The sequence below is a fragment of the Holdemanella sp. MSK.7.32 genome, assembly GCF_024460475.1.
Classification (GTDB): domain Bacteria; phylum Bacillota_I; class Bacilli_A; order Erysipelotrichales; family Erysipelotrichaceae; genus Holdemanella.
On sequence record NZ_JANFYN010000010.1, the window covers coordinates 1 to 57,671 of the forward strand.

General features: G+C 32.8%; 54 protein-coding genes and 1 tRNA gene. 18 read left to right on the forward strand and 37 right to left on the reverse strand.

The features are described from left to right. Window positions 1-1,231 precede the first annotated feature (1,231 nt). Entirely contained in the window at window positions 1,232-1,465 is a 234-nt protein-coding gene (locus tag NE544_RS03755) for a hypothetical protein (RefSeq protein ID WP_256268380.1), read from the reverse strand. Window positions 1,466-1,936: 471 nt separating this feature from the next. Here NE544_RS03755 and NE544_RS03760 point away from each other — a divergent pair, with 471 nt between their 5' ends. From NE544_RS03760 to NE544_RS03785, 6 genes are all read left to right on the forward strand, one after another. Further along, a complete protein-coding gene (locus NE544_RS03760; protein ID WP_256268381.1) occupies window positions 1,937-2,386 on the forward strand; it encodes a hypothetical protein in 450 nt (149 codons plus the stop codon). A gap of 492 nt (window positions 2,387-2,878) precedes the next feature. Continuing rightward, complete coding sequence (locus NE544_RS03765) at window positions 2,879-3,310, forward strand: type II toxin-antitoxin system PemK/MazF family toxin (protein ID WP_256268382.1); 432 nt, start codon at window positions 2,879-2,881, stop codon at window positions 3,308-3,310. 110 nt (window positions 3,311-3,420) lie between these two features. Beyond that, a complete protein-coding gene (locus tag NE544_RS03770) occupies window positions 3,421-3,603 on the forward strand; it encodes a helix-turn-helix domain-containing protein (protein ID WP_118326006.1) in 183 nt (60 codons plus the stop codon). Window positions 3,604-3,615: 12 nt separating this feature from the next. Next, window positions 3,616-4,935, forward strand: a complete 1,320-nt coding sequence (locus NE544_RS03775) for a hypothetical protein (protein WP_256268383.1) — start codon at window positions 3,616-3,618, stop codon at window positions 4,933-4,935. Between the two features lie 5 nt (window positions 4,936-4,940). Next, a complete protein-coding gene (locus NE544_RS03780) occupies window positions 4,941-6,299 on the forward strand; it encodes a site-specific integrase (RefSeq protein ID WP_256268384.1) in 1,359 nt (452 codons plus the stop codon). 273 nt (window positions 6,300-6,572) lie between these two features. Beyond that, window positions 6,573-6,649: transfer RNA gene (locus NE544_RS03785), tRNA-Arg, on the forward strand. Between the two features lie 255 nt (window positions 6,650-6,904). Here the strand turns inward: NE544_RS03785 and NE544_RS03790 are convergent. The 5 genes from NE544_RS03790 to NE544_RS03810 all read right to left on the reverse strand — a co-directional run bounded on the left by NE544_RS03790 (window position 6,905) and on the right by NE544_RS03810 (window position 11,036). Further along, complete coding sequence (locus NE544_RS03790; RefSeq protein WP_256268385.1) at window positions 6,905-8,257, reverse strand: tyrosine-type recombinase/integrase; 1,353 nt, start codon at window positions 8,255-8,257, stop codon at window positions 6,905-6,907. 1 nt (window position 8,258) lies between these two features. Then, a complete protein-coding gene (locus NE544_RS03795; RefSeq protein ID WP_003864693.1) occupies window positions 8,259-9,542 on the reverse strand; it encodes a hypothetical protein in 1,284 nt (427 codons plus the stop codon). Between the two features lie 14 nt (window positions 9,543-9,556). After that, a complete protein-coding gene (locus NE544_RS03800; RefSeq protein WP_003864692.1) occupies window positions 9,557-9,739 on the reverse strand; it encodes a helix-turn-helix domain-containing protein in 183 nt (60 codons plus the stop codon). A 112-nt stretch (window positions 9,740-9,851) separates the two neighbouring features. Further along, a complete protein-coding gene (locus NE544_RS03805; protein ID WP_256268386.1) occupies window positions 9,852-10,214 on the reverse strand; it encodes a type II toxin-antitoxin system PemK/MazF family toxin in 363 nt (120 codons plus the stop codon). 399 nt (window positions 10,215-10,613) lie between these two features. After that, window positions 10,614-11,036 carry a hypothetical protein gene (locus NE544_RS03810; RefSeq protein ID WP_256268387.1) on the reverse strand — a complete coding sequence of 141 codons (423 nt, stop codon included), beginning with the start codon at window positions 11,034-11,036 and terminating at the stop codon, window positions 10,614-10,616. Between the two features lie 366 nt (window positions 11,037-11,402). On the opposite strand from NE544_RS03810, the gene NE544_RS03815 reads away from it, so the two are divergent. The 12 genes from NE544_RS03815 to NE544_RS03870 all read left to right on the forward strand — a co-directional run bounded on the left by NE544_RS03815 (window position 11,403) and on the right by NE544_RS03870 (window position 30,426). Further along, window positions 11,403-11,621, forward strand: coding sequence for a helix-turn-helix transcriptional regulator (locus NE544_RS03815; RefSeq protein WP_256268388.1), 219 nt, complete (start codon window positions 11,403-11,405; stop codon window positions 11,619-11,621). Window positions 11,622-11,626: 5 nt separating this feature from the next. Continuing rightward, on the forward strand, window positions 11,627-12,226 hold the full coding sequence (locus NE544_RS03820) for a DUF1819 family protein (protein ID WP_256268389.1): 600 nt from the start codon (window positions 11,627-11,629) through the stop codon (window positions 12,224-12,226). A gap of 10 nt (window positions 12,227-12,236) precedes the next feature. Continuing rightward, window positions 12,237-12,791 carry a DUF1788 domain-containing protein gene (locus NE544_RS03825; RefSeq protein WP_256268390.1) on the forward strand — a complete coding sequence of 185 codons (555 nt, stop codon included), beginning with the start codon at window positions 12,237-12,239 and terminating at the stop codon, window positions 12,789-12,791. 14 nt (window positions 12,792-12,805) lie between these two features. Continuing rightward, window positions 12,806-16,339, forward strand: coding sequence for a BREX system P-loop protein BrxC (brxC, locus tag NE544_RS03830; RefSeq protein ID WP_256268391.1), 3,534 nt, complete (start codon window positions 12,806-12,808; stop codon window positions 16,337-16,339). Window positions 16,340-16,353: 14 nt separating this feature from the next. Further along, window positions 16,354-19,863, forward strand: a complete 3,510-nt coding sequence (gene pglX / locus NE544_RS03835) for a BREX-1 system adenine-specific DNA-methyltransferase PglX (protein ID WP_256268392.1) — start codon at window positions 16,354-16,356, stop codon at window positions 19,861-19,863. Continuing rightward, window positions 19,863-20,690 (forward strand): DUF4238 domain-containing protein, encoded by an 828-nt coding sequence (locus NE544_RS03840; protein WP_256268393.1) that lies wholly within the window; start codon window positions 19,863-19,865, stop codon window positions 20,688-20,690. Before pglX ends, NE544_RS03840 begins: the two co-directional genes overlap by 1 nt. Before the next feature lie 106 nt (window positions 20,691-20,796). Continuing rightward, window positions 20,797-22,470 (forward strand): RNA-binding domain-containing protein, encoded by a 1,674-nt coding sequence (locus tag NE544_RS03845; RefSeq protein ID WP_256268394.1) that lies wholly within the window; start codon window positions 20,797-20,799, stop codon window positions 22,468-22,470. Between the two features lie 199 nt (window positions 22,471-22,669). Continuing rightward, window positions 22,670-25,255: a BREX-1 system phosphatase PglZ type A gene (gene pglZ / locus NE544_RS03850; RefSeq protein WP_256268395.1), complete on the forward strand. Its 2,586-nt coding sequence runs from the start codon at window positions 22,670-22,672 to the stop codon at window positions 25,253-25,255. 113 nt (window positions 25,256-25,368) lie between these two features. Further along, window positions 25,369-26,289, forward strand: a complete 921-nt coding sequence (locus NE544_RS03855; protein WP_256268396.1) for an Mrr restriction system protein — start codon at window positions 25,369-25,371, stop codon at window positions 26,287-26,289. Window positions 26,290-26,321: 32 nt separating this feature from the next. Beyond that, a complete protein-coding gene (brxL, locus tag NE544_RS03860) occupies window positions 26,322-28,361 on the forward strand; it encodes a protease Lon-related BREX system protein BrxL (protein WP_256268397.1) in 2,040 nt (679 codons plus the stop codon). A gap of 19 nt (window positions 28,362-28,380) precedes the next feature. Next, the gene (locus NE544_RS03865) at window positions 28,381-30,183 is read left to right on the forward strand and encodes a hypothetical protein (protein WP_256268398.1); all 1,803 of its coding nucleotides are present in this window, start codon (window positions 28,381-28,383) and stop codon (window positions 30,181-30,183) included. 15 nt (window positions 30,184-30,198) lie between these two features. Further along, on the forward strand, window positions 30,199-30,426 hold the full coding sequence (locus NE544_RS03870; protein WP_256268399.1) for a hypothetical protein: 228 nt from the start codon (window positions 30,199-30,201) through the stop codon (window positions 30,424-30,426). 14 nt (window positions 30,427-30,440) lie between these two features. On the opposite strand, the gene NE544_RS03875 is transcribed toward NE544_RS03870, so the two are convergent. The 31 genes from NE544_RS03875 to NE544_RS04020 form a co-directional block, all read right to left on the reverse strand. Then, entirely contained in the window at window positions 30,441-31,919 is a 1,479-nt protein-coding gene (locus NE544_RS03875) for a lysozyme family protein (RefSeq protein ID WP_256268400.1), read from the reverse strand. Window positions 31,920-32,009: 90 nt separating this feature from the next. After that, window positions 32,010-33,863, reverse strand: coding sequence for a leucine-rich repeat domain-containing protein (locus NE544_RS03880; protein WP_256268401.1), 1,854 nt, complete (start codon window positions 33,861-33,863; stop codon window positions 32,010-32,012). Further along, window positions 33,860-34,564: a TetR/AcrR family transcriptional regulator gene (locus NE544_RS03885; protein WP_256268402.1), complete on the reverse strand. Its 705-nt coding sequence runs from the start codon at window positions 34,562-34,564 to the stop codon at window positions 33,860-33,862. Before NE544_RS03885 ends, NE544_RS03880 begins: the two co-directional genes overlap by 4 nt. Window positions 34,565-34,760: 196 nt before the next feature. Then, complete coding sequence (locus NE544_RS03890; protein ID WP_256268403.1) at window positions 34,761-37,097, reverse strand: VirB4-like conjugal transfer ATPase, CD1110 family; 2,337 nt, start codon at window positions 37,095-37,097, stop codon at window positions 34,761-34,763. After that, window positions 37,039-37,467, reverse strand: coding sequence for a PrgI family protein (locus NE544_RS03895; RefSeq protein WP_256268404.1), 429 nt, complete (start codon window positions 37,465-37,467; stop codon window positions 37,039-37,041). Before NE544_RS03895 ends, NE544_RS03890 begins: the two co-directional genes overlap by 59 nt. Further along, complete coding sequence (locus NE544_RS03900) at window positions 37,454-37,687, reverse strand: hypothetical protein (protein ID WP_256268405.1); 234 nt, start codon at window positions 37,685-37,687, stop codon at window positions 37,454-37,456. Before NE544_RS03900 ends, NE544_RS03895 begins: the two co-directional genes overlap by 14 nt. 65 nt (window positions 37,688-37,752) lie before the next feature. Then, on the reverse strand, window positions 37,753-38,055 hold the full coding sequence (locus NE544_RS03905) for a type II toxin-antitoxin system RelE/ParE family toxin (RefSeq protein WP_256268406.1): 303 nt from the start codon (window positions 38,053-38,055) through the stop codon (window positions 37,753-37,755). Window position 38,056: 1 nt separating this feature from the next. Next, on the reverse strand, window positions 38,057-38,353 hold the full coding sequence (locus NE544_RS03910) for a type II toxin-antitoxin system RelB/DinJ family antitoxin (RefSeq protein ID WP_003864667.1): 297 nt from the start codon (window positions 38,351-38,353) through the stop codon (window positions 38,057-38,059). Window positions 38,354-38,432: 79 nt separating this feature from the next. Next, window positions 38,433-39,263, reverse strand: coding sequence for a hypothetical protein (locus NE544_RS03915; protein WP_256268407.1), 831 nt, complete (start codon window positions 39,261-39,263; stop codon window positions 38,433-38,435). A 3-nt stretch (window positions 39,264-39,266) separates the two neighbouring features. Further along, complete coding sequence (locus tag NE544_RS03920; RefSeq protein WP_118114799.1) at window positions 39,267-39,572, reverse strand: glutamyl-tRNA amidotransferase; 306 nt, start codon at window positions 39,570-39,572, stop codon at window positions 39,267-39,269. Further along, complete coding sequence (locus tag NE544_RS03925; protein ID WP_370866038.1) at window positions 39,550-41,334, reverse strand: VirD4-like conjugal transfer protein, CD1115 family; 1,785 nt, start codon at window positions 41,332-41,334, stop codon at window positions 39,550-39,552. The genes NE544_RS03920 and NE544_RS03925 overlap by 23 nt, the downstream gene beginning before the upstream one ends. Window positions 41,335-41,465: 131 nt before the next feature. After that, the gene (locus NE544_RS03930; RefSeq protein ID WP_147487068.1) at window positions 41,466-41,675 is read right to left on the reverse strand and encodes a hypothetical protein; all 210 of its coding nucleotides are present in this window, start codon (window positions 41,673-41,675) and stop codon (window positions 41,466-41,468) included. Between the two features lie 5 nt (window positions 41,676-41,680). Further along, window positions 41,681-42,400: a PcfB family protein gene (locus NE544_RS03935; protein WP_256268408.1), complete on the reverse strand. Its 720-nt coding sequence runs from the start codon at window positions 42,398-42,400 to the stop codon at window positions 41,681-41,683. Continuing rightward, complete coding sequence (locus tag NE544_RS03940; RefSeq protein ID WP_256268409.1) at window positions 42,397-43,737, reverse strand: relaxase/mobilization nuclease domain-containing protein; 1,341 nt, start codon at window positions 43,735-43,737, stop codon at window positions 42,397-42,399. Before NE544_RS03940 ends, NE544_RS03935 begins: the two co-directional genes overlap by 4 nt. Continuing rightward, window positions 43,710-44,075 carry a hypothetical protein gene (locus NE544_RS03945; protein WP_256268410.1) on the reverse strand — a complete coding sequence of 122 codons (366 nt, stop codon included), beginning with the start codon at window positions 44,073-44,075 and terminating at the stop codon, window positions 43,710-43,712. The genes NE544_RS03940 and NE544_RS03945 overlap by 28 nt, the downstream gene beginning before the upstream one ends. Next, window positions 44,038-44,169 carry a hypothetical protein gene (locus NE544_RS03950; RefSeq protein WP_255415586.1) on the reverse strand — a complete coding sequence of 44 codons (132 nt, stop codon included), beginning with the start codon at window positions 44,167-44,169 and terminating at the stop codon, window positions 44,038-44,040. Before NE544_RS03950 ends, NE544_RS03945 begins: the two co-directional genes overlap by 38 nt. Window positions 44,170-44,290: 121 nt before the next feature. Continuing rightward, on the reverse strand, window positions 44,291-44,500 hold the full coding sequence (locus NE544_RS03955; RefSeq protein ID WP_003864658.1) for a hypothetical protein: 210 nt from the start codon (window positions 44,498-44,500) through the stop codon (window positions 44,291-44,293). Window positions 44,501-44,517: 17 nt separating this feature from the next. Continuing rightward, window positions 44,518-45,216, reverse strand: a complete 699-nt coding sequence (locus NE544_RS03960; protein WP_003864657.1) for a DUF5688 family protein — start codon at window positions 45,214-45,216, stop codon at window positions 44,518-44,520. Window positions 45,217-45,300: 84 nt separating this feature from the next. Then, on the reverse strand, window positions 45,301-45,630 hold the full coding sequence (locus tag NE544_RS03965; RefSeq protein WP_256268411.1) for a hypothetical protein: 330 nt from the start codon (window positions 45,628-45,630) through the stop codon (window positions 45,301-45,303). Further along, window positions 45,614-46,162 (reverse strand): hypothetical protein, encoded by a 549-nt coding sequence (locus NE544_RS03970; protein WP_217293349.1) that lies wholly within the window; start codon window positions 46,160-46,162, stop codon window positions 45,614-45,616. The genes NE544_RS03965 and NE544_RS03970 overlap by 17 nt, the downstream gene beginning before the upstream one ends. Before the next feature lie 250 nt (window positions 46,163-46,412). Next, window positions 46,413-47,351: a DUF3991 and TOPRIM domain-containing protein gene (locus NE544_RS03975; RefSeq protein ID WP_256268412.1), complete on the reverse strand. Its 939-nt coding sequence runs from the start codon at window positions 47,349-47,351 to the stop codon at window positions 46,413-46,415. Next, window positions 47,348-49,027 (reverse strand): ArdC-like ssDNA-binding domain-containing protein, encoded by a 1,680-nt coding sequence (locus NE544_RS03980; RefSeq protein ID WP_256268413.1) that lies wholly within the window; start codon window positions 49,025-49,027, stop codon window positions 47,348-47,350. Before NE544_RS03980 ends, NE544_RS03975 begins: the two co-directional genes overlap by 4 nt. Window positions 49,028-49,114: 87 nt before the next feature. Continuing rightward, window positions 49,115-49,546, reverse strand: a complete 432-nt coding sequence (locus tag NE544_RS03985; RefSeq protein WP_003864649.1) for a hypothetical protein — start codon at window positions 49,544-49,546, stop codon at window positions 49,115-49,117. An 85-nt stretch (window positions 49,547-49,631) separates the two neighbouring features. Next, window positions 49,632-50,375 carry a class B sortase gene (locus NE544_RS03990; RefSeq protein WP_217293393.1) on the reverse strand — a complete coding sequence of 248 codons (744 nt, stop codon included), beginning with the start codon at window positions 50,373-50,375 and terminating at the stop codon, window positions 49,632-49,634. Window positions 50,376-50,380: 5 nt separating this feature from the next. Further along, complete coding sequence (locus tag NE544_RS03995) at window positions 50,381-53,395, reverse strand: SpaA isopeptide-forming pilin-related protein (RefSeq protein WP_256268414.1); 3,015 nt, start codon at window positions 53,393-53,395, stop codon at window positions 50,381-50,383. 74 nt (window positions 53,396-53,469) lie between these two features. Then, complete coding sequence (locus tag NE544_RS04000; protein WP_217293605.1) at window positions 53,470-54,087, reverse strand: PBECR4 domain-containing protein; 618 nt, start codon at window positions 54,085-54,087, stop codon at window positions 53,470-53,472. Between the two features lie 199 nt (window positions 54,088-54,286). Then, entirely contained in the window at window positions 54,287-55,021 is a 735-nt protein-coding gene (locus NE544_RS04005; protein WP_217797733.1) for a hypothetical protein, read from the reverse strand. Window positions 55,022-55,284: 263 nt separating this feature from the next. Continuing rightward, window positions 55,285-56,277 (reverse strand): ParB/RepB/Spo0J family partition protein, encoded by a 993-nt coding sequence (locus NE544_RS04010; protein ID WP_256268415.1) that lies wholly within the window; start codon window positions 56,275-56,277, stop codon window positions 55,285-55,287. Window positions 56,278-56,281: 4 nt separating this feature from the next. Beyond that, window positions 56,282-56,491, reverse strand: a complete 210-nt coding sequence (locus NE544_RS12285; protein ID WP_370866037.1) for a Lar family restriction alleviation protein — start codon at window positions 56,489-56,491, stop codon at window positions 56,282-56,284. Then, window positions 56,484-56,789, reverse strand: coding sequence for a single-stranded DNA-binding protein (locus NE544_RS04015; RefSeq protein WP_256268416.1), 306 nt, complete (start codon window positions 56,787-56,789; stop codon window positions 56,484-56,486). The genes NE544_RS12285 and NE544_RS04015 overlap by 8 nt, the downstream gene beginning before the upstream one ends. A gap of 10 nt (window positions 56,790-56,799) precedes the next feature. Continuing rightward, window positions 56,800-57,618, reverse strand: coding sequence for a ParA family protein (locus NE544_RS04020; RefSeq protein ID WP_256268417.1), 819 nt, complete (start codon window positions 57,616-57,618; stop codon window positions 56,800-56,802). Window positions 57,619-57,671 lie beyond the last annotated feature (53 nt).

Here is a 57,671-nt window from a genome sequence, read left to right on the forward strand (position 1 = left end):
TAATCAAATATCGAGTGTTGCACCATTTTTTACTATTCAGCCTCTAAAGTCAGGTATTATATACTAATAGTAAGTAAATTGTAAATTGGTTTTAGCAATTAGTGGTTTTAATAAAGCTGACATTAAGTAGTCTTTTAGTGATTTTTTTAGGTGTCATACGATATTTCCCGAGAGTTTAACACTTGCTCATAGCCAAAATGGTCAAATGTCGTTTATGTACAGCTTTTTTGTATGTTAATATTTTATCTTTGGAATAGAGAAAAATGATATGTGAATAGCACTAAAATATTACATGGTATAGATTGTTAGGAATGACAAAAAGGGTTATATCAATCCTTTGTTCCAATTCTTTTCTTAGACCTTTGATTATCTGGCAATTTATCCATTAATAGAATCCTAAAATTTTCACGTGCATCTGAGATTTATACTCTTCAAGATATTTGACTATAAAATTTTCTATTAATCTACAATCGTGTGGTTGACAAATCCTTTATTTACGGGTATATCTAGTTCTTTCAAGTATCAAATGCCTTAATATACGCTCACTTTTTGGCCATTTGTCATTGTCGCGTTTACAACGCTGTAAATAATTGAACCAATTTAAATATGTTTGTAAATTTTCTACATACATACCTATAAATCTCCATATGTATCTTTTAATCCAACTGCACATGTTATTTATAAGACCCATTTTTTCAAAATATGATGAATCTTTTGCGTTGGCCTTATATACCTCCGATTTTAAATTTAATTCACGAATTAACTTATTATGTGCTTTTTCTCCATCATGAACAATTATCGAATTTGGTCTTATATGATTATGCAATGTTTTATATATACAGTCGCTAGAAGGTTTTCCATGACCACATATAATTGCTACCATATTTTTATTGGAATCTACGGCAACTACTATACATATTTGAGTTTAAGATAATCCTCTAGGCTTTTGATTAATATAATCCGAACCCAAAACATTATAATCTTCTATATAGGTTTCATCAATCCATATTCTTCCACTTAATTGGAGAGTATCTTGATATCCATTTACTGTTTGAAATATCTGATTTCGCCATAAATTCGCTGTATTTGAGCTTATTTCCAACACTTCTATACATTGTTGTAACGGAACGTTAAAAGTCATTAGTTGAATATATTTCAATATCTTATGAAAAGATATCTTACTTGAATTGAACACGGAATCCGATAGTAATGTATAAGAACACCCACAATTCTAACATTTAAAACGTTTGTGATAAGCTGGAGTATGACCATTTTCAATATAGTTTTCACATGAGCACTTAGGACATATCGGTTTTCTACCATATTTAATAGCTGCATCTTCTAGGCTAGTAACACCATATAAATCATAATCTTTTCTATTGTTGATGCATTCAATCAAAAGATCTAGTTTATCTTCGGGTAAACTAAAAACAAAATCCTTAAAAGGATTTTCAAAATTAGACATAAAAAAAACATCCTCAACATGTCTAAACAGCCATTCGGTGAGAATGTCGCCAAACAAAGTTCCAAATGACTGCTTAGACATTAACTGTCTTTGGCTTTTTAATTATAACAGATTCATAAAACGGATACACTACTTTCATTTTGTCAACCCCACGATTGTAGATTAATAGATTTAATTTTAGTAATATTCATTGTTAAATCCTTTATTCTTTACATATTGTTTTTTCTTTTCCAAATTCTTTCCAAACTTGGAAAGAGCTAAAATTATAAAATACTATTTATTGGTACAGATCTTTGTTTCAGACAGTGGATCTGTTTTTTTATATTCTTTGGCAAATTAGAAGAAGGGATACTCTTCTAATCAAAATTTTTTTAAAAAATTTCTTCGATTGTGCAATTTTTTGCGGTTTTCGTCGGCTCGATTATGAAGGGATATCCCTTCGAAGCTTAGCTATGAAAAGGAGGAATAATAATGGCTAAACCCTATAATCACCGTCGCGCTGAAAATGCGTATAAGAAATGGAAGGAGAAAGATGAAAGATTTATGAAAAAGAACGGAATGCCAATGGATAAAATTCTTTTAATGAGAGATTTTGATAGAATGCAATTTAACTCCGATCGAAGATTTTTTGAAAAAGTGGATTATGATAGTGAACAAAAAATATCAAAAGTTGTTCAGCCAAATTTATCTGAATTAAACGATCCCAGAACTATCGGAGATTTCTTGAATTCCATAACAAGTATTACTTTTGCAGAATTATTAGAAGAATTTGGCTTTGAGATGCAGCTAATTATTTTTTTAATGTATCGTGGATATTGTGCAAAAGAAGTATCTAAAATCACAGGAATTCCTGAATGGACAATTTGTAGAAGACTAGCAAAACTAGATTATACCTATAAAATAAGGAAAACAAATAAATAATTGAATTGCAGAATCGAAGCCGATTCTGCATGCTTTTTTATATTCAGATTTAATGATTTTAGCAACTGCAAGAATCAAATTCGTGACTTATTCATTGAAAACTCATGTTGAAACTATCCGTTTTAGAAAAAAATACACTTTTTTTTATAAAACTGCAATTTTGAGCCGTTTTCGTCGGCTCACTAGTGAAGGGGGATATACATATCTTCCTAGTAGCTCTTTGAAAACTCAATAACAACTATTCGATACAACACTTATATATTCGAGCTATTTCACTATTGCGCGATGATGTTTAATACGGAGCGATGATACTTTAGATTGATAAACAATAATGCTGATTGTGCCATGACAATATATAAGATAATGATACTTCTAGCGACAGGCCCACGCGTAAGATGGGTTGGTGCGACCCCAATGAAAGATGAATTGCGAACATCTTGTCGAATAGGATTCCTTTGTTTTCGGGTAATCAGGTGATAAATAGAAGACGCGATGAATATTTTAATATTAATTATCAACCAGGTATGTCCTGGTTTTACATATTTTATGGAGTGGAATGAAATGAAAGTAAAAAAAGGAGAAATCTATTTAGCAGATCTGAGTGATGCCTCAGGATCAGAACAAGGAAAAGTTAGACCGGTATTAATTATTCAAAATAATCGTGGAAATAAACATAGTCCAACTACGATTGTTGTGTGTCTTTCTTCTAAGATTTATACAAAACATCATCTTCCAACACATTGTATTTTGCCTGAGGGACTAGGATTGAAGTACAGATCGATGGTGATGTGTGAACAAATTCGAGTGATTGATAAATCAAGATTATTTAAAAAGATAGCAACATTAAATAAAAGGCAAATGGCGATTATTGATAAGAAAATAAAGATTAGTTTAGATTTACGTTTACATAACCCGAAGAAATGATTCTTCTGGTTATGGACTCTTTCCCTTTGGAAGCAGTAATGAAACACTGCTTCCTTTGTTTGTAGCTGGGAATTGTGCTTTTTGAAAGTTTATAGTGAGGAGGAAAAAAGATGAAACCTGTGTTATGTGAAAAGAAAACCTATACAGTAGCTGAAATTGCAAAGATATTAGGTGTAAGTAAAGGAGCTGCTTATTCATTAGTGAAAGAAAATACTTTTAAAAGTATAAAGATTGGTAAATCAATTCGCATTAACAAGGAATCCTTTGACAAATGGTTTTATAGCGAAGAATAGGGAGGACTAAAAATGGCCGTAGTAATTACTAAAAGACGTAAAGCATACAATGTAATTTATACAATTCAAAATGAGAATGGGGATATAGAGAAAAGATATGAAACGTTCTACAATCGAGAGCAGGCATTGAAGCGTAAAGAACAAATAGATGGTGGAAAAAGAAATAAGATTATTGTAAATAAGAATACACTCTTTATTGATTATTTGAATCAATACGTAAGTGTGATTATATTTAATGATTATTCGATTTCAATATATGAGAATAAACAATCTTTGATCAACAATTATTTAAGTAAAGTTGTAGGAGATAAAAAGGTTAAAGAGCTTAATGCTAAAACATCAAAACAAATTATGCATGATCTTCAATTATTGCCAGGTGTACCTCTTAGAAATCAAATATCAAATGATGTTATTTGTGCATCTGCTGTAAGAGGCTGCTTAAATTTATTATGCCAGGCCAGTGACTATTTGGTTGATCATAATTTAATGAAATTAAATTATTTTACAGAATATAGGCCAAAAGTAAGTGCCAAGAATCAAGAGTCACCAAGTTGGAACTTGTCTTATTGGACTAGATTGATTTCTAATTGTACAAATGAAAAGTTGTTTATTTTATTGCATTTATGTTTTGATTCAGGTCTTTCTTTAAGTGAAGTGAGAGCTATTACCTGGAGTAATTTGGATCATTTAGAAGAAGGGTATATCGTATCGAATAAAAGAATTAGACGATTGAATAAGAATGTTGTTTTGGAAATGGATCCATCTTCAATTATTCAAACTTATAAGAAGAAAGGATTTCAAAATACAAATACAGTTGTAGTACTTCTAAAGAATAAACAAGAAAAGAAAGTGTATTTACATAGCCAGGTCATTGAATTGTTGATGGAATGGCGGGATAGATATGCACAAAATCGTTGTGATGATTCTACTATTTTCAGTTTGAAGAATAGTCTTCCTTATGATGACAGAGTTGTAAACAAACACTTCAAAGAACTTATTAATAAATTAGAATTACCAGGATTGACATTAGTAAAACTGATGTCATTTGGTAGACAAAAGGGTAGAAATGAGGTTTTGTATAGTGATATGTATTATTCAAGTTTGGGGCGACCTTTAAGATGTAAAAAGCCTGATATTGATGGAGTTCGTGATTTTTTAAATTGCAGACAAGTGATGGAATGTAAAGAAAAATGGAATCAATCTTTTAAAGAGAAAACATCCGGTTTACTCCCAAAAGAAGAACATTCTGATTTTGATGCATTGGTGGATAAATTAAAATCAGATCCATCTTTAAAAAGAGAGTTATTAAACAAACTATTAGAAAAGAGATGATATGAATGGCAACAATTAATAAGCGTAATGGTAAATATTGTGTAATTTATTATTATGTAGACACAAAAGGAAAAAAGAGACAAAAATGGGAAACATTTGATTCAATTTCTGAAGCTAAAGCTAGAAAGTCAATAGTTGAAGCTGAAAAGGCTAAGGGGTCTTTTATCCCGCCTAATACAGATACTGTTGAATCATTTTTAGATACATTTATTGAACTTTATGGCTATCAAAACTGGAGTGTTTCTACATTAACAAGAAATCGTTCTACAATTAAATATTATATTCTTCCATATATAGGTAAAAAGAAGCTGCAAGATATTAAGCCAATTGTGATTGAAAAATATTATAGGGATTTAAAAGAACAAAGAGTTATTCGACCTATGAGATCAAACACAGATGGGAAAGTAACTTCTTATATATTAAAATCGGTTCATAAGTTATTGAGCTGTGCCTTTGGGTGTGCTGAAAAGTGGGAATTAATTGCGTCCAATCCTTTTAAAAAAGTTACACCTCCAAAACATGAATATGCCAAAAAAGAAATTTGGACTTCAGAAATGATTTCTAGAGCACTAGAAGTTTGTGAAGATCCAAAGATTTCATTGGCAATTCAACTATCGTTTGCGTGTTCATTACGTATTGGTGAAGTTTTAGGATTACAATGGAAAAATGTATTCATAAGCGATGAAGATATTGAAAAAGATAATGCTCATATTGTTGTAGAACAGCAATTACAAAGATTATCTAAAAAGGGAATTGATGAACTGAATGTTCAAGATATTTTGTATACATTTCCATCAGCTACTGATAATGAAAGTAATACAACAGTATTGGTGTTACGAAAACCTAAAACACAATCAAGTATTCGTACTATATGGCTACCTAATACATTGGTACAATTTTTACGTGAATGGAAAGTACAACAAAATGAATACAAAGAATTCTTTCAAGATGAATATCATGATTATGATATGGTTTTATGTTTTGAAGATGGTAGACCAGTAGAGCATAATATCATTCGTAAAGGATTAGCTAAGCTTTCAGAAAAAGCTGGACTTCCACCGGTGGTATTTCATTCGCTTCGTCATTCAAGTACAACATATAAATTAAAATTAAATCATGGTGATATAAAAGCAACACAAGGTGATACTGGCCATGCACAAGCCGATATGGTAACTGATTTATATAGTCATATTTTAGATGAAGATCGTAAAATAAATGCTCAAAAGTTTGATGAGTCTTTTTATCAGAACAATGATGAAGACAATGCCAAAAGGAAGAAAGATAGTATTGATGTGGATAAGCTGGTTGCTTCTTTAAAAGACAATCCAGATCTACTGGATAAACTATTAGATGCATTAAAATAAGATGTCCCTATCAAGGGACTTTTTTAATAAAATGGCCTTCTAGCTAATAGCCAGCTAATATTGACTATATAAAAAAAACGAAATCAGGTGAAAAATTCCGTATATTTTATTGAGCAGTCAAAATTAGAAAACACAAAAAAGCCGATAAATAAAGCATATAACAAAACTATATGTAAATTTCAAGATTAAATAAAATTGTGATGAGTGGTCTCCTAAGCAGGAGGTCATTTTCCTAAGCAAGAGGCGGCCTTTTGTAGTAAAATATTAATAAATGCGGATATAGCTCAGCTGGATAGAGCGACGCTCTCCTAAAGCGTAGGCCTGGCGTTCGAATCGCCATATTCGCACCATTTTGCCTTTATTTAAGCGGATTTTTCCGCTTTTTTGTTTACCATTTTTAGATTGGAAATGTATATCTTTGATATGAAAATTCAACTTCTTTTTCTACATAAAACCAAATAAATAGCAAGGTTCGGATGCTCTTATTGAATCCGAACTTTTTAGTGCCGTTTTTGGGGTCATCTAATGAGTTTCTAATAGCCATTTAATAGGACCCTGTGGCACAGGACGTATCAAACGATACGTCACGTGCTAATAAACATCATTCAATCACCGCTCAAAGTGGCTATTAGAAGCTGTAATAAATCAGGATCTTGCTTGATTTTTTCAAGTACTTTATCTATGTCGACTTTCTTATTTGCCTGTGGAACATCAACATAGTTTTCTATATGTTGCTTGTAAAAACTGTCCTCAAATTTTTGTGCGTTTACTCTTCGGTCTTCATCTAAGATGTGACTATATAGATCCATGACCATATCTGCTTGAGAATGCCCAGTATCTCCTTGGGTTGCTTTTATATCGCCATTGTTTAATTTCAATTTATAGGTTGTACTAGTATGGCGCAAAGAATGAAAGACAACGTGGGGAAGTCCAGCTTCTTTTTCTAATTTGGATAGGCCTTTACGAATAATACTTCCATCACACGGAATCCCATTTGGCTGACATATTACAAGATTATAATCATGATAAGCATCTCCATAGGCTTCCTTATATTTACTTTGATCTTCTTTCCATTGTTTCAAGAAACAAGCTAATGTATTTGGTAACCATATTTTTCGTACACTACTATCTGTTTTAGGAGTTTTTAATATCAGTCTTGTTGCATTTTTTTTCTTTTCAAATTGAGGAAAGATGAATAGTACATCTTTATTGTTCAATTTTTCAATGGCATCCGTACGGGCACGTTCTAATTGTTGTTTTATATAAATGTGTGTATCTCCACACGCAAAATCCTCTTCGCTAATATGCACATTGTCCCAAGTCAAACCTAGCACTTCGCCCATTCTTAAAGAACAGGCAAATGCGAGTTGAATGGCAATGGATAGTTTTGGATCTTCACAAACTTCAAGTGCTTTGGCAATCTGATTGGCTGTCCATATTTCTCGCTTTTCATAATCATGCTTGGGCGTATCCACTTTTAAAAATGGATTATTGGAAATATATTCCCATTTTACCGCAACATTAAATGTACATCGTAAGATTCTATGGACTTCAGCAACAACACGAGTGGATACTTTTCCTGTCTTCTTTGTATTTTCACTTTCTTTTAGATTTGCATAATATTGCTCAATGGTTATCGGACGAATTTCATCCAGTTTATAATGCCCTAAATATGGAGAAATATATGTTGTAAATAAAGCCGTATTCTTTTCCATAGTAGATATTGACCATTTATTGCATCCATATAGATCAACATATGTTGGCCAGAATTCATTTAAAGTCGTAGTACTTGGTGCAATAAAGGTTCGATTGGCTTGTTGTAATTCAACTTCTGCCTTACGTTTCCTAGCTTCCCGTAATGTTCTAAAGGACTCCCATTTTTGTTTTTGCTTTCCATATTTATCCGTATAATAATAAACTACATTGTATTTATCCTTTCGTTTTTGTATGGATGCCATACTATTCACCACTCTCAATTTCTAATAGTTTCATCAACAATTTCTTACGAATATTTTTATCTTCACTAAGTTGTTTTACTAAATCCACAGCATCTTTTTTGTCTTTATCAGGCAATTCTTTTTTCATAGATTTTGTGAATTCTTTGTTTATCTTTACAGCTTTTTCTTTTGCGGTTAATCCACTGTAATCAAAAGAAATATTACTATGCTCATAATAATAAACATCACGATAACTTCTTCCATCTACGTAAACTTTGTTGGAAAAAGCTTTTAAACCCATTAAAGTATGTCGAGGTAGTTTTAATTTATCTGTGGTTAGGCGCATATGTTTTAACATAAGTCGATCATCATAGGGGGCAATGCCATGTGTAGTAAACATAAGTGATTCAGGATTTGTATCAAAATGATAAATTGAATTGCAGCGCTTTTTCCATTGAGATAATAATTCATATAAAGCATCTGGAATGTGAATAAGTTCTTGTTTCTCTTTATAATAATGTACATTCACTGTTCGAGTTGATGGTTCATTTGAATATTCTTGAATGATTTGTTGTTTTGGAATCAAACCAACAGAAGATCTTGCCAATCTTCGTAGACTTTTGTTTGAACGAATATAGGCACCACCTTTACCTTTATAAAAATCTGACCAGGAAAGTCCTACTACATCAAAAACATTTAAGCCTGTCGCAAATATAATTTGCATGATGACATATAGTTTTTCTTCTTTACATCCTTCAAAAATCTGAAGCATGGTTTCATATGTCCAATCCACTGATTTCTTTTCTTTTTTGTGTGTAGATGGATTTGTGATATGAATACTAATAAAAGGATTGGAATCCATAATACCTAATTGAATCGCATGATCACATGTTTCCGATAATAGTAATTTACATGACCTTATTGTTTTGGTAGATAACCCTTTTTTGGATCTCACACTTTGAGTTGCACCTATTTTTTCAATTAAACTTTGCGCGTAATCTACATTGATTTCTGAAACATGGGTTGTTCCAAGATGAATTAGTAAATACGTTTCAAAATTTTTAGTTGCTTCTCTATGCTTATGAATATGTTCAACAAAGTATGGATCATTTAGCCAATCTTTCATTACATCTACAAACAAACTATCTGGGGAAAACATACATGTCTCACCATCTAATAATTCTTTTCGTTTAGCTGCATCTTCATAATTATCGAATATTTCTTTGATTGACTTTATTTCCTTTGTAGGTGTGACTACTTCGTAAGTAATTTGATATTTCTTTCCCAATTTTAAAATTACAGCCATCCCTCATTCCTCCTTTATTGTTGACTGTCAAACCATTGATCAAAGGATTCTTTGTTAATACGAAGTAATTTGCCAACACGAATTACTTTAAACAACCCTTTTTTTGTTAAGTCATAGGCTGCTGTTCTTCCAATGCCAAGTATTTCCATGATTTCAGCAACGGTATATGTTTTCTTTTCGCATATAACAGGTTTCATCGCTTTGTTCCTCCTCACTATAAAATTTTTGAAATTTAAATTCTCACCTACAAAATAAAAGGAAGCAGCTGGGAAAGGGCTGCTTCCATAAGGAAAGGGAACATAACCAAAGCTATTTTCTTTGGTTATGTAAACGTAAATCTAGACTGATTTTTATTTTTCGATCAATCGCCATCATATCTAATCTACCAATAGTGGCTATTTTCTTTAACAATCTACTTTTATCAATGACACGGATCTGTTCACACATGACCATAGATTTGTATTTCAATCCAATACCTTCTGGTAATAGATGGTGTGTTGGTAAATGATGTTTTGTATAGATTTTGGAAGACAAACAAGCAACAATGGTTGTTGGACTATATTTATTACCACGATTGTTTTGAATAATCACAACTGGTCGAACTTTACCTTGTTCTGATCCAGATGCATCACTTAAATCTGCTAAATAGACTTCTCCTCTTTTAACTTTCATGCATATTCACTCCTCTTATGTAAAACCGGGAGTATATCCCGGTTGATGCTTAAAAATAAAATATTTATCGTGTTTTCTATTTATCACCTGATTACCCGAAAACAAAGGAATCCTATTAGACAAGATAGTTGCTAATTATCTTTCATTGGCATCGCACCAACCCATATTACGCTTGAGCCTGTCGCTAGAAGTATCATTATCTTATATATTGTCATGGCACAATCAGCAAAATTGTTTATCAATCTAAAGTATCATCGCTCGCTAAAAACATCATCGCGCAGTAGTGAAATAGCTCGAATATATAAGTGTTGTATCTAATAGTTGTTATGTTGCTTTCAAAGAGCTACTAGGAAGATTACATATCTCCCTTCACTAGATAGTCCTTGAAATCGTGAATTATTAGCCTCTCTTTTTACATTTTTTTGAGAATTTTTCGATTCTTTTATAAACTGCGTTATTTGTCATATGTAAATCTTCAGCAATTTCCCATACACAATACTTGTTTTTCAGCATTACAATAATTTTCTGCATGACAGGATCACACTTTTTCAAATGCTTATAAACAACGGCATCGTTTACTCCGTTTAGTACGTCTTCCCATGTATATTCACTTATACAATCTTCAGAAGGTTCATTTAGAAAGAATTTTACTTCAGTTGGTGACTCATTACGGTGAAAGCTGCGATTTTTGTTGAAATCAAAATCATCTAGTTCTCGAAGGTGCTGAATCTTCCATTCTGGAAATCCTAATAATCGTAGTAAGTTTTCTTCTTTTTCTTTTGCCTCTAAATACTTTTTCTTTTCGTAACCATAGTTATACATTTATTATTCCTCCTTTTGTGTGAAGGAGAAACAATTTCCCCTTCACTTGAAAGTCCACAAAAAAGGCTTTTTTTAGCCTTGAAAGGGATAAAAAAAACAGATCAACTGTCTGAAACAGAGATCTGTACCAATTCGTTGTATTTTCAAATCTATTCTCTTTTCAAAATTGAAAAGAGTTAGGAGGACTTCGATTCTTTACCATTAACATTATTAGAACACTGTATATGCATTGCAGCAATGGTTATATATTTATAAACTATCAATATAATTTAAAATGTTTGATAAAAATCTTCAAAAAAGTAAAGATTTCCTTCAAACTGATTACTAGAAAAGGTATAATGAATTCGTATATGCGAGGTTAACGATATGAAAGTAAGCTACAATAATTTATTTAAGCTTTTGATTGATGCGAATCTAACAAAAACAGAGTTTGCAGAAAAAATAGGATTATCTTCAGGAACACTAGCTAAATTGTCTAAAGGACAAGCTATTTCTATGGATAAATTGATTGATATTTGTGATTATTTCAACTGTACATTTGATGATGTTGTAGAAATTATTCCTAAAGATGAACGAGGTGAATAAGTACAATGGATATAAATACACCATATAGAACAATAACAAGAGAACAATTTCTTTTTCATGAAATGAGAATTGTTGCTAGACTTATCAAAGAAGGAAAATCAGATGAACAGATCATTCAGGAAGTTGCAGAGAATAATTTATTTCAATATCCAACCGAAAGAATGATCAAAAATATTACACAAGTTTGCTTAAACCGTTTTAATAAAACAAATAGTCAAGAATTGATCGACATTGTTGCCAATGATTCAGCTGATGCTGCCAAACAGGCTTGCCTGTTTTTGATGATGAATTATTACCGATTGGTCTATGAATTTATGATTACCGTAATTGGTGAAAAATATAGAACGAAAGATACTTCTTTCACAAAAATGGATCTGAATTCTTTTTTCACTCGTCTTCAAGAACAAAATGATGTAGTTGCTTCTTGGAGTGATGCAACAATTGGAAAGTGTAAACAGGTTTTAAAAAAGACTTTAGTTGAAAATGGATATCTGGATAATTCAAGATCTGAAGTATTAAATCCGGTACTTCTGGATTTCAGAGTTAAAGAAGCTATAGAAAATACAAATAAGAAAGAAGCATTGATCGCATTTGGATGCTTGTAAGGAGGTCACAATGTCAGATATTACAGAAAGATTAGATCATTTAAAAAAGACAATTCAAGAAGATGACTTTCTTCAAGGAAAAGGTTTAAGTAATGAAGTTAACATTCGAATGTTTTGTTACAGTCCAAAAGATGAAATGGCTGTACGCAGTTTTGCGGAAAGATTGGAAAATGAGCAATTAAAATGTAAAGTTCAAATCGTTGATTTGTATGAAACATTCTTATCTATATGTGAAGATATGGATATTCTAGAAGGCATTCCTGAAATGGAACAAGATGATGGTAAAGAATTCTTAGAAGAACAACTTACAAACACAATAGATGCTAAGGTGTTCTCTGAAAAAATTGTCAATAAGTTTTCTAGTGATAAAGATTTACTGCTGATTACAGGGGTTGGAAAAGTATTTCCATTCATGCGTGTACATGCCCTGTTGAATGCTTTACAGGAAGATATGAATGACAAACCAATTGTTGTTTTGTATCCTGGAACGTTTGATGGTCACTATGTTAAATTATTTAATCAATTAAAATCAAATGAATATTATCGTGCTTTTAACATGATTTAAGGGAGATCAAAGTTATGGAAATCAAGAAGATGTTTAAAGACGACATCGATCGTACAATTAATGGTGTCGTTCAGGTAGAACAGGAAAAAGAAGATGTTGTTAAACAGGAAGTTAAAGAATATGTTGTAACAACAGAGTTGAAGAAGCATTTTACAAAATTCTTTAATGAATATAGTGAATCCTTTGATACACCTACAGATAATGTAGGTGTATGGATCACTGGTTTCTTTGGAAGTGGTAAATCTCACTTTTTAAAGATGCTTTCTTACTTACTTGAAAATAAAGAAATTGATGGCAAGAAAACAGTTGATTATTTTGAAGAAAAATTTGATGATCAATTGTCCTTCATGAATGTTCAAAAATGTGTGCAAGTGCCAACTGAAACAATTCTTTTCAATATTGATGTAGAAGGATCCGTACAAAAAGATGACACGGCTGTACTTAGAGTATTTGCCAAAGTTTTTTATGAGCATTTGGGATTCTATGGAAAAGACTTAAGACTTGCCAAACTTGAACAATATATTTCCAACCAAGGTAAGATGGATTCTTTCAAAGAAAGCTTTAAGAAAATTCGTGGTAAAGAATGGGAAGAAGCTAGAGGTACATACAATTTCTTTAAAAAAGCTGTTATTCAAGCTGTTGTTGAATGTGGTGCAATGAGCGAGGAAGATGCTGCGTTATGGTTTAATGATAAAACACCTGTAGATTATTCTGTCGGTCAATTAGTGGACGAAATTAAAGCTTATGTGGATTCAAAACCAAAAGGATTTCGTTTACTATTCATGATTGATGAAGCAGGTCAATATATTGGTACAAATACAAGTATGCTTTTGAACTTACAATCTTTGATTGAAAAGTTGGGTTCTGTTTGTCGTGGTCAAGTTTGGATCGTAGCTACTGGACAAGAAGCATTGGATGAAATGATCAAAGTCCGTACGGATGAATTCTCACGTATCATGGCTCGTTTTGCGATTCGTTTAAGTCTGACTTCCTCTTCTGTTGGTGAAGTCATTGAGAAACGTTTGTTGACTAAAACGGAGGAAGCGAATGAAGTCTTAGATGGTGTGTATGAAAACAATGAGAATGTATTAAATAATCTGTATGCTTTTGATACAGATGTAAAGGATTTGAAAGGTTATACTTCTGAAGATGAGTTTGCTCGTATTTTCCCGTTTGTGCCTTATCAGTTTACAATCATGCAGAAAGTATTCAATGAAATTCGTAAACATGGTCATGCTGGCAAACATCAATCCAGTGGTGAAAGATCCATGTTAAATGGATTCCAAGAATCTGCACAGAATGTTGAAGATAAAAATGAATTAACATTGGTTCCAATGTATGCCTTCTATGATACATTGCACAGCTTTTTGGATACTTCTGTACGTTCTGTTATTGAAAGAGCAGAAAGAGCTGCCAATAATGGAGATGGATTAACTGTTGAGGATGTAAATTTATTGAAGTTACTTTATTTAGTTCGTTATATTGATGATATTAAATCCAATATTGAAAACCTGACCATTTTAATGGCGGATTCTATTACCGTAGATAAGATTGTTTTAAGACAACAAGTAGAAGAATCTTTAAATCGTCTTCAAAAACAGAATTATATTGCACGTAATGGAGATATCTACCAGTTCTTAACAGATGAAGAACAGGATATCGCACGTGAAATCAGCAATCAGAATATCGATGCATCTGCTGTAATTAGTCAGGTATGTAAAACGATTTTTGATGATATTTATACAACAAAGAAATATAGATATTCGAAGAATGATTATAATTTGGACTTTGATTTCGATAAAACGGTTGACAATCAGAATCATGGTAATACAACTGGTGGAATGAAACTTCGATTTGTGACCGAAGCTTTTGATGATGCCAGTGATTTGAAGTTAATTGCAGATTCAAAAGGATATGAGGCAATTTGTAAATTATCTACTGAATATAAAATCTTTAATGATATTGAAAATGCATTAAAGATTGATAAATTCATTAAGCAAAAGAATGTCAATCAGTTGCCGGAATCCATTCAGGCAATTATCACAAATAAACAAAAAGAGGCACGTCGATTATTGTCTGAAGCAAAAGATAAAATCAGCGATGCGATTATCAAAGGTAAGTTCTATATCGATGGTGAAATTGTGTCTATTCCTGGTACTTCTGCAAAGACAGTACTAGATAAAGCACTAGAAACATTGGTAGAACATACTTATTCTGGGATTACGTTAATTGATACGCCTGTTAATACAGATGCAGATATTCGAAATATTTTAAGTGGTAAATCTGTTAGCTTAGATGGAATGGAACCGGATAAAGGTGCCATGGAAGAAGTTTATAGATACTTAGAAAAACAGGCTGCAGCTAAAATGCCTACCTCTATGGCCGATATTCAATCTCGTTATCAGAATATTCCATATGGTTGGAAAGAAATTGATATTGCCTCTGTTATCGCAAGATTGATTCAGGCTCAAAAAATCACAATCAAACATTCTGGAGAAACGATTCAACCGAATGACTACCGATTGGTTGATTTCTTACGTAAGAAATCAGAAACAGGATTTACACAGGTCTCTATTCGTGAAACGATTCCTGCTCAGAAGATGAAAACGGTTCGAGATATCTTAAAAGAATATTTTGAAGTTATGGATGTTCCTAGTGATGAAGATGGATTAGTCGCATTTATCACAAAAGAATTCAATACCGAAAGATTCAATCTTGAAGATATGGACAAGAAGAACAATATGGTAATGCATCCGGGTTCTCATGAAATCAAGGAAGCTTTAAAATACATTAACAAAGTTCTTTTAGCTCAAAACGATAATATTGCTCTAGTTAATACAATCTGTGATTTAGAAGATGACCTATTGGATACAAAGGATGATATGATCAATGTTAAAAACTTCTATCAGTCACAAATCAAACTTTACGATAATGCATTAAATTTAAAACACGATGTCATGGATTATGAAAAGGATTATTTGTACGAAATTCCAGCTATTAAAGATGCGATTGAAAGAATCAATGATATTACTAAGATTTCAAATAATTTCAAATATAATCGTATTCCAGAATTAAATGATTGTATTTCCACTATCCAGAATGAAAGAAATAAAGTAGTAGATGCAAAAAAAGCAGAATTGAATGATTTGGTTGATTCTTGTTTAAATGAAGTGCATTTAAAGGCTGACAATGAAGATAAATTAAAAGCAGAATTAAGCAATGCGATCCATCAGTTTGATTCCAGAAAACAGGAAATCAGTCGTTTAAATAGCCTGGTACAATTAGATGCCAAAAAGAACACAATTACTGCTTTAAAAGATAATATTATAAATAAGATGGATCGTATCTTAAATACTACCGATATTCATGTTGATCCTGTACAGCCAGTAAAACCTGTAAAAGCTAAAAAAGTACGTCAGGTTCAACGTGCAGTTGTATTTAATCAGGCTAATTTATCAAGTAAAGAAGATATTGATCGTTATGTTCAAAATATAAAAAATAAATTATTAAGTTATCTGAACGACGATGATGAAATTCAGATCAAGTAGGAAGGAGCTAGATTATGAATAAAAATGCGATAAAAAATTATGCCGTATGGGCACGTACTGAATTAATGAAACAGGTTGCGCAGAAAGCATATGAATATGGTGTAACAGAATCCAGCCTTCCTGACTATAATACGGATAAAGTCAATGGCATACTTCTTTCTAGTGTTGAAAAGAAACAATTAAATGAATTGATCCGTGAAGTAAAAAAGAATGGTTATGAACATGTCATTGAAGAAGTTGCCTATACTTGGTTTAACCGTTTCATTGCCCTTCGCTATATGGAAGTAAACAATTATCTTCCACAAAGAATCAGAGTCTTTACCAATGATAATAATGAATTCAAACCGGACTTGTTAACAGATGCCATTCATGTAGAATTAGACGGCTTAGATAAACAGAAAGTATTTGATTATATTGAAGAAAACAAGCAGGAAGAACTATATAAATATCTCTTACTGACTTTATGTAATGATATGAAACAGTATCTTCCAGATATGTTTACTTCCATCAAGGACTATAAGACATTATTATTTCCAGATAACTTATTAAAAGAAGACAGTGTATTAGCTAAGTTAATAACGGATATTGATGAAGACAGCTGGACAGATCAGGTTCAGATAATTGGCTGGTTATACCAATACTATAATTCGGAATTAAAAGATATCGTCATGAAAAAGAAGAACTATACAAAAGACGACATTCCAGCTGCTACACAGTTGTTTACACCGGATTGGATTGTTCGGTACATGATAGAAAACTCTTTGGGAAGATTATGGTTAGATGGTCATCCAGACTTTGATCATTCAGAATGGAAATATTATCTTGCGGAAGCTAAGCAGGAACCTGAAGTTATTGAGCAATTAAATAAGATAAAAGAAGAACATGCAAAGCTGAAACCTGAAGATATTAAAGTCATTGATCCATGTATGGGTTCAGGACATATCTTAGTGTACGCATTTGATGTATTGACGGATATCTATAGAGATGCAGGTTATTCAGATCGAGATGCAGCAAAATCCATTCTTGAAAATAACTTATATGGATTAGAAATTGATGAACGTGCGTACCATCTTGCCTATTTTGCGTTAATGATGAAAGCAAGATCCTACAATAGAAGAATTCTGAATAAAGAAACGAAATTTAATCTAGTAGAAATCAGAGAACCAATGAATACACTAAAACCAGAATTTGAACAATACTTAGATAACTATACGGACTTAGCATATTACTTAGTTAATGTATTCCAAGATGCCAAAGAATTTGGATCTATCTTGAATCTGGATTGTACAGTAGAACAATTAGATAATCTGAAAAATCATCTAGATGAATTAAAAGAAGAATCCATCAACGAGGATTTAGTAGCACAATCAGAAATCAGTGAATTAAATGACCTATTAAAGCCATTAATCAAACAAGCTAAATTATTAGTACAAAAATATGATGTTGTGGTAACAAATCCTCCATATATGGGAAATGGATATATGTGTGCGAACGTATCCAAATATATTCAAGATAATTTTGCTAAAGGAAAAAGTGATTTGTATTCGACATTTATTTTAAAAGGAAAATCATTACTTAAAGTAAATGGTTATTTATCTATGGTTACAATGCAATCATGGATGACACTTGGAGCATTCGAAAATTTGCGTAGAGATATATGTTTAACAGAAGATATACTGTCTCTTTGGCATTTGGATGATACTTTATTAGGAATTGCATATCAAACTTCAGTGTTTGTATTTAGAAATTCTAAAATTAAAGGGTATAGTGGATGTTATGACATAGCTTCAAAAGAAGATTATTTAAATAATTCAGAAATGTATAGTGTGCTTCGAGAGCAATATATAGCTAATCAAGACTCATTTTTAGAACTAAATGGGTGTCCCATAGCTTATTCCTTAAGTGAGAAAGCTATTGAAACATATGTTTCCTCCAAAGTTCTCTCTACTGAATTAATAACTCGTGAAGGAATGACTACTGGAAATAATAGCTCTTTTTTAAGGTTGTGGTATGAAGTAAGCAATGAAAAGCGAGAGAAGAAGTGGTTTCCTTACAACAAAGGGGGAGATTTTAGAAAATGGTATGGTAATAATGATTATTATGTAAATTGGGAAAATGATGGATATTTAATAAAAAATTTTAAGGATAATAATACAGGCAGAATAAGATCGCATAATTATAATAACGAATACGCATTTGATTTTGGTATAACTTGGAGTGCATTTAGTAGTAAAGGTGCTACATTTAGATATTCTGATAACAGCTTTTTGTTTGATTCTAAAGGATCGAAAGCTTTTTGTTTAAATAATAAAAATTTATATTATATTTTAGCTTATCTTAATAGTGCTGTTGGGAAAGAATATTTAAATTATTTTGCAGGAGCAAAAGATAAAAAACCTGGTCATATTTTATCATTACCTTTCATTTTTAACGATTGTTACGACGAAACGATTAATAACCTAACAGAATCTTGTGTTTTTAATTCAAAAGATGATTGGGACTCATTTGAGACATCATGGGACTTTGAAATACACCCATTAGTTAGATTGTCTTCTTGTTTATGGGATGCTACTGGTGTAGGTGCTAGTATGATGCATTATTATGGTCATTATGTTGAGTCTAGTTGTCCATTAGAAACTTGTTTCTTATTATGGCAGGGTGAATGTAATGATAGATTTAATCAATTAAAGGCTAATGAAGAAGAATTGAATAGAATCTTTATTGGTATCTATGGATTACAGGATGAATTAACTCCTGAAGTGGAGGATAAGGATGTTACGGTTCGTAAGGCTGATTTAGTTCGTGATATTAAATCGTTTATTTCTTATGCTGTTGGTTGTATGTTTGGTCGTTATTCTTTAGATGTTGAAGGATTGGCATATGCTGGTGGTGAATGGGATAGTAGTAAGTATTCTACATTTATTCCTGATGCTGATGATATCATTCCTATTTGTGATGAAGAGTATTTTGAAGATGATATTGTAACTCGTTTTGTTGAATTTGTTGGAGTTGTATATGGATCGGATACCTTAGAAGATAATCTTAGTTTTATTGCGAATGCATTAGGTGGTAAAGGTACTCCAAGAGAAGTATTACGTAATTATTTCTTAAATGACTTCTTTAAAGATCATTGCAATACATATCAGGTAACTGGTTCTGGTAAACGTCCTATTTATTGGTTGTTTGATAGTGGTAAGAAGAATGGATTTAAGGCTTTAGTTTATGTTCATAGATATGCACCGGATTTAATTGCAAGAATGAGAACTGGATATATACACCCTCAACAGGCTCGTTATAGAACACAGGTAGAATTGTTACAGAGTCAAATTGATGATGCTTCTAGTACGAGTGAAAGGGTTAAATTATCTAAACAATTAAAGAAGATTAATGAACAATTATTAGAATTGAATAAGTATGAAGAAGTTGTTCATCACTGGGCAGATAAGATGGAACCAATGGATTTGGATGATGGTGTAAAAGCGAATTATGCTAAATTCCAAGAATTGTTGGCAAAGATAAAATAATGAATTCAAATATGATTAAGAGTCAGCATGTTGTTCCTAGAGCCTATTTGAAATTGTTTGAAAATTCTAATAATCGTGTTTTTGCTTATAACTGGAGAAGCAATTTATATGCTGAGAAGATAATTGAAAAAGTTTGTGAACATAATTATACGTACGAAGTATCTAATAATGATGTCGATAATGTATTGGAAATTGCATTATCCAAATTAGAAACAAAGTTTATGCCATCAATTCATAAAATACTTGATTATGTAGATAAAGGAACGTTAAATAGAAGTTGTATTGATTCAGAAATATGTTACAAGTACATAATGTTGCAGTATATGCGTTCTGATTCAGGTCGTGTATTAATGGGAAGAGCAATGTCTAAATTAAGCCCTTTAGATCATCATATTAGTTTAGATGAAATAGCACAAAATAAAGACAAAGATCAAATTTTTAATACTAGATTTAAAAATGAGAAAGAATTAGAAAGAATATTGAACTTATTTTATTATCTTGATCATCCTTTAATTAAAGTAGGAGTGAGTAAAGAAAGAAAATTTTTAACGTCGGATAATCCGGTGATTGCATTATATCTACCTAATGACGGTTTAGCGTTAAAATTGATTTTGCCCATATCGCCTAGAGTCTGTTTATATTGTGCAAGTTTAGATTTTGAGAGGATTTATCAAAATGAACAAGAATCTTTTCCGTATGAAATAAATAAAGATTTAGCAATTAAATATAATCAATCAATTATAAATGTATCGAACTATTGGATTATTTCACAAGATAGGTTTGATATTATTGATTGGAATTCTATATATAATCGTAGAATAAAATAAAACTAAGGAAAAATAACTAAATACAAATTAGTTTCTTACATCAAAAAGTATAAATATTAAACATATAGTAACTAGATAAACTATCATGAGCGAAAGAGGTGAAGAAATGAATACAGATAATGAATTATTAATAAAATTAGATGCTTTGATTTCCAATTGGGAGGATGAGACAGTTGAGTTTAAAGAAGCCAATAATGATTATGATAAGGATAAAATTGGTAGATATTTTTCTGCTCTTTCTAATGAAGCAAATTTAAGAAATGTACAATGCGGATGGTTGATTTTTGGTATTAAAGAAAAAGGTAAAAAGATTGTTGGAACCAATTACAGAGAGAAAAAAGGTCTTGATACGTTAAAACATGAAATTTCATTGCAAACAACGGGTGGTATTTCATTTGTTGAAATTTATGAAGTTGAAAAAGAAGATAAAAGAATAATTATGTTTCAGATACCTGCTGCAACAGCGGGTATTCCTACAGGTTGGAAAGACCAATATTATGCTAGGGAAGGAGATTCTCTAGTTCCACTATCATTAGAAAAAATGGATCGTATTCGTCAACAGAGTAATCGAGATTGGTCAAAATTGTTTGTAAAGGGTGCAACAATTCATCATCTAAATAAAGATGCAATTAGCTTAGCTAGAAGCAACTATAAGGAGAAGATGCAAAAGCCACATATTTCTCAAGAAATTGATTCTATGAGTGATGAAGAATTTCTGATGAAAATGAAACTTATACAGAATGGTCGTATTACAAATGCTTGTATGCTGTTACTAGGGAATGAAGATTATGATTACTTATTTGATTACACGCCTGAAGCAGCATGGAGACTATATGATTCTAAAAGTAACATTAAAGATTATGAAATCTTCAAAATTCCATTTATTACATTGAGTGATCGTATTTTTTCTCGAATTCGCAATTTAACATATCGGTATATGCCGAATCAATTAACCTTGTTTCCTTTAGAAACGAAACAATATGACATGTGGCTTTTAAGAGAGCTTATGAATAATTGTATTGCTCATTCTAACTATGCATTAGGAGGAAGAATTAATGTGGATGAAGAAGAGGATGAAATCACCTTAAGAAATCCTGGTTCTTTTCTACCTGGCAGTATTGAAGTGGCTCTCCAAAAAAATTACACACCTCCATTTTATCGAAATCAGTTGTTAGCTGAAACAATGATGAAATTCAATATGATTGATACACAATCTATGGGAATACGTAAAGTATATAAGATCCAACAAGAAAAATATTTCCCTATGCCTGATTACAATTTGTCGGTAGGTAATCAAGTTGGAGTTACTGTATATGGTAAAGTATTGGATGAAAACTATACGAAACTATTATTTGAACATTCGGAATTTGATATTCAAACTGTCTTTTTAATCGATCAAGTCCAAAAGCATCATACAATAACAAATGAACAAGTTAAATATTTAAGAAAATTACAGGTTATTGAAGGAAGAATGCCGAATATCTATCTTTCTGCTGACATCGCAAAGACTTTAGAAAAGAAGGAACAATACGTAAAAAATAAAGGGTTTGATGATGAATATTATCGGAATCTAATTGTTAAATATCTCCAAGAATATGAGTCTGGGACAAGAAAAAATTTCAGAATTCTTTTAATGGATAAATTGCCAGATAATCTTGATGAAAAACAAAAAGAGAACAAAATTCGAAATTTATTATATTTCTTGCAGAAAAAAGGAATTATCGAGTGTGCTGAAAGAAAATCTAAAAATTCTATTTGGAAGCTGAAAGGTAAAGATTGATTTTATAAATTTGACTAAATTATATATTAAAAAAATTTAGTCAAAAGATTAGTGAAATTCATCTGAATAAAATTTTTAAAACCTGAAAAAAGGCATATATAAAAGGAAATTTATAACTTTAGATTTGACTAAATGGAATTATTTAAAAAAATTAGTCGAATATTTAGTCAAATCTTAGTCGAAATATAGGAGGTTCGGTATGGCTATCGAAGATATAAAAAAAGAATTGGAACAAAGGTTTGCTGAACCTTTAGATGGGTTTTATAAAAGAAGGATCATATTCTGGAATGATGAAGATGGTGAATTCCTGGATGAAGTTAAATCTTTGTCTTTATCTAATGCCAGGGTATTGGTATTAGAAGAGGGGAATTTATTTGTATCAAAAAAGTTATTATCTAGTGATGATTTAATATCTAATTATCTTGTCTATAATTCAATTCATGTGGATCCTGAGCATGATTGGTTTTTAGATATTAAGCTGTATAGTGATGAATATCGTGCGGATAAGACTTCTCGTCTGATGCAGGAAATGCAGATTGTTAATACAGTTGAGTTACGTAATGCGGTAAAAGAGTTTAAAGGATTCTTTAATGCAGCAAGTCGTAGAAAAATGATTGCTTCTTTTGATGGAACAATTGATAAAAAATCGACTTTGTATATGTCTATCCTTTCTGCTATCTGTGGTGTAAAAGAAAGAAAACCAGAAGCTATTATTAAAGCTGTGATTTCAGCAGGATCTGATCTGGAAAATCCGATCAAGATGGATCTTTTAAAATACAGTGTATCGCATTTGTTCTGGTCATTAGTGCATAGTACAACCGGGTTTAATAGTTCTGAAAAGATGGATGATCTGACTAACTATGTTGTATTAAGTGCCATTTCAAGAACAATGTCAAGTGATGTTTTAAGTGGACTGGAATCCAAGTATTCGGATATTCATAGTGGATTTTGCTATGATTTGATTTTCAACTGGATTCATGGTGAAGATAAGAATTCCTTCAGAAGTATTGCGGATTATGTGACAGGTAATCTATCACTGTTGGATCGTTTCAATTCGTTTGAAATCAAAGATTTGGTGGGAACAGATGTATTACCTGTTATTGATGAAGTCATTCTTTCTAAATTGATGTATGGTATTTCAAATCGAACAATTGATAGTGATTCTGTTATTCGGATTGTTGAAAAACGCAGAACTTCAGCCTGGTATGAAGACTATACCTATTTCTATGAAGGTATCTACCAGGTTGCACTTATGAATCAGTTCTATGAATCTTATTTGAATAGTTTCCATCATGTAGAAGCCAAAGATATGTGGAAAGCTTATACTAGTGATTATTATCAGATGGATACATTCTATAGGAATTTCCATATTGCATTCTCTACTTGTTTACAGACACTGCATCCTTCTTTAGACGATGCATTCAAAGATCTAGCCGATTATGTTGAAAAGGAATACAAGAACTGGTATCTGGATCAATTATCTTCTAACTGGAATAAAGTGATTGAAACTGATTTAGGAAGTACTGGAAAGATAACTGGAATTGCTCAACAGACAGATTTCTATCGAGATGTTGTTAAAAACATAGATGGAAAAGTATTTGTCATTATATCGGATGCGATGCGTTACGATGTAGCGCATTCATTGGCTAAACAATTAGAGATTGAAACAAAGGCAGATGTTGAAATAAGTGCTCAACAAGGTATCTACCCTACAATTACAAAGTATGGTATGACAGCTTTGTTACCACATAAAACGTTAGAAGTTGTTGAAAAAAATGGTACAACAAAGGTACTTGTAGACGGTCATTCAAGTGAAATGAGTGATCGTGATGGTATTTTAAAGTCTTACAGTGAAAACAGTGTAGCTTTAAGATATAAAGATATCATTTCCATGAAACGAGATGACAGACGTGCAGCTGTTAAAGGCAAAGACATCATTTACATCTATCACGATACGATTGATGCTTCGAGTCATAACGATGAAAGTTCTGTATTTGATGCCTGTGAGAAAGCAATCAATGAAATCAAGAATCTGGTGAATGTGATTTGTAATGAGCTTCAGGGTCTGAATGTCATCATTACATCTGATCATGGATTCTTATATACATACAAGGAATTAACGGAATCTGATATGATGGAACGCTCTTCTTTCAAGAAAGATATCATCGAGCAGGGCCGTCGTTATGTTCTTACAGATAATTCTGCAAATCCTGACTTCTTAATGTCGGTAAAAGGAATCTATAATGATTCAGACATGCTTGGATTTGCCCCTAGAGAAAATATACGTGTGAAAGGTGCCGGTGGAAGTAAGTTTGTCCATGGTGGTATCAGTTTACAGGAAATGTGTGTACCGGTCATTACATATAAGTATCTGAGATCTGGATATAAGGCATATAGAATCAATAAAGATAAGTATGATGCAAAACCTGTAACGATAGCATTGTTATCTTCAAACCGTAAGATCAGCAATATGATTTTTAATCTGAGTTTCTATCAGAAAGAACCAGTAAAAGATAATTATGTAGCATGTACATATATTGCTTATATTACAGATTCTGTTGGTAATGAAGTCAGTGACAAACAAAAGATTATTGCGGATAAAACAAGTACGATTGCAAAAGATAGAGAGTTTAAATGTACATTTAACTTGAAATCTCAGAAATTCAGTAATACAGAAACATATTATCTTGTGACTGTAGATGAAGAGGGAAAACAAATTCCAATCAAAGAAGAAATGCAAATTGATATTGCGATGGCAATCGATGAATTTGATTTCTTTAGCTAGTTATAAGGGCGTTATGCCCTTTCTATGGAGTGTTTGGTAAATTTAGTTAGGTTCAAATCCTAACCATTCCTAATAAATATAATCATTTTATGAAAAGAACGGAGGACTAGTATATGTATTTTGACACGTTAAATAATGAGCAACAGGTGTCTTATCTAATTAAGCCTATAATCGAGGTTCTGCAAGAGGCTGGAGGTCAATTAGAACGTTCTGAGATAAGAGATAGAATTAGTGAAAAAGATGAGCATATTGCTGAATTTGAACAGAAAATTTATACATCTAGTAAGTCTGGTAATCAATATAAGAGATTTGATTTTAAATTCAATTTTGCACTAAAGGAATTAAACTATGTTGGCTTCTTAATGTATGAAAAGTATAAACCTCTTGTTACTTTAACAGAAAAAGGTTTTGCTGTAGATTTAGATCATTTTGATGTTGAAACAGAGGTGCGCGAAAAGGCAGCGATTTATTGGGAAGAGAATTCCGCAAAAAATAAAGATAAAAAAGTACAAAAAGACGAGATAATTAATGAAGATATTGAAGAGGAAAGTAAATCTAGTGAGGATGATGTTCTAGATGATGTAAAGATTAAACTTCAAAGTGCCATTGCTAATATGTCACCAAAAAAATTTGAACAGTTTTCTCGTGCATTGCTTACAAAAATGGGGGTCCAGTTCACAGATAAGGGAGTACAAATTTCAAATGATGGTGGTATTGACGGCTATGGGTATCATACAGACGATGATGATTTCAGAACAACTCGTGTTGTGATTCAATGTAAAAGATATAATTCTGGTGCAGTGAGTGAGCCAGAGATTAACCAATTCTTAGGCGCTATGAACAAATTTCAAGCTGATTATGGTGTATTTATAACAAATAGTAGATTTACGAATGCTGCTAGAATTGCAGCAAGAGAAGGAACTCCAATTACATTAATTGATGGAAATGATCTTATTCGATTGATAATAAGGTATGAATTATTTATAACTCCGGTTACTACCTATGTGTTAGATGATTTTTATAGTGAGAATTAATTGTGAAACAAAATAATGATTAGGAGGTTTTTATGGCAGATAGAGAGGAAATAAAGGAAAAGTTACGTGCGAACTTTGATGGGAAAATAGTTAGAAAAGATTTAACAAAGAAAATTAAAGAGGGAGCCAATGTTCCAGTCTATGTGCTCGAGTTCCTTCTAGGCCAATATTGTGGCAGTGATGATGAAAGTATCATCGAACAAGGAATTGAACGAGTTAAAAAGATCTTGTCCGATAATTTTGTACGTCCAGATGAAGCACAAAAGACTTTATCAGTCTTACGTGCCAAGGGGTTTTATACGGTTATTGATAAAGTGACAATTAATTTGAATATTAAAAAAGATACCTATGAAGCTGAGTTTTCTAATCTTGGCATTAAAGAAATTCCTATTTCTGAAGAATATCCGGAAAAGTATGATCGTTTATTATGTGGTGGTATCTGGTGTATTGTACAGTTGGAATATGAATATAATGAAGAAGATAAAAATTCAAATCCAATTAAAATTTCAAAGCTTACACCAATACAAATGCCACACGTAGATATTAATGAATTAAAAGAAGGACGTAAAGCATTTAGTAAGGAAGAATGGATTGATGTTTTACTTCGCTCTATTGGAATGGAGCCAGACCAATTAACCGAAAGAGAAAAATGGTTGTTGCTTCTTCGCTTAGTGCCACTTGTTGAAAATAATTATAACTTATGTGAATTGGGTCCTAGAAGTACGGGTAAATCCCATATTTATAAAGAAATATCTCCTAACAGCATTCTTGTTTCTGGTGGCCAGACAACCGTAGCTAATCTTTTCTACAACATGGGCAAACGTACTGTAGGACTTGTTGGTTTATGGGATTGTGTAGCTTTTGATGAAGTTGCAGGAATCAAGTTTAAAGATAAAGATGGAATCCAGATTATGAAAGACTATATGGCAAGTGGTTCTTTTGCACGTGGTAAAGAAGAAAAGGCTGCCAGTGCATCCATGGTCTTTGTTGGTAATATTAATCAGAGTGTCGATGTATTACTGAAAACATCTTCTTTATTTGATCCATTTCCACCTGAAATGGGTACAGATACAGCCTTCTTAGATCGTATTCATTGCTATTTACCAGGATGGGAAGTACCAAAGTTCAGACCGGATCACTTTACAGATGAATATGGCTTTATTACGGATTACTTTGCTGAATTCATTCGTGAACTTAGAAAAACACAGGAAAGTGATGCATTAGATAAATACTTTAAGTTAGGTAAAAACTTAAACCAAAGAGATACCATTTCTGTAAGAAAGACAGTATCTGGTTTAGTTAAATTATTATATCCAAATGAAGATTATACAAAAGAAGAGCTTGAAGAAATCCTCCGCATTGGCCTAGAAATGAGAAGACGTGTGAAAGAACAGTTAAAGAAGATAGGCGGTATGGAATTCTACGATGTGAACTTCTCATATATTGATAATGAATCCTTTGAAGAAAAGTATGTGTCTGTTCCTGAACAAGGATCAAGTACATTAATTCCTGAAGGTATGTGCAATCCAGGACAAATCTATACAGTTTCTACTGGTAAGTCTGGAATGATTGGTTTATTCAGACTGGAATCACAGCTTTTACCAGGTAATGGTAAATTAACGTGCAATGGTATAGGAAGTGACAGAGAAGCTAGAGAAAGTACACAGAATGCTTTTAACTATTTGAAAGCCAACAGCAATCACATCAGTCAGTCTATCAGTACAACAACGAAAGATTACATAATTCAGTTCCAGGATTTACAGGGGATTGGTATGACAAGCACATTAGCATTGCCAACATTAATTGCTCTTTGTTCTATCGCATTACAGAAACCGACAGTTAGTTCACTTGCAATATTGGGTGATATTAGTGTTAGTGGTACAGTAAATAAAGTTGAAAACTTAGCAAACACTTTACAGGTATGTTTGGATTCAGGCGCAAAGAAAGTACTTTTACCAATTACATCAGCTGTAGATTTGGGAACAGTACCACCAGAATTAGTAGGCTGTTTTAATTTGATATTCTTTAACAATGCAGAAGATGCAGTGTTTAAGGCACTAGGAGTTGAATAATAAAGGAGATGATATAGTAGTGTCATTGGATAGCAAAAAAATAGAAATACTCGCGGTAAATGCAGTAAAAGATAGCATAGTAACAACTGATTTTCTTGATCAATATATTGCGGAAAATGACAAAGAACCTTCGTGGGATGGATTTGTGTATATTTATGGCGATATTCGAAAAACAAAAGATACTCTCAAAGGAAGAATGCCAGTTCAAGTTAAAGGAAAAGAGTGTGATGATCACTCTAATAAAGAAATTTCCTATTCAATGTCAAAAGCAGATCTGGTTAATTATCTGAATGATGGAGGCTGTATATTATTTGTTGTTTATATAGGAAATAATGGATTAACGAGAAAAATTTATTATTCCATACTTACTCCTATTAAGTTAAGGCAATTATTAGTAGGAGTAAACAAGACCAAAGCAATTCATTTAAAAGAATTTCCATCAGATAAAAATCAAAAAACCACAATTTTTTTTAATGGTTTTCAAAATTGTCAAAAACAAGCAAGTTTTACAAATGGAAAATTATATAGTATAGAAGAATTAGAAAAAAAAGACGTGCTTGAAAATATTGTAATTCCATTTTCTGGTGTTGGAATTGATGATCCTCAAAAAGCTTTAATTAATAATGAAGTATATTTATACGCAAAAATAAAAGGAAGCAATATTCCGCAACCATTGGAAATCATCCCTCAAAATATACATACTCAGCAAGTTATAGAGGCAGATATAACAATAAATAACAAAAAATATTACTCAGAATATGCGCTTATAAAAAGTGCAAATGAGACATGTCTTTGCATTGGCGAAAGTTTAAAAATTTATTTTTATAAGGAAAAATCCCCTGCAAAATTAAAATATAAAAGCGCTGACAAAGTAAGAATATTAGCAAAGGATTTAGAATTTATGCTCGCTTATCTTAATGAAGGTTACTTTAAAATTGGTAATGCTAACTTTCCATTTGATTATTCGGGAATGGATACATCAAATTTTGATAAAAAATTTGAGTATGCTCGTCTTTTAAATGCTAAAGAAATAGTTGAGATGTTGGATAAATTAGGTTGTGAAGAAGATATTAATTTAAAAGAATTAAATCCTGAAAATTTAAATAACTTGAATTGTTTGATTAAATCTTTTGTGAAAAATGAACCAATATATGCACCAAATGATGAATTACCGCCTGTCATTTGCATTAATGTTGGACCATTGAGTTTCGCTGTAATCGCTGTTAAAGAAAACAAAGATAAATCATATAGATTACTAAATTTCTTTAGTAATTCTATTCATGTAGCTGTTGAAAATCCAAATAATAAAAAAGAAATGATTCCTGTATCTCAGTATTGCATACTGCATAAAGAAGAACTATTGACATTAAATAACTTAGATTATAGTGTTTTACTTCCATCATTTAAAAATATTGAAAATAATGCGATTACGTATGAAAAAGCTAATTGGTTTTTGTTGGATTTGACCAGAGCTTGTGATGAGTCGAAAGGTGAAAGAAAAGAGAAAATTTTAAATACCTGTTTAGAATTCAGCCAATGGCTTGAACAATCTCCAGATGAGGATTTGGATAAGAATATAAAAAAATTAAATGCTTTGCAAGTAATAAAACGTAAACGCAATTTTGATAAAAATGAGATTAGAACCCTATATTCTATAGCTGAAGATACAACCATATGTGAGGACTGTCGTGTAGGAGCATATGTACTTTTAGGTCAACAAACTGCTGCAGAAATACATTTTGAAAAATTATCAAAAGATCAACAAAAAAACTTTAAAACTTATCCAATTTACCATTTTTGGAATAACGGTGAAAAGAAATAAATTGGAGATGATAATTTGAAACGGTTCAATGAAGGAGATACTGTTTACTTTGTTGCTTCTTCTATCTTTGTAAGAAAAGCTAAAGTTGTACGGAATACTGGTGGATTTTGTACCATTACTTTTGATGGCAATGGCAATTGTGGTACATCTGGTACACGTGTTCGTGAATCAAAGTTGTATCGTACGGAAGAAGAAGCGAATGCTATTGTTAAACAGCATAAGGAAGCAAACAAGTGGAGATGAGGGTTTCTCCACTTTTACTTTGGATTGGCAAATACAATACCACCCATTCTTGACCTGTAGTAATCAAGAGTATAGGTGTTGGTTTGCCAGTCCTTTTTTGCATCTTCAAACGTATTGGTAATGCCATCATAATTACCATCTTGAATTGTAATGTTGTTGCCATCTATTTTTAATACTATACCAACATGGTTTTTACCAATGCCAGAGAATACAGCTCCTGCTTTAGGGGTAGTGGATCTTTCAAATTTATCTGGATGTGCTTTTAATAGTTCATCTACACAATCCCATCCATTTCCAGTAAAGCCTGGATCATATCCATACAGTTCATAAAATCTTCCCCAAGCAAACCATGTACATTGTCCATATAAGCCTGACTTGGCATATGGATTCTTTGTAATCCATGCTTCCATGTTATTAAAGTTTGGATTGGTTCCACCTCTAAATGTAATTCCAACATAGCGCATTACATGATTGACATAAGATGGATCTCCATATCCAGATACATTTAATTGTTGTTTCTTCATATCTGAAAATTGTTGTGCATTGTATTTGGAATAACCACCAAAATTAGAAAGTGCCCAATCAATATATCCAGAGCCATAATTATATCCTTGCAAAGCTAGATAGATGTGTTCTGTATCTGATGGATCTTTTACATTTGCCTTTTTAACACAATCCGAAAAGGTATGTGTACCAACATCTATGGAATACTCCGGTTCTGTAATACCATTAGGAATCCTAGGATATTTTGTATTGTATCCTGATTCACTAGCTTGCATAGGATCATTTCCTTTACCACCAGATTCCTGCATCATAATCGCTTGAAGTAAAGATACATAATCTTCTATATCGTATTCTATTGCGTATTTTCGTATTGTATCTTCATATGCAATAACTTCTTCGCTTAAAGAAACAATTTCACTATTAGATCCACCATCTTGAGCTAATACGCTGAATGTGCCAACAAACAGAGTAATCACAATCAATAAAATCAATCCCGTTCCAAAAGAAAAGAGTGTATTCAATGTGGATACACTCTTCTTAACGATATGAAATGATTTCTTTATAGCGTGTGCTGTATTTTGGACAATAGGCTTGGAAACAAATTGTTCTGTAGACTGTTTTATCTTTGAAGCATTCACTTTATTCACAACATGCTTCTTTGCCTTGGCTATATAAGAAATTCTTTGTGAATGAATATCATGACTTGATTCAAAAACAGTTTTCTTATTAGCTGATTTGATCTTATATTCATGATGTTTTTGTTTAATAAGCTTTGTAGCTCGATATTTAGATTCAATTACAGTCTGCTTAGCAGCAACACTTACACTATTTGTAGCCTGTACTTGTGGATTGGATTTAACAGGAGCATCTTCTTTTCTATCAGACTTTTTATTATGAATTGTTTGCTGTTTAATAAAATGCCGAATATTTCCTTTTGTATCCTTTGTTTTAATGGCTTGCATTTTCTGCTTGGTTTTTATATCTCTCAAATTTATCAACTCCTTTGTATGCAAAAAAGCGCCGTATTGCTACGACGCTTTTGTCTTGCTCGAAAGATGGAGCAAGGAAATACTATTCAATTATTTGTTATACTTTTTCTTTCTGCTTACAACCATTGTACCGACGGCTGCACCACCGCTGATAAACAGTAAGGCAATCCATAATGCAAGGTTGCTTGTATAACCAGTCTTCGGATTCTTATCGGATGTTCGCGGTTTGGCGCTAGCAGACTTTTTCTCAAGAGCAGAAATCGCATTTTCGATAGCCTTTGCCATCTTGTCTACTTCAGATTGCTCCGTAATATTTTTACCACGCACAACAGCTTTGACAGCGTTTTTCACACCAGAGAAATCTTTGTAGTCATCCTTCTTCAAAGCATTTGCCTTCTTAATGGCTGCATCTACCTTAGTATAATCAGCATCCTTGTATTTCAGGTCAGCAATCGCATCTTCAATTGCTTTTGCCATTTTATCCACTTCGCTCTGCTCCGTAATATTTTTATTACGGTCAACAGCATTGATAGCGGTATCCACACCGGAGAAATCCTTGTAGTCATCCTTATTCAAAGCATCCGCCTTCGTAATGGCTGCATCGACCTCGTCATAGTTCGCATCCTTATATTGCAGGTCAGCAATGGCATCTTCGATTGCTTTCGCCATTTTATCCACTTCGCTCTGCTCCGTAATATTTTTATTACGGTCAACAGCATTGATAGCGGTATCCACACCGGAGAAATCCTTGTAGTCATCCTTGTTCAAGTTATTTGCCTTGGTAATTGCTGCATCAACATTAGCGTAGTCGGCAGACTGGACACACTTCAAGGTAAAGGTTACGCTTTTACCTTTTCCACAGTCATATTTGTAGGCAACGGTGTCTTTGTCACTATCCACTGTCAACGTGTTTCCACTTACTTTCCCACCACTCCAGTCGCTTGTCTTGGAAACGTCGAAGTTTCCCGGCAAAAGAGAAAGATCAAAGGTGCGGTCATTGCCAACAACGATCTGGTAGATATTATCGTAACAATTCAGGTCATCCATATCTGTGTTGCTGACATCCAGAGAGGTCAATTGGTTATTGTCGCAGCTCAACTTAGTCAGTGCCGTATTCTTGCTGACATCCAGCGTGGTCAATTGGTTGTTGCGGCAGCTCAAATAAGTCAGTGCCGTATTCTTGCTGACATCCAGCGTGGTCAGTTGGTTGTAACCGCAGCTCAAATAAGTCAACGCCGTATTCTTGCTGACATCCAGCGTGGTCAGTTGGTTGCGACCGCAGTCCAAATCAGTCAGTGCCGTATTCTTACTGACATCCAGCGTGGTTAGTTGGTTGCTGCTGCAGTACAAATCAGTCAGTGCCGTATTCTTGCTGACATCTAGCGCAGTCAGTTTGTTTTCAGCGCACCACAAATTATTCAATGATGTAAAGTATTCAATGCCTTTCAGATTGGTGATCCTTTTGCGAAAACAATTAATTTTTTTAACTGCTGCGATTTCTGTATCACTTAAACTACTGTCATTGTTGGTATCAAATCCTTCGACAATAGTGCGGAAATTTGCATCTGGGAAGTTGTTATTGTCAATCGCAACACCTGCACTCTGAACGGCAATGCCATTTTCTCCTTCGCTACTCATCTGTGCTAGAGCTGCTTCGGATTGTGTATCCGGCATATCGCTGTTCTGCTTTTCCTGAGTTTTCTCTCCTTTTGGCTGGGATGTTTCATCTTCGGCTGCTGGTTCGACATATTTCCCACATTTTTCTGGTAAAGCACCCTTTGCGCCGCAGACAGGGCACTCTGCATTCATTGTTTCTTCCGTGCAAGTCGTTTCGCAGGTGCATTCAGGTGTTTCTTCTGTGCTGTCCTCGGCAAAAGCCGTGATTGGCACAAAATTGAGCACCATGCACTGAGCAAGCAGGATACTGAATAATCGTTTTTTCATCTAGTTTCCTCCATTTCGTTGTTCTTTGACAGCTTAAAATCGTATTTCATTTCCAGCATTGTAAACAGCTTATACATAACCTTTGTAGCAATTTCTTTAATATCCAGTGATTGAATAAAGGCAAGTACCTTTGCCTGTTCTTCCTCCGGTACACGATATACTCTCATTGATGCCGTCAAAAAGCGGCTGAGCTTGCGTTCCAATGGAAAATGAATATCACATTTTCTCGCCATATAGCTACGCATCAGTCCCGCTGTGCCGATTTCCATCTCGTAAAAGTCGCTCTCGGTATCATTGGGAAAATTTTCACCAAAAATCTGTTTCAGCTCTGCCGTGGTATGCAGGTAAATATATTCCGATGTGTCGGGCAGGGAATAGGCTTCAATGTAGATTTCCCGCAGGTTCTCATTCAGCTCGGTCAGAGTCAATTGGATTGCCGTTTCTACCGCATAGGCGTAAACTGGTGGAAGCTTGCTGTCTGCAATGCTTCTTGCCACGCCGAATTGTCCGCCGAACATCGTTTCGGTCAATTCCAGTAAAATTTTGTCCTTGGTAGGAAACAGATTCAAATAGCTTCCTCTTGCAACACCTGCTTCATCCACAATCTGACTGACAGAGGTGTTTTTATACCCCTGTTCCAGAAAGAGACGGACGCACACAGTCAGTATTTTCCTCTTTGTTTCACTGCTGTCTCTTCGCAAATATATCACCTCTCTTTAAATGTATTAGTACACATACTAATAATATCATAGCAAGTGCAAAAAAGGAAAGTAGAATTTGAAACTTTACCACCGTAAACTGTGACATTTCCGCAAGCGCTGGCTTCTTCCATAACTCACGAAACTTTATAACTACTTGAATACTACCCTCAATGGAAAAGCAGAAATTGAATTCTGCTTAGTTTAATAGGAGTTTTCTATCTCCCGGCTTTGTTGTGTTTAAGTCATACAATAATCCTTTTGGCATCTTATTTACAAACGGCACAATAGATCCACCATACTTAATCAATCCAGATCCTGTTGGTGCATTTGTGATGTATCCCATCTGTTCTTCTGAAATATTAAGAAGTCTAGCTAAATCTTCTCTATCGTTGGCAGATTGATTCAACATGACAATAAATTCAGAGTTCGACAACATGCTTGTACCTTGCTGAGAAGAGAGAAGATATTTAACATTTTGTGTAATACCCGTTGGATAGGCATCTCTTTTACGGAATTGTCTCCATGCAGATGCAAAGAAGGTAGCACTTTCTTCATTTTCAAAGATAACGTGAATCTCATCAATAAAGACATGTGTACGTTTTCCTTTTCTCCAATTTTCATTGACACGATTGATAATCGCATCCGTAATAACAAGCAGTCCCATTGTCTTTAATTGTTTGCCTAAATTAAAGATGTTGAAAGATAGGATTCTAGATTTGATATCTACATTGGTTTCATGGGCAAAGATGTTCAAGGATCCATTTGTAAATAGTTCTAGTTTGATAGCTAATGATTTAGCTTCAGGTTCGCTTTGTTCTAGCAGCTTGTTGTATAGGTGCTTTAATGTTGGAATATAGTTATTTTTCATGGCATCCTGATAAACCAAAGATACACAACGATCGATAATAGAACGATCAATAGGGGATATACCACCATGATTTGTATCTAACTGTTCAAATAAAGACATGATAAATTGAGATTTATCTGCAATCGCATTTCCACTATCTCCATATCCTTCTGACATATCCATGGCATTAATATAATCTTTACTGTTCGTTCCAATACGAATGATCTGTCCTTTCATCGCTTTAATGATTGGATCATATTCACCTTCTGGATCCGCAATAATAATATCGTCGTTCGTAGACAGAATTAAGAATTCAATTTCTTCTTTTGTAAGAAAAGATTTACCTGATCCAGGAATACCTAATACAAAAGAGTTTGGATTTTGTAATAAAGATTTGTTACAAAGAATCGGATTGTTGGTAATGGCATTTTGACCATACCAAATACCACCTTTCTGCATGATTTCATGGGCTCTAAAGGGAATAAATACAGCAGCACTTTCTGTAAGAAGGGTACGAGTGATATTGAGTTTATTAACTCCAATAGGAAGAGCTGTTTGTAAACCATCCAATTGTCTTTTTGAAAAGTAGAGTGTTTCTAACTCACAAACATATTTTCGAGCTACTGCTTTTAATGTCTCACTATCTTTATCCAGTTCTTCTAAAGAATCTGCAAGATGTACAACTGTGATGTTGCAAAGCATCATTCTTTGATCTCGCACAATTAAATCATCTAAGAATTCTTTACATTCCTTACGTTGTAGCTCCATGTCATAAGGAATAATGGCTGAAAAGTTATTGTTACGATTTTGTTTCATTTGCCAATCCGTAATGTTCTTTTCAACACCTAAGAATTTATTTTCTACTTCACGAACTGCTTCATCAGTAGGAATCGTAATAATGTCCATAGAATACATCAAGTTCTTATTTAAATCGCAAAGTTCGGATACAAACTCGTCTTTTAAAAAGCCTGGATAATTGCTTAAATAAAGAACTCTTCCATATTTACCATCAAATTCAAAATATTTGTTGTGGTATTTGCTCATTCTAGGTGTAATCAAATCTTTAAAGGAATGACCTTTTTTTGCTAAATCATTGATATCCAATGTAAATTCTTCTGTTTCATTTCGATAAAAGTCATGGAGGATCTTTAATCGTTCTTCGGCATTTAATTCAATACAGGAAGAGCCAAGTCTTGAAAATAAGGTAGAATACTCAGCGGTAATTCTGGAGAAAGTAAATCTTGCTTCTTCGATACTGTTTTTAAAGATGGTAACTGTAATATATTTTTCCTGGATAATATCATCACTTTCAGATAGTTTATCCAAAAGCATATTGTTGTATTCTTCGCGATATGGATCTAAGTTATCTTGTTTTAATGGAATCAAGATATCCTCTTTAAACTTCTTGATATCCACTTTTCGATTGTTGATAGTTATCTTTGTCATCACAGAAGAATCAAAAGAATTCAGTAAATCACTATAGCTTAAAAAGAGATTGTTTTTATCTTCTCCAGAAGCAATCTTATAGTTGATATCTAAGAACCTGTAACTCTTTGTATATTTATTACCAGATTTAAAAATACCATCCTTATAGATCGTGTCTACCGGGATGGTATCCTGAACGGTTCTAGGAATTCTTAATTTTTCTTTGTTGAGCTTTTTCAATCTTTCGTAACTTTTTATCATGTACAATCGACTCCTTTCTTGATTGATTAATGAATGGTTCAAGTATTTCATAATAAAGATTAAATGGCACATTAATCAAATTCTTTGTAGACAACGCAAAAGAAGATATTGCCATCTTCACAATATCTTCTGTATACATTCCTTGAAAACGTACGAATCCAAATGCTGCAAAAGGTGCAGCTCCAAGCATACATAGCCAACTAGTAATTTCTGTACCAAGTCTTTCTTTGAATAAAAAATACAAACCACACGCAATAGCACATGCTAGTATCGAAAAGATAGTTTGACGTAAAGATAGGCCAAGAAGTATGCTTTCGGTATAATCTCGTATTTCCTTGTTGATCTTAATTTCAAAATTAGATTTCATCATTAAAATCCTCATGAATGACATCTAGTGGAATAGAAGATGCAAATAAGATATTTTCGACAGGAATAATCAAATTTCTGCCATCACGTCGGACAACAATTTTATCCTTTTCATGTTCCACTTTATACATCAATTTTTCCGTTAATGGTAAAGTTGAAGATTCAACAATATCCAATGAATCTCCTGTTTTTAATACAACTTTGTTTAAAATATAATCTTTCATGTTACGTTCCTTTCCTACCTTGAAGGCATAATAAAAGCAGGAACAATATGCTCCTGCAGTAGTAATTAAAATAGTAATGATAAGTAATCCTGCCTTGAGTCAAGTATTCTAATAATTTCAATATTCTCTTCATTGACATTATAGAATACAAGTTGCTTAGATACGATTAAATAGCGAAATGGTGTATCTATGTCGAAACGATCTGACATTTTTGGCCCTAAATAAGGATTATCTTTTAATAATGAAATTGTATCCACAATGTTTGTTTTAAACTTTTTTGCGGCTTGATCATTATGAAACTGATTAATAATATAGTTTTCGGTATTAAGAAGGTCATCAATTGCTGCTTTTTTATAAATAATCTTCATTTTACAAACCCAACATTTTTTTGGCTTCTTCTTCTGAATAAGATTCAGTACAATTCATACCAATTTCCAATTCTTTCATTAATTTAGATAAAGCTTTTGCTTTCATCTTTTCGGCATTATCCTCAGTTACAGAAAATGGAAATCCACCTGTATTTAATACTTGTTGAAAAAATACATTTACTGCATCTGTTAAAGTTAAACCGTTTTTCGCAAAAACTTCTTCTAATTCATTCTTGATTTCTGAGTTCATGCGAATTCTAAATACATCATCTTTTTGAGCATTGATTACGTTACGCATAATTAACACTTCCTTTCGTATATATTATAATCAGTTTTTTACAAAATATCAACAAATGTGGTAACTGAGTAGCTACATATTATAGTCCCATCATTTCTTTAACAATTCTGTCTGACATCTTGATTGTTCCTACAAGAACCAACATATTGAATATTAATTCACCAATATAACTCCATACCATAGATACACTGGATGCTGTTGAATCCACTACTGGTGGACTTGATGCAAAGGCTGAAAAGATAATACAGGAAAGGACAATGATCGCTCCTTCTAAACAAACTCCTGCATAGCTTTTAATAAATGTAAAAGCAATATTTTGTGTGCTTTCTCCTGCAGCTGCTGCAAGTGGGATTGGAGATATAGCTGTATACATGTACAGTTTAAAGAATCTTCCATATACTGTTAGAATCATTACAAAAGATAATATAGTGATAAATATAGATCCTAATAAGGTTACTGCCCATAATGGAATAGATTCTAGAAAACCGGTATTACTTACTGCATCTACAATTTCTTGTGGAATCACAGTTTCGTTTGATACTCCAAGTCCAACAGTTTCTGTAATCGATTGGATAATTCCTTGTACGATTTCAAATATTTTCGTCATAAGTTCCATTCCATAAAGTACTAAAGTTCTTGCGATGATAAATCTTAGAAATAGTTTGAAGGCTTGTTCGGGTCGTTTAACATCCTGCCAGCTAGTACAAGTTCGTATTAATCCCCATACAAAGAAAAGTACAAGAAGGGCAAGTCCAATGGCTTGTAAACCTTCATGTACTTTTACAATGATTTTCCATATATCACCACCTTTAAATGACTCTGGTGATTCAGTTAGCAACAACCATATTTCAGCAAGTTTAGAATTCCAAGTATTAATGGCACTTGTTAGGTTATCGATGATTCCATCCATACATTAACCTACAATAATGTTTAAAATCTCTTTCGCAAACGTAATAATAATTCCACCAGCAACTGTCATAAATCCATTTGCTCTTTGGCTTGGATCATGGCTTTTTAAAGATAAACCAACCTGTACAATTCCAAAGCCTAATAGAATCATTCCAATCGCTCGAATGAGTCCAAACATAAAATCGCTGAAGTTATTCACTACAGTAACTGGATCATTAGCTGCATAGACAGGTGTTATAAAGTTTGTGATGAGTATCAATGCTGTATAAGCATAGAATAATACTTTTCTAATAGTTTTTACTTTCTTCATTTTCTTTGATCTCCTTTACATATTTTTCTACTTCTTCTTGATCTAACAATTCGTATTCGTTATCAGTTAAAAGAATATTTTGCCAGTCATCAATGAAATGATGTGCTTGACCATGAATATAAGGCTCTCGTCCTCCATCCAATGTCTGCTTAATATTTGGATGTTTTAATAAATCATATTTTTTATCTTTAACAGGGCGTTCTCCCTTAATAAAAAGAAGTCCATAGTTGTTATCCAACAATCGAACTTCATCTGCGGTTAAAAGCTCTCTTCCTGTCTGTTGATAATTTGTAGAATAATTACCACTTCTTCCTTCAGATTTGCCATACGTATTTGTATCCAATGTTTCTTTTCCCAGCAATTCACTGATGTATTTATGTGTACTTTGTTCATTACCACCTAGGTAATACGTTTCATCACAGTTACCTAAAATGGATTCCCAGCTATCTTTGTATAACGCTTTGATCTGAGCCAGGTTCTGTAAAATAATGGATACAAAGATCTGTCTTGAACGCATGGTTGAAAGCAATTTATCAAATTCATCTGGTAAAGCAACATTGGCAAATTCATCCATCAAGAAATGGACGGGTACAGGAAGTTCTCCACCATGTACATAATCCGCCTGGTAATACAACATTTGAAATAACTGGGTGTACAACATTCCAACTACAAAATTGAATGTGGAATCGTTGTCTGGAATAATCGCAAATAAAGCCGTTTTTCTTTCTCCAATCTGTTCTAATTCCATCTCGTCATATTTGGTTAATGATGCAAGTTCTTCCAAATTAAAAGCAGCAAGTCTTACACCAACCGAAATCAGAATCGATTTGGCGGTTTTACCTGCTGCTTGTTTATAAATCTTGTATTGTTTTAAAGCTAATGAATTAGAATCTATCATTTCTAGCCTTTTAAATAACTCATCCAATGGACTTTCGTAGTCTTCTTCATCTTCTTTGACTTCTGCATAATTGAGCATTTCCATGACCATTGTAAAATTCTGTTCATCTTCTGGTGCATAATGGTACAGATATAACATCAGCGCTTCCAATAGTGCTGTTTCACTCTTTTCCCAGAATGGATCATTGGTAGAAGAACCTTTAGGTGTTGTATTACGGATTAAGTTGGTAATTAATTTCAATACATCCTTATCACTTTGAATATAGTGGAATGGATTATATCCAAGAGATTTAGACATATCAATCAAGTCAATGACTTTAATGACATAACCATTCTCTTCTAATAGATGACCAACACTTCGAATGATTTCGCCTTTAGGATCCAATACAACAAAACTTGTATTACATTGCATGATATTTGGTTTGGCATAAAATCTTGTTTTGCCAGCACCAGAGCCACCAATCACTACTGTATTTAAATTCCTTCGATGTTTTTTTCCATCTAATCCCATTCGAACATTTTGGGAAAAGACTTTGTTAGCGAAGTAATCTTTATTCGCATATTTTTTACAAACAGTAATTGGATTTGCCCATTTAGCAGAACCATATTCTTCAGTTCGCCTATAATTCTTAGCTGAAGATAAATACATACCAACACCTAAAACATAAATAACTAGAAAGATGCCTATTGTTTTTAATGTTGAATCCGTCCATTGAATAGAAAAGGGATGATTTAAAGCTTCGCTAAGATATGGAATTGCATGGATCAATCCTTCATCCATATAAGGTGCAATCAACAAGGCAATCCAAATGGCAGGAATAAGCAAAAGTACTAGAAATACATATTCATCTTTTCGTTTGTCTATAAATATCAGTTCCTTTCATTTAACAAAAAAGCAATCCGAATTCGAATTGCTTAAAAGTTTTGATAGTTGTTAATTTAGCAAGTTAACAAATCAGAAAATGATGAATTGACAATATCTGATGCGATAACCGACTATTTTTGTGGTGCTTTGTCAAAATAGCCTTTATTTACGTTTGCATCACAGACTTTGACAATTAATGAATCTAGAAAGTCATAATTTTTATGTGCCATGCGTTGTTTATCTCTCAAATCCGCAAGGGCACGTACAATGATTCTTCTTTCTGTATCATCAACTTGTATTTCAATTATTTCGTCATTTTGTTTTTTTAACCAGTTACGCATAGTTGTCATCTCACTTTCTTTTTTGATTTCTTTCTTACTGGATATTTTGGTGCAGAAGATTTTAATTGTTGCTGCTTAATATCTTTTAATTCCTGACGAACAGAAGGTCTATCCATAGTAACTATTGATCTTTTTCTTTCGACGGTTTTCTTCTTGTTTTCTTTCTTCAATGTTTTTGAAGATGGCTCGAACGGAGTACCGTCCTTGCTTGTCCGAGCCTTGACGGGGTTTGTTTTTTCATCCATCAATTTAGATAGTAATGCATCATGTTCTTCATCACTTAAAGGCTTTGCATCTTTGATTTGTTGTTGTGACAATACGGATTCACGAATTGCTTTGGTATCAATGGTAGCTAGATCAAATTTATCTACCATTCTAGATATTTTAGAAGCATCTTCTGCTTTGACCATGATATCTACAATTCCATCTGTATTGTTCTTTTCTTTTAAAACAGAGTAGAGAACACCATAGTGTTTAGCTTCTTCACAAAACTTTTTCAAATCAGAATGATGAATCGCAAATACCTTTAATTCCTTATTGGATTTTAATAAGTTATCTAAGTTGGTTTTGCCTTTGATTTTCTTGTTGTCACTAATAATTGCATATAAAGTGACAGCTAAAGATTTAGCAGCTGTTCCTCCTGCTTTTAATCCAATTTCAGCAGCTACTTGAATACCTTCTAATGTCATCTTCATCATTTGATCTGCAGTATCAGCACTGTTCATAAGTTCAAGCTCCTTTCGTATTCTTTTTGTGTTTGCATACGCTCTGTTTCTAATGCATTGACCATTTTTAATTTTTCTTCAATGTCAGGTACTCTCTTTTCTATATCTTCGCATATTCGGATTTCCTTTTTCCCATGTGCAATTTTGGAAGTGAGCGTATCTCGATCCTGTTCTAATTGTTGTTTCAACTCAGGATCACGGGTTCGTTTAATTTTGTTGTAGATGGATCTTCTTTGATTCATCCAGTTTTCTATTTGGTTGTTTAAATCCAATTTAAAAGCAAGCACATCTTCAATCGATTCAAGATTATGCTTGCCAACAAATGTATTTTCATCTGTGATTTTCTCCATATAAATTAAATCCTTTCTAAGTGCTGGACTTGGATATTTTTGAGGTATTCCTTTAGGTCGTAAAATACCCAATTCAAAACAATATCGAATATACATCGCTTTGATTCCTTTTAATTTTCTATGATTGCCTTGATATTCTTTACAAGGTATAACATCTTTAACAGATGACTGCATGGGAAACAAGAAGTTACTGTTAATCCGTTCCATCAAATGTTCTTCATCATAGCGATTATCACGAGTCAGTTTATAAAAGCGAAATGTTCTTTTAGATTGTGGATGTTTTAAAGTCCAATGCTTTCCTGATAGATTTACAACATAGCCAATTTCTTCAAGACCATCTTTAAATTGTTCAGGTGTTCTTGCATACAATAAAACAGAATCCACGTCATAGCGAATCAATTTTCGTAAATAGATAGAATCATTCTTTTCTGCTTTCCATTCTCCATAATTCATCGCTTTGCCTTCCGGTTTTGTGATGACAGTTAAACCATGCTCTTTACAGATCGCATCATTTAATTCACGGAAGTGATCGATATCAGCTTTCTTATTGTCATACTTTTTACCATCTACCCAGGAAACAGAATTTACTACAAAATGATTATGAAGATGTTCTTTATCTAGATGTGTCGAAACAACGACTTCAAATCGGTTGCCCCACATTTGTTTGGCAAGCTGTACACCCAGTGCATGACATTGTTCCGGTGTCACTTCACCTGGTTTAAAGGACTGCACTGCATGAAAAGCAAGACGGCCATCCATTTTGTTGTAGGAAAGTTTTGTGTTGATCATCTGCTTTAAAGCAAAACGAGGTTCACAATTGATGCCAGTAATAAATTCTTTTTCATTGGTTTTATAGCCTTGGGTAGTATAGGCTAGAACTTCTTTTAAACCATCGCCCATATCTTCTTTTGTTTTATCAGGATTTTTAATGTAGCTAAGAACACGATTCAAATCATCTTTCACTGCCCAGATTTTGGTGATTGCCATACTTCCTCCATATTGATAGGTTGTCGAATCAAAATCATGATCTCGTTGATTTGTTGTTGTAACTTCTCATAGTTTTCCATGTAAAGAGATTTATTAATTCCATTTTGTGTATAAACAGAGATTGCGATTTGATTCATCTTTTCAGCAATCTCTCTTAAAATTTTGATTACTTCGATTAATTCTTTACTTGGTACAGGTCTAGGCACTAAACCGTTTATACACATTCTTAGATAAGATTCACGAGATAGACTTGATTCTTTAACTAAATTGTTAAGATGATCAAAGTCTTGATTCGTTAATCTAACTTTGATTTCTTTTTTCTTCGATTTTGTTTTCATTGTAGAAAGCACCTTGAATAAATAAAACCGTACCCATCCCAACTAATCCTCCACCAAGAAAACTGACAAAACAGAGTGTTAAACTATTTAACATTTTCATCTTCCTCCAATCTTAAAAGAGCTATCAGCATTTGTGATAGCTCAGGGTCTTAGGGATATTCCCTAAATACTAGTCTTTTGTCCCCAAAAGACGTTGCTTGTTACAACTGTAGACATTAATTGGCTACAGTCTTTTTCTTGTCCGAAATCAAATCTGCAAGATCTTGATCCATTTTTTCTAGCATTTCCTTCTTTTGATTCAATAATTTTAGATTCGCAGTTAGAATATTGTTTTCATCCGAAAGTGCTTTGATTCGTTCTTCATTTTTGATTTTTTTCTTTTCGATATTGGCAATTCTTTTAATGATATCTTCGTATTTTATCATTTTGAAATCCCCAATCTCTAATGAAGCAATTGCGAATATTTATGTTTATTGATTCGCTTTTCATAGTCATCTGCTTTTTCTAAAATGTGTTCGTCTTTATCGTAATGATACAAATGATCAGATAGCTTTTTATCAGGATCGACCATCTCTGATTTGTTAACTGAAAGAAGCATTTCTTTGACATGATCAATATTTAAAGATGGCGAATCACATAATGCAATACACTCATCTGTTGATGATGGAATAATATATAAGTTATGTTCTAATTTTTCAGCCAAATCATTTAAAACCCCTGCATAGAACATTGTGGCTGCACCATCTGTCTTGTGTTCATTTGTCAAAACAACAAGTTGATGTTCTTTTTCTTCTAAGGCTATATCTTTTGGAATTCCCATCAACATGGTTTCTAGTGGAAGAATTTCAGGCTTCATCATGTTTGGAGATGAGATAAGTGCATCATTATGAAGTTTATTTACATCGATTCCATAGGCATCCATCAGTTGATTTGTAACCTTGGCTGCACAAAAACGTTCATCCGTAGTTTTGATCATGACCTTATAAACAATCGCAAGATCTCCAATAATGGTGTGAGGCATAGTGGTTAAATCATTTTTATTTTCTTCAGCATTGATAACTGTCATAAACAAATAATCTTTCACAGCATTGTAATCAAGCAGAGCATTAACATCATCTAAAACTTTGTCGTTGTGTACCATTTTCCACTAACCTCCATCTTTAAATTCTTAAAATAAAAAGCCAATCTTTCTAGATTAGCTGTACTGAATTCCATAGTTTCTATATTATTCATTTTCTAAGTTCTCCATTTCTTCATACAATCCATAGAAGGGATCACTGGTATCTATTTCATTTACTTCATCTTCATAACTATCAATCGCAAATATCATGTATTCAACAATATCGTTATACATATTTCGTTTTGCTTCTTCTAATGCATTGATTCCTTCTTCAAAGGAAATTGTTTCTAAAGTATTTGTGGAAGTTTCTTTTGCATATGTGTAATTTGTAATGGTATCTTCTACAGATTCCAACATGAGTAATTGTGCCTGTACGATTTGTTTATCTTTTGAATGTAAGTTTGCGTAATTATAAATTCTAGTGTTGTAAGTCATTGTTCTTTCCTCCTTTTGACTTTGGCTTTTCCATATCCATTTCATCGAGTTCAATGGAATAAACTCGTTCATTTTGTTGTTCACCAAAAAGTTGAGCCATCAATTCTGAATCGTTCTTTGTGGATTCATAGGCATTCAAATATTCATTATCCACAAGATGAAATTTCTTCTTTTGCGTTTTTTCATTTTCTACAAGTTCTGTAGCTGTAATCTTTAATGCAGCTTCTTCATTAAGTTCCAAGCTATCTGGTGTTTTATTTAAGTCCATCAACAACAATGTTTCATTAAAAAGGATTGGTTCTTCATCCTTCAATGCTTTCATCTGTTTAAACATGATATTTAAAAATTGTTTCTTTACCTGATCATTAACCAATACTTCTACAGGCTGATCTAGAATATCTTTATAATGTTTTGATGGGACAACGGTCGGCTGCTTTGTGTCTGGATTGATATAGGCATAGGTCATACGACTGATATTTTCACAGACTTCTTTTATCTTCATTTTCTGAAATAAATCAAATTGTTTATTCAAATTGCATCACCTTTACTTTCTAAATTTGAATAATAAAAAAGAGAAAGTATCTACTTTCCCTTAATAATAATCACAAATTATATTTTTTCGGATTTCTTTCATGCATCCTCATCTTTCCAAAAGAAATGGCGGGTGTCTTACCCGCCTATGTGTGGACCCGGGTCTTACGACCAGCCCAAGCTTTTAAAAGCTCTTCTTTGCATAATCATCATAGCTAAATAATGCTTCAAAATCAAATTATTTGTATTTCTCATAAATTATTTGTTGTTTTATTAACATATAATAACAATTCATTTACATCTTTGTGCATTTTCGGATGTTCATCTATGCATTGATATTTTGAATTCAGAATAGAAATGATTTTTGCTGTTGCACCAATACCAACTTCATCATTATCTAGATGGAAGATAATTGTTTTGATATTTGGATTTCTTTCTAAATACGCTTTTAGTGCAATAGGAATATCCGCTTCTGATTTACTCGTAATCTTATCACTGGCTCCGGCAAGAGACAGATAATTAAATTCGGTATAATCCATTTCATCCATTTTCAAAAGAGTCATATAGGATAATAAATCAATAGCTGCTTCAAACACATGAAGAACATCATTATTTACATTTGTGTAGTTGAAACTAAATGCTTTATTACTTCCAGCATGATCCAATTTAAAATTTTTAAAGATACTTCGTTTAAATGCATACGCTGGTTTATCTTTATCATATCCAACAAACACTGCATTCTTGAAGTTAGCGGATTGATAAATCATTCCTTTGGATATGAAATCATCCACAATTCCTTTATCGATTTTTCTAATTTCACATAAATAACGAATCACTAAATCATTGTTCTTATCTTTAATAGGTAATTCAAATGGTTTTACAGGTTTTGGATGATAATAAGTGGTAACTGGTGCACTCACATTCATTAAATCTGATAAATAGTTACACGCATCTTTAAATTCATATCCTTCCACAATAATCAAATAATCAAGTGCAGATGTTCCACCTTTGCCTTGTGACCACCAATACCATTTTCCATTTGAAAAATGCAAGGAATCATGATCTCGATGATAATAATCTGTTCTCCCATTTTTTACTAACAGGTCTGGAGCATAGTTTCTTAAATAATCAAAAGCAGATAAGGTTCTTACTTTTTCTAGAACGTCTTTTCGTATAAATCGTTGACTCATCTTTCCAACTCCTTGTTTTTTGGTGCCATTTTTGCAATTCCATGTTCTTTACAAAACTTACGTACACCACTTGGATTTTCTTTTGTGGATAATTCGAATTCATCTGTATAAACCGTTTCGACTTTGTATTTTTGTTCCTGGATATTGTGAATCCACTGATTCATAAATCGATTGAGTTCATTAGCACGAAATGGATCACCATCCACTCGTTCATAAAATTGAAGGTTATCCTGTTGATAAGACTGTGGATAGAGCAGTCTGTTATCTTTATCCACTGTAAATTCAATATCTGGATCAGCCATTAGATCTCCATTCAATTCATAGTTATGAGCCATCGCAAAACGATTTTCATCAATGATTTCCACATTCAGATCCATAAAGCCAGGTGTTGCATATTTCATGTAGTAAGCATCATTTGTAAGTAATGGTTGGGCAATCTGTTCAAATAATTCATAGTTTCTATGTTCGATTGAATTTTCAATAAACCAGTTCTTACTTAAATCAAAATTGGGATCCGTGAATGCTTCAAAACATATTGTTCGTAGTGTTTGATAATAGTCGTGATTGTTTCCAAATAAAAAAGCTTGATCAGAATATTCAAGCTTACTATTGATAACATCATAGATTTGTTGATCCACCATTTCATGAATATCCGAAGTGGATACATTTGGATCATTTAATGCATCTTTATATTGTTCCATCAAAGAAGAAACTTGAATCACAATATCATGATTCATTTGTTCCATTTCTAATGGTGTTATATATTTACTTTTCATTTCTATCATATGCAGTTTCTCCTTGAATACAGGTTCTAGTTGTTCAATCATTTCATGAGCTGTACTTTGAATATTAACTAAGATAGATTTCAATTCATCAAAATCTTTATCAGCATAGCTAGCAATATAACCAAATGAATATTCAGAAGTATCTAGTCCAAAATGATCACATAATACAAAAGCCAACGATTCGGCTTCAATTTCTCGTTGGCTTTGATTTTTATCTGTTTGTTTATGAAGTATGCTGTGAGCATACTCATGAATTAATGTTTTGGCAATTTGTAGATCTTCCAAATCTTTATTAATCACAATCTTATCTTCTTTAGGAGAATAGTATCCCTTAGCTCCTGTCATGAGATTCAAATCTTCTGTTTCTGTTTTAAATTCAATGAGAATTGTACAGATAGATTGCACGGATTGAACGATTGCCTTAGCTTCATTATTAGAACCCGTTAAATCATGAATCAAAGAGGGAAGAGGATCACCAGAAGTTTGTGATATATCAAATACAGTAGTTGTTTTAAAACGAGTCACATTCACTTGCCGTTGTTCTTGAATAGGTGAACCAGCTTCATCCAATTCAACATTTCCGTTTTCATCTACTTTATTAATTAATCGATCTTCTTTATACGTTACAGGAGCAAGAATCATCAATCCTTTTTCACCTTTATCCACATGACGATTAAAGTTTGCCTGCCAGGAACGATATCCTGCAACTAAACTTGCATCTGGCTTTTGAGCCAATATCAATAAAGTGTTGTTCAATGAATAATTGTGGAATTTGCTGCAACAAGATAAATATCGTTTAAAAGAATCAGAAGAATAAACATCTTTTACACCTTGTTCAATCATCTCAAAAGCTTGTTTAGTTTTTTCATCCGAAGATTTATAATTAGACATCTCATCACCGTCCTTTCTAAAATAGGGTAAAAGAAAAGCACTACCGAAGTAATGCTTTCATATGGTATCTCAACATGAATTTATTCATTAATATCCACGATATTTATAAAGCATATCACTGAGCTCTTCATTTTTCTTTATAAAATCCAACAAATATTCTTTGGTTATTTCAAATTGAATATTTCCATCTTTTTTTCGAGTTTTTGTCGCAAGTATTTGCTCTCCTTGTTTTGATGTAATTCTAAATCCATGAATTATTCTATTTCTCATCTCAACTATTTCAGAAAATAATATTTCAATATCCTTATTTCCTGTATTTCTAGAAATTGTATCTGCTATAGATTTTTTAAGTTTTCCAGATTCCAAATCAATAAGATTATACCAATCATATGCATTGCTTGTATGAATAATATTTTCTATAATAAATCCATTATTTGAACTAAAGACACACAGAGCACTACCCAACAATTCACGATATTCTTTTGAGGGTAATGATTGTCTTGTGTAAGGTTCGTACATTTTTATGCCTCCTCGTTTTGTAATCTATCTAATCCAACAATAGCATAGAACTATTAACATTTCATGAATTTATAGATTTTTTGAATTAGTCTGTTCTTTTTGCTAGTATCACAATTCTCTTGTTATCATTTCTTGTATCGCAAGTCACTAAAGTCATCAGCTTATCATCCGTATTGACTGAAATACCTGTTTTATAAAGCCCTCGATTGATAGAATCAGAAATAAAGGCATTGAATGAAGTATCTGAATCCCAACTGGATTGTGTAAATTCTAAAGAATCATTTAAATTGTTTAGATCTACATTCATTACTTCAAATATCTGATAAGTTCTTGTTTCATTTTCTGTAATGAACTTGAATGTTTGATGTTCTTTGTAGCAGCTTTGATCAATATAGCTCATTAATGGAGTAAAAATGATACTATTCCATTTACTAGAATGCCCATAGATGACAACATTTTTAGAATCAATATTTCCATCTGCTGATACAAAAGGGATACCTGCATTGGCATATTCTTTCTTGATGTTTTTTCGCACATAGTAGTCATTATCTGGAGCCTGTACAACAGGTTCATAAATAACCCGATTATCGAATTCTAGAATACCAACTACGTCTTTATTTGTTTTTTGGAGTAAAGATAAAGAAAGCTCCTTTTCAGAAGCTCCCTTATCATCTTTATTATCCTTTGCTGTTTTACTTGGTTTAGATTCTACATAGTATTCTGAATAATCATAAGATTTCTTTGTTCCAAACTCACTATATAGAATGCCACCTAATAGACTTGCAGTAACTATCGCAAGTGCTGCTATTTTTATTTTCTTATGTTTCATACTATTTATACCCCTGTATTTGGAACAACGATACGTGCATTTTCAAAATAATAAATGATTGTATCCGTATCCTTATCACCTTCAACTTTATAAGCTTTGGATTTATCGGCTAACTGATAAGAAGTAGGCGCTTTGATTTCCTTGAACTCATATTCATGGCCGTAAATGGCATCCGCTAATACTGCTTTTCCATCTTTGATCACATGTTTACTAACCTTGTCATCACCAACTTTACGAGAATAATAAATTCCATCATCTACATCTAAGATGATTTGTTTATTTTCATCCGTTTTAACTGTCTTGATGATCTTTTTGAAATCTTCATCCTTAGAGATTTCGTATTCTTCATTAGCATCATCACCAACGATCATTAACTGACCAGATGCAAGGGTAGTGACAAAAGATTTAGCTGTCTTATCATAGACTTCAAAAATGGCTCCATTTAAGAAATGATCATGATGATCTTTATCCACCTTGTTGACATCTAGTTCAATACGACGTTTTTCATTGTGCAATTCCATAGGAACGATAACAGTTGATTTTGTTGTATCTTCATCATAGTTGAATGTGAAATCATGTTTTTCTTCATCTAATTTAAAGCCTACATTTGTTTCAAGTTCTTTAACGTAATAATCACCTGTAGGAAGATCTAAATGTTCAACATTTTTACCATCTTTATCAATCGTTAATGTGCCAACTAGTCCATCAGCAGGAATGATGACTTTATCATCTACAGTAATATCCTTTTTAGAATAAACACCAAAGACAACATCTTTGTAGGCTTCTTTATCTTCATCTTCAAATGTCTTAGTGATCTGTAAATCCAACTTTTGTCTTTCGTTGACATAAGACTGTTTGATTTCGACTACATCGATCATCTGACCCGCATATTCAATATCAAAGTTATAGCTGTTTTCATATAATACATATCCAGTCTGTGTTGTGGTTTCTTTAATAGAATATTTACCTAACTGAAGCAATGATGAAGTTGTAACACCATCACCTGTAGTAAATGTATCTACAACATCTCCTTTGTGGAACCATACTGTTCCTTCTGGAGTAACGATATCTTCACGTGCTGTGATTTCATACGTAACACCAGATAGATATTTTTCTTTATAGACTGGTGAATAAAGTGTTCCATAATCTGTTTCGGATTCTTTAGCTCCTGACAACATTTCACCACTCTTTTCAACATAGACCTGTCCTTTTTGTGTTTTGTTGTCAAAGTTCATAAAAATTTCTGTACTTGATCCATCTACATTGATTGGAATTTCCGTATCTTTTAATACGTAACCATGTGGTGCTTTGATTTCAACCAATTTATATTCTCCATATTTTAAAGGAGCAGGTAAGTGAACAGAACCATCCTCATCGGTTTTAAATACATCTGTTGTATATTTTTTAGGATATGTCACAGTCTGAGTTACATAGTTTCCATCTGCATCTTTGATTTTGAATTCAACACCAGCAGCAGGAATACGTTTACCTGTTTCACTGTCCGTTTTATAGATGGTTAATTCGGCTTTGATTGTATCGTTATAGATATTGTAAAAATAGGTCTTTTGATCTTTATCAATCTTTACTTCAAATGGTTTTAAAATATCATAGCCAGTTGTTTCATGTTCTTTGACGATATATGTTCCATAAGGAAGATAATCACTGATTGCTCGACCATCTTCATCCGTTGTTAGTGTAGATACAACTTTGCCACTTGATTTTAGGATAATATCAAACTTAAATCCTTTACCAGGCTTTTGAACATTCGACTGGAATAATCCATATTTCTCTTTATCGATTGTCTTGGCAATTTCAATACGACCTTTAATAACCTGATCTTTGATTGTTGTAGAAAAAGTTGAAGGAGTATTATTACCTGAATATTTGAGTTCAACACTATTACAAGAACTGTTTGTTAAATATCCTTCTGGAGAAGTGACCTCACATACATTCAAAGTTGTTCCCACTGGATATTTTTTAGATTTAGCTTTTGAACCATTTGTCGTAATTGTTTCTAAAGTATTTCCACTTGAATCTTTGATGGCAAATGTTGCTCCATTGAAAGTTGCATCACCTTGCGTAGATGTTCCAGTTTCTGCATCTTGCTTTTCAACTTCGATATCAGCATATAGCAATTCAAAATTTAATTTGAAATTAGGAGAAGGATCTCTTCTGCTTGCCAGATAAATAACACGCTGATAACCTCCACTTCCATAAATAATATTGACGTCTCTTGCTCCAAAGTTTCTTGAGAAGGTAAGTGTTTTATCATAGTTTTCTGAAGTGATGGATACCGTTAAATCATTTCCATTTACAGAAGCATTAACACCATTTCCACTTGTAATAGAATAATTGCTTAATGTTCCTTTTGAATCTGTTAAAGTAACTGGAGTATTTAGTCCCATTTTGATTGTTTGGTTATTGAATGAAGGTCTTCCTTGAGGTGTACTTCTTAAGTTGTTAATTTCATTCATTTCATTTGAAATATCATATGTTGTCGTTCCATCCATATAGTACGGTTGATACCAATTGCCAGTAACAACTTGCCAGATCATGATTTGAGTAGCTACATAATAGTTTTCACTTTCATGTCCTGGATAAGAATAACCATAATAATTGATTTCCCAAATAGCTTGTCTTTGGCTTTCACTTAGTTCATCCCATTTGGCACTATCTGGAACATAATCATTACCAGCTATAAACAATTGCATCGGCTCAATACAAAATACGGTTTTATCACCAACATATAAATGTGAGATATAATCAAATCCGTACTGGTTTTCGATATAAATCATGGCATATCGTGTCCCACAGGAAGTTGTATCGGTCATCATCGTATCATTTTCATTTATGATTTGATCCGGAAATACATCTTCCAAATAGCCTAATTCTGTAATTGTATCTAAATCATTTTCTGTAGTAGTTTCTTCTGCATGTACTGTGATTATATTCATAAATGAATTCAATATCACTAGTGCAGAAAGTAAGAACTTGCTGCCTTTCTTTAATATATTTTTCATCTTCTTTTTCCTTTCATTTAGGTTGTTGCAACAAAAAAGCGAGAATTTTTCCTCGCTAAAATAATGTATTTCATTTAGATTAAGTTTTTTGATATCAAGTGATAAATATCTTTATGATAATAAGATAATATTTGCTCATTTCCATATTCTATTTTATTAAATGTTTTATCCTTTTTTTCTTTAGATAGTATTAAGTCAATTTGATTGGTACTCATATTAAGCATATTACCTTTAAGAAGTGTTTTGGGTCTTGAATAAATTCCTTCAGAAAAACCAATTGTTATTTTATTGTCCGATGTAGCAATTACACAACTGACTTTATTTTTGCGAAACCCTTCTTCGATATATAGCTCTTGTGCAAAAAAATTATTTATGTTTTCTAAAGCTGATATTTTTCTTCTAACCGAACCTTTTACACTTTTTTCACTTTGATTCTTTTTTGAAAAATCAAAATCATTTTCAGTAAGAGTATCATTAAAACATTTTTCAAAAAATTCAGAAGGAGTTAGAGTTGTATGAACGCCTACTAAATGCAAGTAGTTATCCTTGTTTGCAACTAAAATATAGTATTTGCGATTCGTAAAACATTTCGAACAAATTAGGTATTGCCGATCAATAAAGATTTTTTTATATATTTTTGATTGATCAATTATTGATTGACATACCCTTTGTTTAAATGAAATATTATTCATACAATTCTCTCTTTCTAAAATTAAAAGGCGATTGCTCGCCTTTTAAGATGTTTAGCAGTTTTCTCTGCACTGGAACAAGTTTTAGGTCTTTGTTCCGACCAATGGTATGGGTTTATAGTCTCCATACCGACTCTTCATTTATAATATATCATTTTTACTAATAAGATACAATTTAAATGAGTTTTCTTATAAACCTTTTTTATTGAATCAAACTTCCATTGCTCCAAAGATTTAATCCATAATAAGCAATGCTGTGATCATTTCGATATACTGGTTGAACAGAATAGTTTGTAATTTCAATATCACCGATGTACATTACTTCATCCAGGTAATACATTCCGCCCACCTCTGCTTCAGCCTGTGAACTATAAGTTGCATAGTAAAAGTTCGTATCCATAATCACATCACAACTTACATCTGGATTGACTCCACCAGGACAAGCATAACATGGCCTTGCTAGTTCTGGAGTAGGTGTAGATTCTACTACAGGTTCTTGTTTGGATTCAGTAGGCTTTTCAATAGGTTGACTTACAACATCTTTTTTTGATTTATCTGATGTATTGGAACTGTTTGAAGTTGAAGATTTTTGGTCTGAACCAGAAGAACTCTTAGTAGAACTTTCTTTCTTGGAATTTTGCCTTTTACCTTCCGAAGAAACACTTGTTGTTTTGAATTCACTTTTGCCCGTAACTTTTTCTTTCTGTTTTTCTTCCTTGGATTCAGGTTTCTTCATTGTATCTCCAGCGCCTGTTTTCTCATCTTTGCCAACATTTTCATGTTCACTAACTATAGCTTCATGTTTACTAACACTTAAAGAAGTATCTTCCATAAACTTTTCCACTGTTGGAACAGATACATCCTGGTTCATGTTGAAAACAATTCCAGTACCAATAAGTACACTTGAAACACAGAACGCAATTAACTTTGTCTTCATTGACTTAACCTCCAATTATATTCACTGATAATTTCTACTATCTTTAAAATACAAGTTCTTCTAAATAATTACCTAGATACAAATATTTCTACTACTTACTAAATAACAACATTTTTTCTTTTTCGGTAGGTAATAAAGATTCTTTCGGTAGGTAGGAGGGGTTTTAGGGGAGGTCACAGTCACACGTCCTGATGCAAAGACAAACTGCCCCTCCAACAGTTTGGAAACAATCACAAGTAGAAAAAAAGTAGTTGCACATTCAACTACCGTTCTTGTTCTCGTGATCTTTTCTTTGCCCAGTTTTCTAGCAAGTGAATCATAAGATCCTTTTTCTTGCCTGGTGTGAAGTCCTTGGGAAAATATTTATCGATTTCCTTCATTTGAAAAGATAACTTTTCTCTTTGATTTGGTTTTTCTTCCGATAAAGTATCTTCAATGAATTCTGTAGTTAGCTCGCCATCATGACTCAACCGCTTGAATTCCTGACATTGAGCAAGTGACGGTGTCCTTTGATTTTCAACAATCGCATTGGCTAAATCATACTGTTCGGATTCTGTTAAATATGAAAGTTCAACAGCCGGATTAAATGCAATCTTGATTTCATTTTCATGTCGTCCATCTACCATTTCCTGTAATGGTTCAATCAGATAGGTTAAGCGAATAAATCGTTGAATTTGTTTCCTGCTAATTCCAACTTGCTCAGCCAATGCATAATCAGAACGATTTTCTTCATCTGACTTCGGGCCAACTTGACCCGAAGTTGTCTTATATTCAATTCCTAATTCATCATCTGGTATTTCTTCAATTCGTTTTCCTTGATGTTTCATGGCTTCCAATCGCATTTTGTAGGCATAACCACGTTCGCTAGGATAAATATTTTCACGTTGAATGTTGGAGTCGACCATTAAGATTGTTGCCTGGTCATCATCCAAATCTCGAATGATGACATTCATTTCTTTTCTTCCTAGCTGCGACAAGGCGAATTTACGCCTGTGACCAGAAATCATCTCATAGGTTCCATCTTTTTTTGGACGAACTAATGCAGGCATCAGCATATCGTTTTCCTTAATCGAATCAATAAGCTTTGCCATATCCTCATCCATCGTGACATGGAAGGGATGTTCTTTAAAATCTGTAATCTTATCTATAGGGATTGTCATTACTTTTTCACTATTGGCTTCTTGTCTTTCTTCTTCTGTAGAAAACAAAGAGTCATAGCTAGGCAATCCTAAATCTAGTTTTGGCAAATGTGCCACCTCCTTAAAATAGAGTGAGTTGTATCGTGTTTTTCATTGCTTGATGGTTCCATTCATCAATAGCTTGGTCTGCATTTTGTTTAGTTTGTGTCCTGGCAGAACACAAAGTACATGTAACATATTGACCATAATAGCCATTGATTCGTTTACTATCCCAGTCAATCAACAAATGAGCTGTAGCATGGCAATAGGGACATCGTTTTATTCTAGGCATTCAATAATTCAAAAGACTCGACAACGACATTGGTTGAATACTGTTTTTTACCATCTTTTTCATAAGAGCTTGTACGAAGATTTCCTACAATACAGAATCCTGTATCTTTATCACCATGATTACAGATATCATTTGCCATATCGCCAAAGGCAATACAGTTAATATAATCTGTCCATGTTTTCTTTCCATCTCTTAAACAAGCTAAAGTGAACTTCACAAAAGTATTTCCTTTTCCATTTCTAGACACTTCAATATCTCTTGTCAAAGTTCCAAATAATTCCACATGATTGTTTTTCATCTCAATTCTCCTAACGACTCATTTCTTCTTTATGTTTTACTTTTTGATTATTTACTAATTCTTTAGTCAGATTATCATAAGCAACAGCTACTTTTGAATCTTTGGCATACGCATAGATACTTTTACCAGAAATTGATGCTTCACTGGCTTTCGTAGCCTTTGGAATGATCGTATCAAATACACGGATGTTCTTTCCAAAGCTTTCTCGTATCGTATCAATCGTACTTTTGGTGATGTTGGTATTTAGATCCGCAAGTGTCATTACAATTCCAGTAATTTTTAAATTACTATTGATCTTACGCTGCACTTTATTGACCGTCTGTAACAATTTCGTCATTCCTTTAGCTGGCAAATACTGAGTTTGTACTGGTATTAGTACTTCATCTGCAGCAGACAAAGCATTGACTGTTAGCATACCAAGAGAAGGTGGACAATCAATCATGATGTAATCGTATTTATCTCTTAAAGGTTCAATACAATTACTTAGCGTCTGTTCTCGGTTGATAACACTGACTAAACGCATTTCAAAATCGGCAAGTTCAATGTTTGCAGGAATGAGATCCACATCTTCTTCATGATGTAAAATCAATGCATTATAATCAATGTCATTGTCGTTGATATAATCATCTAGCATAGAAGAAACGGAATGTTCTAAAGCATCATTGTTTTTCCAACCTAAACAGCTTGTCAGATCACCTTGAGGATCAAAGTCTACGATCAACACATCAAATCCCTGTCGAGATAAACCAATTGCCACATTCTCTGTCGTTGTTGTTTTACCAACACCACCTTTTTGATTTGTGACTGCGATCACTTTACATTTATGCATAATAAAAACTCCTTTCCCACAACCAACCATTTGTTGGCTATGTAAAAAGGAGT

Coding starts and splice junctions, on each gene's coding strand:
- NE544_RS03755 (WP_256268380.1), bottom strand. CDS start 1,465: ATGTCTAATTTTGAAAATCCTTTTAAGGATTTTGTTTTTAGTTTACCC.
- NE544_RS03760 (WP_256268381.1), top strand. CDS start 1,937: ATGGCTAAACCCTATAATCACCGTCGCGCTGAAAATGCGTATAAGAAA.
- NE544_RS03765 (WP_256268382.1), top strand. CDS start 2,879: ATGAATATTTTAATATTAATTATCAACCAGGTATGTCCTGGTTTTACA.
- NE544_RS03770 (WP_118326006.1), top strand. CDS start 3,421: ATGAAACCTGTGTTATGTGAAAAGAAAACCTATACAGTAGCTGAAATT.
- NE544_RS03775 (WP_256268383.1), top strand. CDS start 3,616: ATGGCCGTAGTAATTACTAAAAGACGTAAAGCATACAATGTAATTTAT.
- NE544_RS03780 (WP_256268384.1), top strand. CDS start 4,941: ATGGCAACAATTAATAAGCGTAATGGTAAATATTGTGTAATTTATTAT.
- NE544_RS03790 (WP_256268385.1), bottom strand. CDS start 8,257: ATGGCATCCATACAAAAACGAAAGGATAAATACAATGTAGTTTATTAT.
- NE544_RS03795 (WP_003864693.1), bottom strand. CDS start 9,542: ATGGCTGTAATTTTAAAATTGGGAAAGAAATATCAAATTACTTACGAA.
- NE544_RS03800 (WP_003864692.1), bottom strand. CDS start 9,739: ATGAAACCTGTTATATGCGAAAAGAAAACATATACCGTTGCTGAAATC.
- NE544_RS03805 (WP_256268386.1), bottom strand. CDS start 10,214: ATGAAAGTTAAAAGAGGAGAAGTCTATTTAGCAGATTTAAGTGATGCA.
- NE544_RS03810 (WP_256268387.1), bottom strand. CDS start 11,036: ATGTATAACTATGGTTACGAAAAGAAAAAGTATTTAGAGGCAAAAGAA.
- NE544_RS03815 (WP_256268388.1), top strand. CDS start 11,403: ATGAAAGTAAGCTACAATAATTTATTTAAGCTTTTGATTGATGCGAAT.
- NE544_RS03820 (WP_256268389.1), top strand. CDS start 11,627: ATGGATATAAATACACCATATAGAACAATAACAAGAGAACAATTTCTT.
- NE544_RS03825 (WP_256268390.1), top strand. CDS start 12,237: ATGTCAGATATTACAGAAAGATTAGATCATTTAAAAAAGACAATTCAA.
- brxC (WP_256268391.1), top strand. CDS start 12,806: ATGGAAATCAAGAAGATGTTTAAAGACGACATCGATCGTACAATTAAT.
- pglX (WP_256268392.1), top strand. CDS start 16,354: ATGAATAAAAATGCGATAAAAAATTATGCCGTATGGGCACGTACTGAA.
- NE544_RS03840 (WP_256268393.1), top strand. CDS start 19,863: ATGAATTCAAATATGATTAAGAGTCAGCATGTTGTTCCTAGAGCCTAT.
- NE544_RS03845 (WP_256268394.1), top strand. CDS start 20,797: ATGAATACAGATAATGAATTATTAATAAAATTAGATGCTTTGATTTCC.
- pglZ (WP_256268395.1), top strand. CDS start 22,670: ATGGCTATCGAAGATATAAAAAAAGAATTGGAACAAAGGTTTGCTGAA.
- NE544_RS03855 (WP_256268396.1), top strand. CDS start 25,369: ATGTATTTTGACACGTTAAATAATGAGCAACAGGTGTCTTATCTAATT.
- brxL (WP_256268397.1), top strand. CDS start 26,322: ATGGCAGATAGAGAGGAAATAAAGGAAAAGTTACGTGCGAACTTTGAT.
- NE544_RS03880 (WP_256268401.1), bottom strand. CDS start 33,863: ATGAAAAAACGATTATTCAGTATCCTGCTTGCTCAGTGCATGGTGCTC.
- NE544_RS03890 (WP_256268403.1), bottom strand. CDS start 37,097: ATGATAAAAAGTTACGAAAGATTGAAAAAGCTCAACAAAGAAAAATTA.
- NE544_RS03895 (WP_256268404.1), bottom strand. CDS start 37,467: ATGATGAAATCTAATTTTGAAATTAAGATCAACAAGGAAATACGAGAT.
- NE544_RS03900 (WP_256268405.1), bottom strand. CDS start 37,687: ATGAAAGATTATATTTTAAACAAAGTTGTATTAAAAACAGGAGATTCA.
- NE544_RS03905 (WP_256268406.1), bottom strand. CDS start 38,055: ATGAAGATTATTTATAAAAAAGCAGCAATTGATGACCTTCTTAATACC.
- NE544_RS03910 (WP_003864667.1), bottom strand. CDS start 38,353: ATGCGTAACGTAATCAATGCTCAAAAAGATGATGTATTTAGAATTCGC.
- NE544_RS03915 (WP_256268407.1), bottom strand. CDS start 39,263: ATGGATGGAATCATCGATAACCTAACAAGTGCCATTAATACTTGGAAT.
- NE544_RS03920 (WP_118114799.1), bottom strand. CDS start 39,572: ATGAAGAAAGTAAAAACTATTAGAAAAGTATTATTCTATGCTTATACA.
- NE544_RS03930 (WP_147487068.1), bottom strand. CDS start 41,675: ATGCGTAACTGGTTAAAAAAACAAAATGACGAAATAATTGAAATACAA.
- NE544_RS03935 (WP_256268408.1), bottom strand. CDS start 42,400: ATGAACAGTGCTGATACTGCAGATCAAATGATGAAGATGACATTAGAA.
- NE544_RS03940 (WP_256268409.1), bottom strand. CDS start 43,737: ATGGCAATCACCAAAATCTGGGCAGTGAAAGATGATTTGAATCGTGTT.
- NE544_RS03945 (WP_256268410.1), bottom strand. CDS start 44,075: ATGAAAACAAAATCGAAGAAAAAAGAAATCAAAGTTAGATTAACGAAT.
- NE544_RS03950 (WP_255415586.1), bottom strand. CDS start 44,169: ATGTTAAATAGTTTAACACTCTGTTTTGTCAGTTTTCTTGGTGGAGGA.
- NE544_RS03955 (WP_003864658.1), bottom strand. CDS start 44,500: ATGATAAAATACGAAGATATCATTAAAAGAATTGCCAATATCGAAAAG.
- NE544_RS03960 (WP_003864657.1), bottom strand. CDS start 45,216: ATGGTACACAACGACAAAGTTTTAGATGATGTTAATGCTCTGCTTGAT.
- NE544_RS03965 (WP_256268411.1), bottom strand. CDS start 45,630: ATGACTTACAACACTAGAATTTATAATTACGCAAACTTACATTCAAAA.
- NE544_RS03975 (WP_256268412.1), bottom strand. CDS start 47,351: ATGAGTCAACGATTTATACGAAAAGACGTTCTAGAAAAAGTAAGAACC.
- NE544_RS03980 (WP_256268413.1), bottom strand. CDS start 49,027: ATGTCTAATTATAAATCTTCGGATGAAAAAACTAAACAAGCTTTTGAG.
- NE544_RS03985 (WP_003864649.1), bottom strand. CDS start 49,546: ATGTACGAACCTTACACAAGACAATCATTACCCTCAAAAGAATATCGT.
- NE544_RS03990 (WP_217293393.1), bottom strand. CDS start 50,375: ATGAAACATAAGAAAATAAAAATAGCAGCACTTGCGATAGTTACTGCA.
- NE544_RS03995 (WP_256268414.1), bottom strand. CDS start 53,395: ATGAAAAATATATTAAAGAAAGGCAGCAAGTTCTTACTTTCTGCACTA.
- NE544_RS04000 (WP_217293605.1), bottom strand. CDS start 54,087: ATGAATAATATTTCATTTAAACAAAGGGTATGTCAATCAATAATTGAT.
- NE544_RS04005 (WP_217797733.1), bottom strand. CDS start 55,021: ATGAAGACAAAGTTAATTGCGTTCTGTGTTTCAAGTGTACTTATTGGT.
- NE544_RS12285 (WP_370866037.1), bottom strand. CDS start 56,491: ATGCCTAGAATAAAACGATGTCCCTATTGCCATGCTACAGCTCATTTG.
- NE544_RS04015 (WP_256268416.1), bottom strand. CDS start 56,789: ATGAAAAACAATCATGTGGAATTATTTGGAACTTTGACAAGAGATATT.
- NE544_RS04020 (WP_256268417.1), bottom strand. CDS start 57,618: ATGCATAAATGTAAAGTGATCGCAGTCACAAATCAAAAAGGTGGTGTT.